A 55,344-nucleotide genomic window follows, 5' to 3' on the forward strand; every position below is an offset into this window, starting at 1 on the left:
AAGGAATCCCAAACCAGAACCCGAAGGCCCCGGCACGGGGTATTACTTGGCACTGACTTTCGGCACGCTGTTGAGTTCTCAAAGAGCGGACGCGCAACAACTCCACCCCATCCGGGGCTTCCCTGCTGGCTGGATGTCCAACACTACGCCGGTTTCCAGCAACTCCCCACCCGGGGGGCTGGACCGGCAGACCGTATCCGGTCCGCGCGGCGCATGGAGAACACTACACGACCTCTGAGGGCCGTGCACGGGGGGTCCCCACCCCCCCTGCGACGCCCGTCGTCAGAGGCCGAGGAAGGACTCGATCCCCACGGTGAGGCCCGGCCGGCGGTCGATCTCCCGGACCGCGAGCAGCACGCCCGGCATGAACGAGGCACGGTCGAAGGAGTCGTGGCGCAGGGTGAGGGTCTCCCCCGCCGCTCCCATGAGCACCTCCTGGTGCGCCACGAGACCGGTGAGCCGCACCGCGTGCACGGCCACGCCCTCGACGTCGGCGCCGCGGGCACCCGGCAGCGAGTCGGTCGTCGCGTCGGGTGACGCCGGCAGCCCTGCCGCCCGCCGGGCTGCCGCGACGAGGCGGGCCGTCCGGACGGCCGTTCCCGACGGGGCATCGACCTTGTCGGGGTGGTGCAGCTCGACGACCTCCACCGAGGGGAAGAAGCGGGCCGCCTCCTGGGCGAACTTCATCAGCAGCACCGCACCGATGCCGAAGTTAGGGGCGATGACGACGCCCACCTCCGGCTTGGGCTGCAGCCACTCGGCGATCGTGGCCAGCCGGGCCTCGTCGAAGCCTGTCGTCCCCACGACGCAGTGGATGTTGTTGTCGATGCAGAACCGGATGTTGTCCATGACCACGTCGGGCCGGGTGAAGTCCACGACCACCTGCGCACCGGCGTTCGCGACGTCGAACAGCCAGTCGCCGTCGTCGACCATGGCCACCAGCTCGAGGTCGTCGGCGGCGTTGACCGCCTTCACCACCTCGGTGCCCATGCGTCCCCGGGCTCCCAGCACCCCGACGTTGGTCAGCGGCGCCTCCGGGGCTGCCGACGGCGAGTCCTGCTGGTCCGGGGTGGAGGTGCTCGTGGTCACGCCGCCAGGCTTCCCGCAGCGGGGCCTGGACGCAAGCCGCCGGGTTCAGGGCCCGGTGGGCACTCTCCGCGCGAGCAGTCCCCAGAGCAGGAGGCCGAGGACGATGCCGACCGCGTCGGCCAGGCCGTCGGCCACCGAGGCGCTCCGTGCCAGCGGGGACAGGCCCTGCACGAGCTCGCTGACGACGGCGTAGCCGATCAGCAGTGCGGCGAGGGCGACTGCCCCGATCCCCGCCCACCGTCCGGAGCAGGCGAGCGCGGCGAACAGCCCGACATGGACGATCTTGTCGACCCCCGGTGGCGCGCTGGGCACGTCGGACGCGGGGGCGAACAGCACCGCGAGCGACACGAGGACGACCACGGCGAACGCCGCGCGGGACAGCGCACCGTGCTGAGTCACCCTCGTCCTCCCTGCAGGGGTCCGCCGTGAGCGTGCGAAGGGTGGGGGGCGGGGAGGTCCGTCATCAGAGACGGTCGAGGTCGGACTCGCGGTAGGGACCGACCACCGCCAGGCACGTGTCCTGGCTGAACAGCTCGGCGGCCACCTCGCGCACCTGCGTCTCGTCCACGGCGTCCAGGCGCGCCAGGACCTCCCGTACCGGCAGGTACTCGCCGTAGGAGAGCTCGCTCTTGCCGAGCCGGCTCATGCGGGACCCGGTGTCCTCGAGGCCGAGCACGAGACCGCCCTTGAGCTGACCGCGGCTGCGGGCCACCTCCTCGGCGGTGATGCCGTCGGCGGCGGCCCGGTCCAGCTCGGCGCGGATCAGCCGGAGCACCTCCGGGACCCGCTTCTTGGAGCACCCCGCGTAGACCGAGAAGGAACCGGCGCCCGCGTAGTGCGAGAGCGCCGACCCGACGCTGTAGACCAGGCCACGCTTCTCCCGGATCTCCTGGAAGAGCCGGGAGCTCATGCCGCCACCCACGGCGGCGTCCAGCACGGCACCGGCGTACCGGCGCTCGTCGAGGCGGCCCATGGAGGGGGTGCCCAGCAGGAGATGGGTCTGCTCGGTCCGGCGGTTGATCAGCCCGGCGGCACGGGCCGGCTTGTCGACCACCCCGTCACCGGTGCGCAGCGGCGCCGGCCGCGCGTCGCCCGACAGCCGGTCGGCGAAGGCCGCGGTGACCAGGTCCAGCACCTGCTGGTGGTCCACCCGGCCGGCCGCCGTCACGACGATCGAGGGCACGGCGTACCGGCTGCGGTACCAGCCGTCGACGTCGTCGCGGGTCAGCCCCTCGATCGACTCGACGGTGCCGAGCACCGAACGGCCCAGCGGGGTGTCGCCGAACAGGGTCTCGCTGAACAGGTCGTGCACCGCGTCGGAGGGCTCGTCGTCGCGCATGGCGATCTCCTCGAGCACCACGGTGCGCTCGGACTCCAGGTCCTCGGCCGTGTTGCGGGCCTCGGTCACCAGGTCCGACAGCAGCGTGACCGCCAACGGCAGGTCGGACGCGAGCACGTTCGCGTAGTAGCAGGTGTGCTCCTTGGCGGTGAAGGCGTTCATCTCACCGCCGACGGCGTCCATGGCCGTCGCGATCTCCAGCGCGCCGCGGGTCGCCGTCCCCTTGAACAGCAGGTGCTCGAGGAAGTGCGAGGAACCGGCCACGGCCGGGCTCTCGTCACGCGACCCCACACCGACCCAGATGCCGAGCGTCGCCGAGAGGACGCCGGGCATCGTCTCGGTCAGGACGCGCAGGCCTCCGGGCAGCTCGGTGCGCTCCACCCGGCCGCCGACCTCGTCGAGGTCGAGCAGCTCGGTCACCCCGACGGGAACCGGGGCGGGTGCAGCTGCACCCGCCCCGGTTCCCGTGATGTCAGGCGTGATCACTCACCCGCGGGTGCGGCAGCGGCCTCGACCGGAGCCTCGGCCGGAGCACCGCCGGCGTCACCCTCGGCGACCGGCACGAGGCTGATCTTGCCGCGGGCGTCGATGTCGGTGATCTCCACCTGCATCTTGTCGCCGACGTTCGCGACGTCCTCGACCTTGCCGATGCGCTTGCCGCCACCGAGCTTGCTGATGTGCACCAGGCCGTCCCGCCCGGGCAGCAGGGAGACGAAGGCACCGAACGGCGTGGTCTTGACGACCGTGCCGAGGAAGCGCTCGCCGACCTTGGGCAGCGTCGGGTTGGCGATGGCGTTGATCCGGTCCACCGCGGCCTGGGCCGAGGGGCCGTCGGAGGCGCCGACGTAGATCGTGCCGTCGTCCTCGATGGTGATGTCGGCGCCGGTCTCGTCCTGGATGGCGTTGATCATCTGGCCCTTGGGGCCGATGACCGCACCGATCTTGTCGACCGGGATGCGCACCGTGGTCACCCGCGGGGCGTAGGGGCTCATCTCGTCGGGGGCGTCGATGGCCTCGCCCATGACGTCGAGGATGTGCAGCCGGGCCGCGCGGGCCTGGGTCAGCGCACCGGCGAGCACGTCGGAGGGGATGCCGTCGAGCTTCGTGTCCAGCTGGAGGGCCGTGACGAAGTCCTTGGTGCCGGCGACCTTGAAGTCCATGTCACCGAACGCGTCCTCGGCGCCGAGGATGTCGGTCAGCGCGACGTACTCGGTCTTGCCGTCGACCTCGTCGGACACCAGGCCCATGGCGATGCCGGCGACCGGCGCCTTCAGCGGCACACCGGCGTTGAGCAGGGCCAGCGTCGAGGCGCAGACCGAGCCCATCGAGGTGGAGCCGTTGGAGCCGAGGGCCTCGGACACCTGACGGATCGCGTAGGGGAACTCCTCGCGGTTCGGCAGCACCGGCACGAGAGCGCGCTCGGCGAGCGCGCCGTGGCCGATCTCGCGGCGCTTGGGCGAGCCGACGCGGCCGGTCTCACCGGTGGAGTACGGCGGGAAGTTGTAGTTGTGCATGTAGCGCTTGCGGGTCACCGGGGAGAGGGTGTCCAGCTGCTGCTCCATGCGGAGCATGTTCAGCGTGGTGACGCCCAGGATCTGGGTCTCGCCGCGCTCGAACAGCGCCGAGCCGTGCACGCGCGGGATGACCTCGACCTCGGCCGACAGCGGGCGGATGTCGGTCAGGCCACGGCCGTCGATGCGGACCTTGTCGCGCAGGATCCGCTGACGGACGACCTTCTTGGTGAGCGCCCGGAAGGCTCCCGAGATCTCCTTCTCGCGGCCCTCGAACTGGCCGGCCAGCGCGGCCTTGACCTCGTCCTTGAGGGCGTCGGTGGCGTCCTCGCGCTCGTGCTTGCCGGCGATCTGCTGCGCCTGCGCCAGCTTGTCACCGAGCTGGGCCTCGACGGCGGCGTAGACGTCGTCCTGGTAGTCGAGGAAGCGCGGGAAGTCGGCGACCGGCTTGGCCGCCTTCTCCGCCATCGCCGACTGCGCGTCGCACAGCGCCTTGATGAAGGGCTTCGCGGCCTCGAGACCCTGCGACACGACCTCCTCGGTCGGCGCTGTGGCGCCGCCGGCGATGAGCTCGATGGTCTTCTCGGTGGCCTCGGCCTCGACCATCATGATCGCGACGTCGCCGTCCGGGAGGACGCGGCCGGCCACGACCATGTCGAAGACGGCGTCCTCGAGCTCGGTGTGCGTCGGGAAGCCGACCCACTGGCCGTTGATGAGAGCGACGCGGGTGGCGCCGACCGGGCCGGAGAAGGGCAGACCCGACAGCTGGGTGGACGCCGAGGCGGCGTTGATCGCCAGCACGTCGTAGAGGTGCTGGGGGTCCAGCGACATGACCGTGATGACGACCTGGACCTCGTTGCGCAGACCCTTGGCGAAGGTCGGGCGCAGCGGGCGGTCGATCAGGCGGCAGGTGAGGATCGCGTCCTCGGACGGGCGGCCCTCACGGCGGAAGAACGAGCCGGGGATGCGCCCGGCGGCGTACATCCGCTCCTCGACGTCGACGGTCAGCGGGAAGAAGTCGAACTGCTCCTTGGGCTGGCGGCCGGCCGTGGTGGCCGACAGCAGCATGGTGTCGCCCATGGTGAGGACGACGGAGCCGGCAGCCTGACGGGCGAGCCGGCCGGTCTCGAAGGTGACCGAACGGCTGCCGAAGCTGCCGTTGTCGATGACCGCGGTGGCGGTCGTGACGCCGTCCTCGGCGTCGAACTCTGCGGTGATGGTGGGTGCGGACACGTGTCCTTCTCTCTTCTTCGTCGCGGCGGCCTCGTGCCGACCTGCGACTCCTCTGACGACCCGCTCGTCTGGTGCGGAGCCGTCCTGCGTCCGGGGCGACCGGTGCTCGATCGAAGCCCTCGGGCCCGTGCCGTTCCCCGTCTGCGGGGGACCCACTCATGGGTACGGCGGCGTCCCGGGGGCCACTACCGAGGACCGGCCCTACGGGGACGCGTCCGGCGGCGGGCCGGTTCTCCTCGTGCGGCGGGTGCCGCACGAGGAAGGGGACCGTCCCGGGATGATCCCGGAGCGGCCCCCTCGTCGTGCTAGCGGCGCAGACCCAGCCGCTCGATGAGCGAGCGGTAGCGGTTGATGTCGGTCTTGGCCAGGTAGTTCAGCAGGCGGCGACGACGACCGACCAGCAGGAGCAGACCCCGCCGGCTGTGGTGGTCGTGCTTGTGCATCTTGAGGTGCTCGGTGAGGTCGCTGATCCGCTTGGTCAGCATCGCGACCTGGACCTCGGGCGAACCGGTGTCGTTCTCGACCGTGGCGTACTCGGTCATGATCTGCTTCTTGACTGCGCTCTCGAGCGCCATGGATCGCCTCCGGGGCGGGTCACGTGTGGCCCCCGGTTTGAATCACGGGGGCAGGCTGCACACACGCCGGGTCACCCCGGCGGATTCCCAGGCTACCAGCGTCGTTCCGGGGGCCGGTTGCCGCAGTGACCTGGCGGGATGAGCGCCGGCTCAGGACCCGCCGGGCATCTCGAGGACGGTGCGGGTGTCGGCGACGTCCTGGGCCATGGCGGCCACGAGCGCGTCGACGTCGGGGAACGCCGCCATGGGTCGCAGCCGCTGCGCGAACTCCACCCCCACGTGCTCGCCGTAGAGGTCGCCCTCGTAGTCGAGGACGTAGGCCTCCACCGTGCGCCGGCTGCCCTGGAAGGTGGGGTTGGTGCCGACCGAGATCGCGGCCGGGAACCGCTCCCTGCTCACGCCGGAGCGGGGGTCACGGGTGACGAGGTGCCCCGCGTACACCCCGTCGGCGGGGATGGCGGTGAAGGGCGGGGTCTCCACGTTGGCGGTCGGATACCCCAGGTCGCGTCCCCGGCGGTCGCCGCGGACGACGATGCCGTCCACCCGGTGCGGGCGGCCCAGCGCCCGGGCCGCCGACACCATGTCCCCCGCCGCGACGCACGCGCGGATGTAGGTCGAGGAGATGGTCACCTCGCCGTCGTCGGAGGCGTCCTCGGCGAGCGCCACTCCTTCGACGGCGAAGCCGAAGCGGCGGCCCTCGGTGCGCAGCGTCGCCACCGTGCCCGAGGCGCGGTGCCCGTAGGTGAAGTTCTCCCCCACGACCACCTCGGCGGCGTGCAGGTGCTCGACCAGCACCGTGTGGGTGAAGGACTCCGGGGAGAGCCGCATGAACTCCTGGGTGAACGGCAGCACGCACATCGCGTCGACCCCGAGCCCGGCCACCAGCTCGGCCTTCCGATCCATCGAGGTGAGGATCGCCGGGTGCGACCCGGGCCGGACGACCTCGGCCGGGTGCGGGTCGAAGGTGAGGAGCAGGCACGGGCGGCGCATCGCCCGCGCCCGGTCGACGGCGGTCCCGATCAGCTTCTGGTGCCCTCGGTGGACGCCGTCGTACATGCCCACCGTGACCACGGTGCGGCCGAGATCACCCGGGGTCGCCTCCAGCCCCCGCCAGCGCAGCACGGCTCGTCGGCCGCGCTCAGGCGATCCGGTGCAGCCAGCCGCGGGTGTCGGCCACCCGCCCGTGCTGGATGTCCAGGAGCGACTCGCGCAGCGTCATCGTGAGCGGTCCCGGGGTCCCGTCGCCGACGACGAAGTCGCCGGTGCGCGCCTTCACCTCGCCGACCGGGGTGATGACCGCCGCGGTGCCGCAGGCGAACGTCTCGGTGACGGAGCCGTCGGCCACGCCCTGCCGCCACTCGTCCACGGAGAACTTGCGCTCGGTGACCCGGTGACCGGTCGCCCGGGCGACCTCGATGAGCGAGTCGCGGGTGATGCCGGGGAGCAGGGTGCCGGTGAGCTCAGGGGTGACCAGCTCGGCGTCGTCCCCGGAGCCGAGGACGAAGAACAGGTTCATCCCGCCCATCTCCTCGACGTAGCGCTTCTCGAACGCGTCCAGCCAGACGACCTGGTCGCAGCCGGCGGCGATCGCCTGCTCCTGGGCGAGCAGGCTGGCGGCGTAGTTCCCGGCGCACTTGACGTCACCGGTCCCGCCGGGGGCGGCGCGGATGTAGTCCTCGGACAGGTAGACCGACACCGGGTGGACGCCCCGCGGGAAGTAGGCGCCGGCCGGGCTGGCGATGACCAGGAACAGGTACTCCGACGCGGGCCGCACCCCCAGGAACGGCTCGCTGGCCAGCATGTAGGGCCGGAGGTAGAGGGTCTGGTCGGGACCGGTGGGCACCCAGTCGCGGTCGGCGTCGACGAGCGCGTCGACGGCTGCGATGAAGGAGTCCTCGGGGACCGGCGGCATCGCCAGCCGCTTGGCCCCGCGGGCGAATCGTGCGGCGTTGGCCTCCGGGCGGAACGTCGCCACGCTCCCGTCGGGCTGGGCGTAGGCCTTGAGCCCCTCGAAGATCGACTGCGCGTAGTGCAGCGCCGCGGTCGACGGGTCCATCGGGAGCGGGCCGTAGGTGGTCAGCCGGGCGTCGTACCAGCCCTTCCCCGCCTGGTAGCGCGCCACGAACATGCTGTCGGTGAAGTACCGGCCGAAGCCGGGGTCGGCCAGCATCGCGGCGCGCTCGGCGGCCGGGCGACGCGTCACGTCCTCCACCACGAGCGGCACGCTCTCGGTGAACATCCGCGAGGAGGTACGGCTGTCGGCGAGCGTGTCGGTCATGGCTCCCACCTGCGAGTGCGCGTGTTCGGGCGTCCCGGCGTCCACCGGGACGCCCGCCACACTATCCCCGCCACGGGCGGGCGCCATGGGCGCTCAGGCCTGGCCGGCCTGGTTGGCCTTCGGGCCCGCGTACTCGAGCACCTCGTAGGTCCACACGTGGGCGGAGTGCGGAGCGGCCGACGCCAGGGTGTCGCCACCCCCGTCGTGGGCCCGGTCGAAGTCCTGGCTCGACTGCCACGCCTCGTAGTCCTCGACGGTGGTCCACCGCGTGTAGACGAGGTACTGGTCGGTGCCCTCCACGGGGCGCAGCAGCTCGAACCACTCGAACCCGGGGGTGGTCTCCACGGCTCCCGCACGCCCGCGGAAGCGCTCCTCGAACCGCTCCTGCTTGTCCTTGGGGACCGTGACCGCGTTGATCTTGACGATGCTCATCGCTCGACTCTTCCCGACCCGGGCCGCGCCCAATCGCGCGGGACGATCGCGCATGCTGGGGAGGTGGACACACAGCGCACCGCCGACCTGGGCTTCGCCCGGCTCGATCTGGACCGGGCCGAGCGCACCGGCACGCCCGAGGTGGTCTACGCCGCCGGCAAGACGCCCGCGCAGACCGTCGGCTGCCTCGCGGCGCTGCTCGACGGCGGGGCCGGTCTGGCGTGGGCCACCCGGGTGGACGACGACACCGCGGCGGCCGTCCGCGAGCGGTGGCCGGACGCGGTCGTCGACGCCGAGGCCCGGTGCGCCTTCGTCGGCGAGCTGCCCTCCCCGGTCGGGGACGTGCTGGTCCTCACCGCCGGCACGTCGGACGGCCGGGTGGCGGCGGAGGTCGCCGCGACGCTGGCGGCGTCCGGGGTCGGCTGCACGCGGGTCGACGACGTCGGTGTCGCGGGCGTGCACCGGGTGCTCGCCGTGGCTCCGCGGATCGCGGCCGCCGACGCGGTCGTCGTCGTGGCCGGCATGGACGGGGCGCTGCCCAGCGTCGTCGCCGGGCTGACCGACCGGCTCGTCGTCGCCGTGCCCACCTCGGTCGGGTACGGCGCGGCCTTCGAGGGGCTGGCCGCGCTGCTCACGATGCTGACGGCCTGCGCGCCGGGAGTGCTCGTGGTCAACATCGACAACGGCTTCGGCGCGGGCGTGGCCGCCGCGCGGATCTCGAGGTCCGCTCAGCGGTAGCGAACGGGATCGGGCAGGAGCTCGTTCATCGATCCCGACCGGAAGCCGCGCGGATCGACCTCCACCCGGCGGAAGCCGGTGACGACGGCGAGCAGGTCGTCGCGCGCGGTGAGTGCGGGGACCAGCGCGGCGTCGACCTCCACCCGGGCGGCGTCGTCCCCGAGGTCCCGCACGCGCAGGTCCCGCACCGCGAGGCCGGCGTCCGCGAGAACCCGTCGCAGCTGAGCCTCCGCGTGCTCGACGCGAGCCAGGCCCTCGGCGGAGACCGGCACGCCGTAGGCGATCCGGCTGGCCAGGCAGGCGGCGGCCGGCTTGTCCGCCAGGGGCAGCCGCCAGCGGCGGGCGGCGGCCCGGACGTCGTCCTTGGTCATGCCCGCACGCGCCAGCGGCGCCCAGGCGCCGCGCTCGGCGGCCGCCCGGATCCCCGGCCGGAACCCCGCGCGCAGGTCGTCCGCGTTCGTCCCGGTGACGACGTCGGCGATTCCCAGCTGCGCGGCCAGCGGGGTGAGGACGTCGACCAGTTCCGCCTTGCAGAACGCGCACCGGTCCCCCGCGTTCGCGCGGTAGCCCTCACGGGCGAGCTCGTCGGTGCGCGGCAGCTCGTGGCGCACGCCCAGGGATTCCGCGAACGCCACGGCGCCGGCGCGCTCGGCGGCCGGCAGGCTCGGGGACACCGCCGTCGCGGCGACCACCCGGTCGGGGCCGAGCGACCGCACCGCCGCCGCCAGGACGACGCCGGAGTCCACTCCCCCGGAGAACGCGACCAGCACGCCGGGGAGGTCGGCCAGCTCGGCGTCCAGGGCCGCGAGACGCTCGTCGAGGGTGCTCACGGACGGCAGGCTCTCACGCGGCGGGGAAGCCGACGGCCACGCGCGCGCTGGTGCCGGCGTCCTCCAGGAGCGCGACGAGCCGTCCCTCCGGATCGATGGCCGCGTGCAGGTCGGCCGCCCCGGTGGCCGGGATCCGCTGGCCGTAGCCGATCGCCCGTGCCTCCTCCTCCGTCACCGCCCGTGTCGGGAACACGGTCGTCGCGGCCAGGGGGAGAGGCAGGAAGCCGTCGCCACCACCGGCGGCGAGCGCGGCGCCCGCCTCCTCGACCGGAGCCGCGCGGTCCACGGAGAACGGTCCGGACGCCGTGCGCCGCAGGGCCGTGAGGTGCCCGCCGACGCCCAGCGCGGCCCCCGCGTCGCGGGCGATGGCCCGGATGTAGGTGCCGGCAGTGCAGGAGACGGTCACGTCCACGTCGACGAGATCCGGGGTCGGCCGCTCGATCCGGTGGACGTCGAGCCGGTGCACGGTCACCGATCGAGCGGCGAGCTCGACGTCCTCGCCGGCCCGCACCCGGTCGTAGGAGCGGCGGCCGTCGACCTTGACCGCGCTCACCGACGAGGGCACCTGCTGCAGCGGTCCGGTCTGGGCGGACAGGGCCGCGCCGATCGCGTCGTCGTCCAGGTGCGCGGTCGAGGCGGTGGCGAGGACCTCGCCCTCGCGGTCGTCGGTGACGGTGCTCTGCCCGAAGCGGATCGTGGCCTCGTAGGTCTTGTCGTGGCCGCCCACGTACCCGAGCAGCCGGGTCGCCGCGCCGACGCCGAGCACCAGGAGGCCGGTGGCCATCGGGTCCAGGGTGCCGGCGTGGCCCACCTTGCGGACCGACAGGACCCGGCGGGCCCGGGCGACGACGTCGTGGGACGTCATGCCACCGGCCTTGTCGACGAGGAGCAGACCGGGCGGGACGTCGGCGTCGGGCTTGCGAGGGCTCACGTACCCACAGTCGCAGGCGCGCTGAGCCATCTGTCACCCGCCACCCGGACCAGCACGCCGACGAGGCGGAGGGCGATGAACAGGCAGAGGCCGGTCCAGATGCCCGCGAGACCCCAGCCGAGCGGACCGGCCAGCAACGAGAGGGGCAGGAACCCCACGACCGCCGACCCGATGGTCACCGTGCGCAGGTAGCCGACGTCCCCGGCGCCCATGAGGACCCCGTCGAGGGCGAAGACGACCCCGGCCAGTGGCTGCATGAGGGCGAGGAACCACCACACGATCTCCGCCTGCTGCAGGACGGCGGGGTCGTCGGTGAAGAGCGGGAGCATCACGTCGCGCGACGCGAGGAGTGCCGCCCCCACCAGGACCCCGGTGCCCAGCCCCCACAGCACGACGCGGGACGCCGTCGCGCGGGCGTCGGCCGGACGGCCGCCGCCGAGTGCGTGACCGACGAGGGTCTGGGCGGCGATGGCGTAGGCGTCGAGCACCAGGGCGAGGAAGAAGAAGAGTTGCAGCGCGATCTGGTGGGCGCCCAGGGACGCGGTGCCGGCGCGGGCAGCCACCCCGGCGGCGACGAGGAAGGACACCTGCAGCACCGCCGCGCGCAGCAACAGGTCGCGCCCGATGACCAGCTGGATGCGGAGAGCCGCCGGCCGGGGGCGCCAGCCGACACCCTCCCGGGTCAGCGCCCGGACGAAGAGGCCGGCCGTGAGCGTCTGCCCGAGGACGTTGGCGACGGCGGAGCCCACCAGCCCGAGGCCCGCCGGGTGCACGAGCAGCGGGCAGAGCACGAGGCTCAGCAGGCTCCCGGCCAGCACGTACCGCACCGGCCGCCGGAGTTCCTGGACGCCCCGCATCCAGCCGTTGCCGGCCAGCGAGACCAGCAGCAGCGGGGCACCGAGGCTCGCGACCCGCAGCCACTGCTCCCCCGCCTCGGCGACCGCGCCCGGGCTCCCGGCGAGCAGCCGGGTCAACGGTCCCGCGAGCACCTGGAACAGGACGAGGACGCCGAGCCCGAGGGCCAGCGCGAGCCAGGTGGCCTGGACGCCCTCGGCAACCGCACCGTCCCGGTCGCCGGCCCCGGCGCGACGCGCGGCCCGGGCGGTGGTGCCGTAGGCCAGGAAGTTGAGCAGCGCCGCTGCCCAGGCGAGCAGGCCACCGCCGACGGCGAGCCCACCGAGGGGCACCGTCCCCAGGTTGCCGACGACAGCTGTGTCGACGAGCAGGTAGAGCGGCTCGGCCGCCAGCACCACGAGCGCGGGGACGGCGAGCGAGAGCACCGACGGGGTCGGACTAGGCAGCGCGCAACTCCATGCGGAGGGCCTCGATGGTCTTCTCCCGGTCGAGGTGGGAGCTGTAGCCGGCGGCGAGGACGTGCCCGCCCCCGCCGAGCGCCATCGCCACCCGGGCGACGTCCGTGGCGCCCCGCGACCGCAGGGACACCGACCACGAACCGTCGTCCTGGCCCTTGAGCACGCAGGCCACGTCGGCCTCCTCGGTGGACCGCACGACGTCGACGAGCGCCTCGAGCTGCTCACCGGGCAGCCCGTGCTCGCCCGCCTCGGCGGTGCTCGAATACGTCCAGACCAGGCCGGCCCCCACGTCGGGCTCGAGGACCGCGCGCCCGGTGACGACGGAGAGCAGCCCCAGCCAGCCGAAGGGCGCGGTGTCGAACAGCCGCCGGCTGATGTCGGAGTGGTCGATGCCCGTGGCCAGGAGCCGGGCGGCGAGCTCGTGGGTCTCCGGACGGGTGTTGCCGAATCGGAAGGACCCGGTGTCGGCGGCCAGCCCGGCGTACAGGCAGGTGGCCAGCCGTCGGTCCAGCGCGACGCCCAGTTCGTCGAGCAGCCCGGCTACCAGCGTCACCGTGGCGGGGGCGCCGCCGTCGACGAGCTGGACGTCCCCGAACCCGGGGTTGCTCGCATGGTGGTCGACGACGACCGACGTGCCTGCGGCGTCCAGGAGGACGGCGAGCTCACCGAGGCGAGCGGGCGATGCGGCGTCGAGGCTGACGAAGACGTCCGGCGAGGACGGGACGGCGGTCGACGGCACCAGCCCTTCGGCACCCGGCAGCCAGCCGAGGGAGGCCGGGAGGGTGAAGGGGCCGGGGAACGTGACCAGGACGCGGGCACCCTGACGCCGAAGCCCCTCGGCGAGGGCCAGCGTGCTGCCGAGAGCGTCCGCATCGGGCTGCACGTGCCCGGACAGGACGACGGTGGCGCGGGTGTCCGCCGCCTCGGCCAGCACCGAGGCGGCGGTGCGCAGCGGGGCGTCCGCCGCGCGGGCGGAGGTGAGCGACATCGCCGTTCAGGCGTCCGGTCCGGGATCGGCGACCGGAGGAGCGTTGCGCTCCTCGGTGACCGAGCCGCCGCCGACCGGGTACGTCGAACCGTCCTCGGGCTCGTCGGCGGTGATGCTGGGGGCGTCGCCCAGCTGGCCGTGCTTGCCGCCGTCGGTGGGGTCCCCGGCGCCGGGGACCTCCTGGCCGCCCAGCACCGACCTCCCCTGACCCTCGTCGGGCTCGTGCGGATCCGGGTCGTTCTCGCTCACTGGGTCGCTCGCATTCCGGCACTCCTGGTGGTGGCGGGATCGTCGACACTGTCATCGGCAGTGTCCGGCCCGACCGTGTCGTCGTCGTCCTCGTCGTCCTCGGCCGGCTTCCTGTAGGGGTCGGCCTCGCCGGCGTACTTGGCGCCCTCGCGAGCGCGGGCGAGCTCGGCGTCCGCGTGCCGGGCACGCTCCAGCGCCTCTTCGAGCTCGCGCGCGGTGTCGGGGACGATGTCGGCGATGAAGGTGAGCGTCGGCACGAACTTGATGCCGGTCTGCTTGCCGACCGTGGAGCGCAGCACGCCGGTGGCGCTGGTGAGCGCGGCCGCGGAGTCGGCGATCTGCGTCTCGTCGCCGTAGACGGTGTAGAACACCGTCGCCTCGCGGAGGTCGCCGGTGACCCGGGCGTCGGTGACGGTCACCATGCCCAGGCGGGGGTCCTTGATCTGCGTCTCGATCGCAGCGGAGACGATCTGACGGATGCGCACCGCCAGCTTGCGGGCGCGGGCCGGATCAGCCATCGGTCCTCCTGGGAACTGCCACGTGACATCGTGGGTGGGTAGGGACGGCCCCGTCGCAGGGGCCCACCGCGAGCTCGCGAGCGGTGGGGGGCGACGGGGTCCTTAGTCGGTGTCGCTGAACAGCTGGCGATGCGTCGACAGCAGCGTCACCTCCGGCCGCTCGGCCAGCAACCGCTCGCACGCATCGAGGACGTCGGTCACCTGACCGGTGTCCCCCGCGACGATGGCGACGCCGAGCTGCGCGCGGCGGTGCAGGTCCTGGTCGCCCACCTCGGCCGCCGTCACGGCGAAGCGGCGCCGCAGCTCGGCCACGATCGGCCGCACCACGGAGCGCTTCTCCTTGAGCGAGTGGACGTCGCCCAGCAGCAGGTCGGCGGTGAGAGTTCCGGTGAACAACTGCTCACCGCCGACCGGCTGGAACGGCCCCCTTGCAGGGACCCGCCACGAGCGTGCGAGTGGTGGGGGGCAAGGGGGTCCTTTCTCAGGTGCGCGGGATCTCGCGCATCTCGAAGGTCTGGATCACGTCGTCGATCTTGATGTCGTTGAACGACCCCAGACCGATACCGCACTCGTAACCCTCGCGGACCTCGGTCGCGTCGTCCTTGAACCGGCGGAGCGACTCCACCGTCAGGTTGTCGGCGACCACGGCCCCGTCACGCACGAGCCGCGCCTTCGAGTTGCGGACGATCGTGCCGCTGCGGACCAGCGAACCGGCGACGTTGCCGATCTTCGGCACCCGGAAGACCTCGCGGACCTCCGCCGTGCCGAGCTGGACCTCCTCGTACTCCGGCTTGAGCATCCCCTTGAGGGCGGCCTCGATCTCGTCGATGGCCTGGTAGATGACCGTGTAGTACCGGACGTCCACCCCTTCGCGGTTGGCCAGCTCGGTGGCCTGACCCTCGGCCCGGACGTTGAAGCCCAGGACGATGACGTCGTCGGCCAGCGCCAGGTCGATGTCGCTCTTGGTGATCCCACCGACGCCGCGGTGGATGACCCGCAGCGAGATGTCGTCGTCGACCTCGATCTTCATCAGCGCCTCTTCGAGCGCCTCGACGGTGCCCGAGTTGTCGCCCTTGATGATCAGGTTGAGCTGACGGGTCTCCTTGAGCGCGGCGTCGAGGTCCTCGAGGCTGATCCGCTTGCGCATGGAGGCGTTCTGCGCGTTGCGGATGCGGGCCTGGCGGCGGTCGGCGATCTGCCGGGCCACCCGGTCCTCCTCGACGACGAGGAAGGTGTCGCCGGCACGCGGGACGGACGTCAGACCGACGACCTGGACCGGACGTGCGGGCAGGGCTTCCTTGAGCTTGTTGCCGTGCTCGTCGAGCAGCGACCGGACGCGACCGTAGGCGTCGCCGGCCACGATCGAGTCGCCCTGGCGCAGCGTGCCGCGCTGGACGAGCACCGTGGCGACGGGGCCCCGGCCCTTGTCCAGCTTGCCCTCGATGACGACGCCCTGCGGGTCCTGCTCGGTGTTCGCGCGCAGGTCCAGCGAGGCGTCCGCCGTCAGCAGGATCGCCGTGAGCAGGTCGTCGAGACCCTGGCGGTTGATCGCGGAGACGTCGACGAACATCGTGTCGCCGCCGTACTCCTCGGCAACCAGGCCGTACTCGGTGAGCTGCTGACGGATCTTGGCGGGGTTGGCCCCCTCCTTGTCGATCTTGTTGACCGCGACCACGATCGGCACCTCGGCGGCCTGGGCGTGGTTGAGCGCCTCGACCGTCTGCGGCATGACGCCGTCGTCGGCCGCGACGACCAGCACGACGATGTCGGTGACCTTCGCGCCACGGGCACGCATCGCGGTGAACGACTCGTGGCCCGGGGTGTCGATGAAGGTGATCGGCCGCTCGTTGTGCTCCAGCTCGGTGACGATCTGGTACGCGCCGATGTGCTGGGTGATGCCGCCGGCCTCGCGCGACACGACGTTCGTGTGCCGCAGCGCGTCCAGCAGCTTCGTCTTTCCGTGGTCGACGTGACCCATGACGGTCACCACCGGCGGACGGGACGACCAGTCGTCCTCGTCGCCCTCTTCGTCACCGAAGGTGAGGTCGAAGGTCTCGAGGAGCTCGCGGTCCTCGTCCTCGGGGCTGACGACCTGGATGACCCAGCCGATCTCGGCGCCGAGCAGCTGCAGCGTCTCGTCGTTGACCGACTGCGTCGCGGTGATCATCTCGCCCAGGTGGAACAGGGCGGTGACCAGCGCGGCCGGCTCGGCGTTGATCCGCTCGGCCAGGTCGGTCAGCGAGGCGCCACGAGGCAGTCGGACGGTCTGCCCGTTGCCGCGGGGCAGCGAGACGCCACCCATGCTGGGCGCCGCCATCGAGTCGAATTCCTGACGCCGCTGCTTCTTGCTCTTGCGGCCACGGACCGGACCACGACCACCGGGACGGCCGAAGGCGCCGGCGGTACCGGCACCCGAGCCACCACGGCCGCGACCGCGGCCACCGCCGCCACCACGGAAGCCACCACCGGCGGGCGCGCCGGCGCCGGGGGCACCGCCGCCGCCACCGGGACGGAAGCCGCCGCCGCCACCGGGACCACCCGGACGGCCACCGCCGCCACCGGGACCACCGGAACGACCACCGGGACCACCGGGGCCGCCACCGGGACGGCCGCCACCGGCGGGCCGGCCGGGCATCATGCCCGGCGACGGGCGCTGCGGCATCATCCCCGGGTTGGGGCGAGGCCCGCCGGGGCCCGCAGCCGGGCGGGGACCGCCGGCGCCGGGACCGGGACGCGGACCACCAGGACCGGGGCGGGGACCGCCCGGACCGGCAGCCGGACGCGGTGCGCCGGGCGCAGGGCGCGCGCCGGGGGCAGCCGGACCCGGCCGGGGACCGGCACCGGGACCAGCAGCAGGCCCGGCACCGGGCGCGGCAGCGGGCGGCGCGGCCGGCCGCGGGGAGCTGAAGGGGTTGTTGCCCGGACGCGGTGCGGGACGCGGGCCGGGACGCGGACCTGCGCCACCCGGTGCGGACCCGCCGGCCGGGGCCGGACGGGGCGCGGCCGGACGCGGAGCGGCCGGCTGCTGGGTCGGGGCACTCGCTGCAGGAGCCTGCGGAGCGGGTGCGGCCGGACGCGGGCCCGGAGCGGGCGCGGCCGGTCGGGCCACCGGGGCGGCGGGGGCAGCAGGTGCGGCCGGAGCCGACGGTGCAGCCGCAACCGGCGCGACGGGAGCGGGGGCAGCGGGGGCAGGGGGGCCGGGACGCGCGGCAGGCCGGGGGGCCGCCGAGCCGTTACCGCCGCCGGTGCTGCTGCCCAGCGCCTCACGGAGCCGACGGGCCACGGGGGCCTCGACGGTGGAGGACGCGGACTTCACGAACTCGCCCTGCTCCTTGAGCTTGGCGAGCACGGTCTTGCTGTCGACACCGAACTCCTTGGCGAGTTCGTGTACGCGGGCTTTGCCTGGCACGGGTCTCCTCTTTGTGAGGCCGGCGGCTTGCCCGCTCGACCTCGTCGTTAGTGGCGCATGGTCATCGTGAGAACTTCACGGCTGAGTCATCCGACGATGTCCTGTCGACATGCGGACCGGCCTGGTGCCGATCCGATCTGGAACTGCTGGAGAGGGTGGGCGCGGCAGCTGCCGCACTCACTCGCCCGCCCGGGTCCGTGCTCCGGCGGCCTCCGAGGAGGAGCCGAGGACGTGGTCCCGGAGCGGACCGGCCTCCAGCGGGCTGCCTCCGGGGAGGCGCAGTGCCCGGGTGAAGGCCCGGCGTCGCTCCGCTGCGTGCAGGCACCCCGGGGTGGGGTGCACCGAGGCCCCCCGTCCGGGGAGCCGCCGCCGCGGATCCGGGACCAGGGCCCCGGAACGGACGACGACACGCAACAGATCGCTGACCGGAGCGCGTTGCCGGCAGCCCACACATGTGCGCACCGGTTCCGACGTTTCGGCCACCCCGCACTCTAGCGCGTGGCGGAGCCGGGATGTTCCGCGCGTCGTGGCGGGGGGCGGTGGGAGGACGGTCGGCCACCCGTCTGCCCCGCGGGAGCGCCGGAGCGCAGCGGCGGGCGCCCCACCCCGGGCGAGGGAGTCGCGTCGTCGTCGTCGGGCTGGGCGTCGCTCCGGATGTCGATGCGGCACCCGGTCAGCCGGGCCGCGAGCCGGGCGTTCTGGCCCTCCTTGCCGATCGCCAGCGACAGCTGGAAGTCCGGCACGATCACCCGGACGGCCTTGGCCTGGGGGTCGACGACCCGCGCACTGTTCACCCGCGCCGGGCTCAGCGCCGAGGCGACGAACGTGGCCGGGTCGTCCGACCAGTCGACGATGTCGATCTTCTCGCCGTGCAGCTCGCTCATGACGTTGCGCACGCGCTGGCCCATCGGCCCGATGCAGGAACCCTTCGCGTTCAGTCCCGGGACCTTGGTCCGGACGGCGATCTTCGACCGGTGGCCCGCCTCGCGGGCGACGGCGACGATCTCGACGCTGCCGTCGGCGATCTCGGGGACCTCGAGGGCGAACAGCTTGCGGACGAGGTTCGGGTGCGTGCGCGAGACGGTGACCTGCGGCCCGCGGAAGGTGCGGGCGACCGACACCACGTACGCCTTGATCCGGCTGCCGTGCGTGTACTCCTCGTGGGGTACCTGCTCGGCCTGCGGGAGGACCGCCTCCACCTTGCCGATGTCGATGAGCACGGTGCCCTGGACGTTGCGACGGTCGTGCGCCTGCACGATGCCGCTGACGATGTCGCCCTCCTTGCCGGCGTACTCGCCGAAGGTCTGCTCGTGCTCGGCGTCGCGCAGCCGCTGGACGATGACCTGCTTGGCGGTGCTGGCCGCGATCCGGCCGAAGTCGGTCGGGGTGTCGTCCCACTCGCGGACGACGTCGCCGTCCGGGCCCAGCTCCTGGGCGAGCACGGCGACCTCGCCGCTCTTGCGGTCGACGTGCACCCGCACGTGCTTGGCCGCGCCGTCGGCGTGCCGGTAGGCGGTCACCAGCGCCGTCTCGATGGCCTCGATCACCGTGTCGGCGGGGATGCCCTTCTCCCGCTCGACCGCCTTGAGCGCGGTGACGTCGATGTTCACTGTGCTCCTCCTCGCGCCCGGGGCGCGCTGCCCGGCCCGACGGTGTCGTCGGTGTCCGGGTCGTCGATCAGTTCCTCGTCGTCGGTCAGGTCGTCGTCGGTCAGGTCGTCGTCGGTCAGGTCGTCGTCGATCAGGTCGTCCTCAGCACTTCCGGGCCGGCCGAACTCCACCTGCACCCGTCCGTTGCCCAGCTCGGACCAGGGCACGGTGCGCGGGGTGGGCGGTCGCTTCTTGGCTCCCGGCTTGCCCTGCGCCTCGACGGCGAGCGTCACGCCGGAGCCGTCCACCGCGGTCACCCGGCCGGTGACCTCCTGGGCGCTGCCCGACGGCCCGACCCTGACGGTCACCAGCCGGCCGGTGTTGCGCCGCCAGTGCCGCTGCTCGGTGAGCGGCCGGTCCACACCCGGGCTCGTCACCTCCAGCACGTAGGGCGTCCGCCCCATTCCGTCGTCGTTGCGATCGAGCACGTCGGAGACGGCGCGGCTCACCTCGGCGATGTCGTCGAGCGTCACTCCCTGGTCGCGGTCGACGACGACCCGGACGACGCTGCGCCGTCCGGCGGGGGTGACCACCAGCTCCTCCAGGTCGTATCCGGCTCCGGCGACGGCGGGCTCGATCCAGCCCGCCAGCCGAGCGGTCGCCGGATCGGTGCGCGGGGTGCCGTGAGAGGTGGGCACGGGCTCCTCCTCCGGGCTCGAGCGGCCGCCTCGTGCGGAACGCCGGACCCCTCCGCTGGGGCGCCGAGCCGCGTGCAGCGGTGGGCGGACCCGGATGGGGGGGAAGTGCTCAGGCTACCGCCCCGGGCGCGGCGCCCCGACCGCACGCCGGAGCCGGCCCCGGACGACGACGTGGGGCCGGTGGGGCGGAGGGTCCGCCCGGGACGGGCGCGGACGCGCCTGGCGGCACTACCGGCACCGAGGTGTCCCGCCTGCGAGAATGGCGGAGATGTCTTCTCCGCTCCCCTCCGGCCCGCGGGGGTTCTCCCGGCGCACCCTGCTCGCGGCCTCGGCGGCGGGACTGGCCGTGCTGGCGACGGGCTGCACGTCGTCCTCCGCCGACGAGCGGGAGAAGGCGACCACCCAGCAGGCCGACGAGCTGGGCGCCCAGGTCGCGGTGCAGGAGACGGTGGTGTCGGCCTTCGTGGCCGCGGGCGCCGCCGACCCCGCCCTCGCCGCGGAGGTGGCCGACCTCGCCGCCCAGGCGGACGAGCAGCTGGCCCGCCTCCGGGCGGCGGCTCCCGGGGCGTCCGCATCCGCGTCGGCACCGGTAGCCGGTGCTCCCCCGGCGCCGGGGACCCGCGGGTGGCTGCGCGGCCAGGTCGCGGCGGCGGCCGCCTCGCACGCCACGGCCTGCCTCGACCAGTCCGGGGCACGGGCCGCACTGCTGGGTTCCATCGCCGCCGGGCTGGCCGGGCAGGACGGACGACTGGCATGACGAGGAACACCGATGGCTGACGACGACGGACCGGGCACTCTCGACCAGGGCACGGAGAACGCGGCCCTGCGCGAGGCACTCGCGTCCGAGCACGCCGCGGTGTGGGGCTACGGCGTCGTGGGTGCCGCCCTCGACGCGGATTCGCAGGATCTGGCCCAGGCCTCCGAGACGGCCCACCGGGACGTCCGCGACCAGGTCGTCGCCGTCCTCGCCGCGCGCCGCGCCGACCCGGTGCCCGCCGAGGGCGCCTACGGCCTCCCCTTCCCCGTCCTCTCCCCCGCCGACGCGTCGGCGCTGGCCGTGGTGCTGGAGGACGGCGTCTCCGCGGCCTGGGTGCGCGTCCTGGACCAGGCGGTGGAGCGCTCGACCCGGGAGCTGGCGATGAGGGCGCTCACCGGCGCCGAGGTCCGGGCCGTCGGGTGGCGCGGCGCGGCCGGCCAGTCACCGGTGACCCGCGCCCTCCCAGGGCTGCCCACCGCCTGAGGGAAGACCCCGCCGCCCTGCCGCGGGCGCGCTCGCAGAAGCACCCTGCAGCGGGGCTCAGCCGAGGTTGCCGAGGAAGGCGTCCGTGACACCCACCGCGGCGCTGCTGGACTGACCCGCCTCGACGAGAACGGCGAACGCGATGTCGCCCTGCGGACCGGCCACCTGGTAGCCCACGAACCAGCCGTGCGAGTCCGGCGGGGTGTTGCTGCCGTACTCCGCGGTCCCGGTCTTGCCGTACACCTCGCCCCGGTCGGCCAGCGCCGTCGCCGTCCCGGACAGCACGACCTGCCGCATCATCGGCCGCAGGGCGTCGAGCACCGCCTGGCCGGGGCCCGCAGGAGCGGGACCGGCCGGTTCCCCGCCCACGACCTCGACGGGCGCAGCGGGCGTACCGCTGGCGATCGCCGCGGCGACCAGCGCCATCTGCGCCGGGCTCGCGAGCACCTCGCCCTGGCCGATGGCGTTCGCCGCCTTCGTCGTCCCGGTGCTGTCGGCGGGCACGCTCCCCCCGAACACCCCCACCGGCAGCTGCCAGTCGGTGCCGACGCCGTAGGACGTCGCGGCCTCGGCGAGCGCGGGGTCCGGCAACTGGAGCGCCTGCTGGATGAAGGTCGTGTTGCACGACTGCGCGAAGGCCTCGGTGAACGGAACCGTCCCGAGGTCGAACTGGTCCTGGTTCTCGAACTCGCGGCCCTCGACGGTCGTCGTCCCGGGGCACGGCACCGCGGTGCCGGGCGTGAGCGTGCCGGTGGAGAGGAGCGCCGTCGCACTGACCGTCTTGAAGCTCGAACCCGGCGGGAACTGGCCGTTCAGGGCGTTGCCCGCGTCGGCCACCTCGTTGGAGGACACGGCGAGGATCTCGCCGGTCCCGGGCCGCACGACCACCAGGTGCGTGGCCAGCTCCTGCGTGGCGACAGCGGCGTCGGCCGCGCTCTGCACGGCCGGCAGCAGCGGCGTCTGCACCGCCGTGCCGGCCTGGGGTGCCACGGCGGCGATCTCCATCCCCGCGTCGGCGGTGCCCTCGTCGGTGCTGACCACCGTGACGGTGAAGCCCGGCGTGCCGCCGAGCTGCTCCTGGAAGGCGCGCTGCAGTCCGGACAGCCCGAGCTGGTCACCGGCGGCGTAGCGGGCCACCCCGTCATCGGCGGACTCCTCGATCACCTCGGCCGTGGCGGCCCCGACGCGTCCGAGCAGGGCGGCGGCGAAGCGGGCGGTCGGGGCGAGCAGCCGGGTGTCGGTCGGGAAGACGGCACCGGGCAGGTCGAACACCTGCGCGCGGATCGCCTCGAAGTCCGGCCGCCGGAGGGTGATCACGGGGACGAACTGCCCCTCGGGCGCCGCCTCGACGTCGGCGACGATCTCCTCGGCCGCCACGCCGGTGGCCGCCGCGAGTCCGGCGGCGAGCGTGGGCAGGTCGGTGACCTGAGCCGGATCGACGCCGACGTTGACGACCTCCGTCGGAGCGAACAGCGGTGCCCCCGTCCCGTCGGTGATCGGCGCCCGGTCCGGCAGGGTGCGGGTGAGCTGCAGGTGCTGGCCCTCGCCCAGTTCGGGGTGGATCAGGGCCGGCTCGGCGACGACCTGCCAGGCATCGTCGCCCTCCTCCAGCCGCAGCGTGGACTCGTAGGTCCAGTCCGGCGCGGCCGCGAGGTCCCAGGTCGCCGTCCACCCAACGGTGGCGGTGCCGTCGTCGACGCTGACCTCACCCAGCTCGGTGCTGAGGGCCGCCTCGGGCAGGTCCGTGGTCGTCTGCTCGAGCAGGGCGGTGGCAGCGTCCGGGTCGGTGGTCCCGGCCGCTGCCGCGGCGGTGTCCCCGCCGGCCCATGCCTCGAGGAAGCTGCTCGCCGCGTCCCGGACGTCGTCCTCGGAATTGCCCGAGCAGGCCGCGAGGACCGGTACGGACAGCACCAGGACGGCGGTCGCGAGAGCGGGGGCAGGTCGGGGGCGCGTCCACGTCGGCACGCGCGTCAGCCTTCCAGAAGAAGAGCCCCGTCCCTCTGACGCCTCGCTGCGCCGGCCGCGAACCTCCGGGCAGGACCGTCAGAACAGCACGCTTGCGTACTGCCCGACCTCCCGGAACCCCACGCGGTGGTAGGCGGCCCGCGCGGAGGTGTTGAAGTCGTTGACGTAGAGACTGACGACGGGCGCGAGGACCGTGCGCGCGTACTCGACGACGGCCGCCGTCCCCGCCGTCCCGATGCCACGACCTCGATACGCGGGGGCCACCCAGACGCCCTGCACCTGGCAGGCCGCGCGCGACACGGCACCGATCTCGGCCTTGAAGACCACCTCGTCGCGCTCGATCCAGGCCAGGGACTGCCCGGCGCGGACCAGTTCCGCCACCCGGGCCCGGTAGCCGGCCCCGCCGTCGACCCGCAAGGGACTGACGCCGACCTCCTCGGTGAACATCGCGACCGCCGCGGGCAGCAGCGTCTCCAACTCCGCCGGACGGACCGGCCGGACGCGGGGCTCCGCCGGGACGGCCGGGGGCCCGTCGATGGCCATCAGCGGCTGCCGGGGGCGGTGGTCGCGAGCCGGGCCCCAGTGCGACGAGAGGAGGTCCCAGAGCGGTGCGACGGCCCCGGCCGGGCCCACGATGGTGGAGCATCGCCGGCCGGCCCGCCGGGCCCGCTCGGCGAACGCGGCGGCCGCAGCGGCCTCGGCCCCCGGGACGGCGAAGGGGATGAGGTTCGCCCCGGCGAGGCAGATCGCCTTGAGGTCTCCGCCCCCGCCGAAGCCCCAGAGGGGTGCGCCCAGGGACGCGGGCCCGGTGCCGGAGGTCTCGACGCGACCGGCGATGACGCAGGAGGCCACCGGGTCGGTGGAGAGCAGTCGGTGGACGGCGGACTCGTCACCCTCGTCGAGGACGCGGGCAGCGGACGTGCGGAGCACGGGACGGATCAGCTCACGCTGACGACGGGCGCCCCGGAGGGCGTCCCTGCCGCGGTCTGCTCCGCCGCGATGCGCATGGCCTCCTCGATCAAGGTCTCCACGATCTGCGACTCGGGCACGGTCTTGACGACCTCGCCCTTCACGAAGATCTGCCCCTTGCCGTTGCCGGACGCCACGCCGAGGTCCGCTTCCCGGGCCTCCCCGGGACCGTTGACGACGCAGCCCATGACGGCGACGCGGAGCGGGACCTCCATGCCCTCGAGCCCGGCGGTCACCTCGTCGGCCAGCTTGTAGACGTCGACCTGCGCGCGACCGCACGACGGGCAGCTGACGATCTCCAGCCCGCGCTGACGGAGGTTCAGCGACTCCAGGATCTGGTTGCCGACCTTGACCTCCTCCGCCGGCGGGGCGGAGAGGGAGACGCGGATGGTGTCGCCGATGCCCTGGGACAGCAGCGCGCCGAAGGCGACCGCGGACTTGATGGTGCCCTGGAAGGCGGGGCCGGCCTCGGTGACGCCCAGGTGCAGCGGATAGTCGCACTGGGCGGCGAGCAGCTCGTAGGCGCGCACCATGACCACCGGGTCGTTGTGCTTCACCGAGATCTTGATGTCGCGGAAGTCGTGCTCCTCGAACAGCGAGCACTCCCAGAGCGCGGACTCGACCAGCGCCTCCGGCGTCGCCTTGCCGTACTTCGCCAGCAGCCGCTTGTCCAGGGAGCCGGCGTTGACGCCGATGCGGATCGGGGTGCCCGCGTACTTGGCGGCGCGGGCGATCTCCCCCACCTTGTCGTCGAACTTCTTGATGTTCCCCGGGTTGACCCGGACGGCGGCGCAGCCCGCCTCGATGGCGGCGAAGACGTACCGCGGCTGGAAGTGGATGTCGGCGATGACCGGGATCTGCGACTTCTTCGCGATGATCGGCAGGGCCTCGGCGTCGTCGGTGTCGGGCACGGCCACGCGCACGATCTGGCAGCCCGAGGCGGTGAGCTCGGCGATCTGCTGGAGCGTCGCGTTGATGTCGGCGGTCTTCGTCGTGCACATCGACTGGACGCTGACCGGGAAGTCGCTGCCGACACCGACGCCGCCCACGTCCAGCTGCCGGGTCTTGCGCCGGGGGGCGAGGACGGGAGGAGGCGCAGCGGGCATGCCGAGGCCGACGGGGATCGCCATGACAGCCAGTATCCCCCGCGATGCGATTCGCGCTGGTGGCGCGGCTGTGACGTGCGCCGGACGCGCTAGCCCAGCGTGATCGGGTTGACGATGTCGGCGATGAACAGCAGGGCCGACAGCGCGAGGAAGAGCCCCGCCACGACGTAGGCCACCGGCATCAACCGGGCGATGTCGAACGGCCCCGGATCGGGCCGCCCGCGCAACCGCGCAACGGTGGAGCGCGCCTTCTCGTACAGGGCGCCGGCGACGTGGCCGCCGTCCAGCGGGTAGATCGGCAGGAGGTTGAACAGGAACAGCACCAGGTTCACCCCGGCGAGCAGCTGGAAGAACGTGCTGACCTTCTCGGCGGTGGTGATCTCGTCGAGCGCGAAGATCTCGCCGGAGATCCGCCCGACGCCGACGACCCCGATGGGTCCCTGCGGGTCGCGCTCCTCGCCGAGGAACGCGGCACGGAACAGGGCCGGGATCTTCTGCGGGATCTGGGTCAGCCGGTCGATGGCACCGACCACGTACTCGCCCAGGAACGCCGGCACCTCGGTGACCGACTGCTGCACGTAGGGCTGGTCGGGCCCGATGCCCACGTAGCCGACGACCTTCGTGTCGGTCCCCTCGGCCGAGGCGTAGACGGTGTTCTCGATCGGCGTGACGGTGAGGTCGCGCTCCTCGCCGTCACGCTCGACGGTGAAGACGACCGCCTGGTCCGGGCTCCGCTGGATCGTCGACTGGATGCGCTCCCAGCCGACCTCGGTCTCCTGGGAGATCGGCTCGCCGTCGATCGCGACGATCGTGTCGCCCGGGAGGAGGCCGGCCTTCGCGGCAGGGCTCCGTTCGGGCAGCGCGCAGCCCGGCGCCCCGGCCTCGCACGTCCTGCCCTCGGCCGTGATCGGGACCTCGCAGGGGTCGTCGGCACCGGCGGTGTCCGCCCCCGCCGGCAGCACGCAGCCGGGGACCCGGGAGATCGTCGTGGACGCCTCGGGGACGCCGAACGCGGTGAGCACGATGGTGAAGAACAGGACCGCGAGCACCAGGTTGTTGAACGGCCCGGCGAACATCACGATGACCCGCTGCCACCACGGCTTCTTGTAGAAGACGCGGTCCCCGTCGCTGGGGAGGACGTCGTTGAGCGCCTGGCCGCGGACCTCGGCGATGAAGCTGCGCATGCGGGTGGCGCGCTTGCTCTCGCCCTCCTCGGCCGGCGGGATCATGCCGACGATCCGGATGTAGCCGCCGAGCGGGACGGCCTTGATGCCGTACTCGGTCTCCCCCCGCTTCCGGGAGAACAGGGTCGGGCCGAAGCCGACCATGAACTGGGGCACGCGCATGCCGAACTTCCGCGCCCAGAAGAAGTGACCGGCCTCGTGGAAGCCGATGGAGAAGAGCAGTCCGATCGCGAAGGCGACGATTCCCAGGACGCTCAGCAGCAGCCCGCTCAGTGCAGCCCCTCCATCACATGCCCCGGCCGATGACGGCCCGGGCGTGCTCCCGGGCCCACTTCTCCGCCGCCAGAACGTCCTCGACGGAGGTGGGGACGCCGAGGTCCGGCGCGTCGTCGAGGGTACGCGCGACCAGGTCGACGATGCCCCGGAAGGACAGGCGACCCGCCACGAAGGCGGCGACCGCCTCCTCGTTCGCGGCGTTGTACAGCGCCGGGACGACGCCACCCGCCTCGCCGGCCACCCGGGCGAGGCGCACCGCGGGGAACGCGGCGTCGTCCAGCGGGAAGAACTCCCAGCTGCTCGCCGACGACCAGTCCAGGGCCGGCTGCACGACCGGCAGCCGCTCGGGCCAGGCCAGCGCCAGCGCGATGGGCAACCGCATGTCCGGCGGACTGGCCTGCGCGATCGTCGCGCCGTCGGCGAACGTCACCATCGAGTGGACGATCGACTGCGGGTGCACCACGACGTCGATGTCGGCGTAGGGGACGCCGAAGAGCAGGTGCGCCTCGATGAGCTCCAGGCCCTTGTTCACCAGCGTCGCGGAGTTGATGGTGACGACGGGGCCCATGGCCCAGGTCGGGTGCGCCAGCGCCTGCTCGACGGTGACGTCGGCCAGCTGCTCCGGGGTGCGGCCGCGGAAGGGCCCGCCGCTCGCCGTGAGCACCAGCCGGGCGACCTCGTCCCGGGACCCGCCGCGCAGGCACTGGGCCAGGGCGGAGTGCTCGGAGTCCACCGGCACCAGCTGGCCGGGGGCCGCCGCCTCGGTCACCAGTGCTCCCCCGGCGATCAGCGATTCCTTGTTCGCCAGCGCCACGGTCCGCCCGGCCTGCAGCGCCGCCAGCGTGGGTCGCAGCCCGATCGAGCCGGTGATGCCGTTGAGGACGACGTCCGCGGGTCGCGCCGCCAGCTCCTCGGCCGCCCGGGGACCGGCCAGGATCTCGGGCAGCGAGTACTCCCCCTTGGCCCAGCCGCGCTTCGACGCCTCGGCGTAGAAGGCCAGCTGCAGGTCCTGTGCGGAGGTCGCCCGGGCCACGGCGACGGTCCGGACGCCGAGGGCCAGCGCCTGTTCGGCCAAGCGGGCGACGTCGCCACCGCCCGCCGCCAGACCGGTGATCTGCAGGCGGTCAGGGTTCTGGTGGGCGACCGCGATCGCCTGCCGGCCGATCGAGCCGGTGGAGCCGAGCAGCGTGACCTGACGGGGTTCGCTCACGGTTCCTCCGGTTCGCTGCCGCGGGCCGCTCCGCTCCTCGCTCGAAGGTCCAGGCGATGCTCACGTCCCTGTTCGCTCACGGGTCGCATCCTCCCCGACGGGACGGCGCGCCGTCGCCGGGCCACCTCGCCCGGTGTCCGGCCCCGCGGCCTGCCAGAATGTGGGGGTCCGCGAGCGTGCGGGCGAGGCAGAACACGCATCAGCGCCGGGAAGGCGCTCCACCCAGGCCAGCGAGGAGCAACGCGTGAGCGAGACCCAGCGGGTCAACCAGCCCGGTCGTGAAGAGGGCGTCGTCCGCGCTGGTGCCCACCCCGTCGAGCACGAGCGGCCCGAGGACTGGGGCTGGCACGGCGAGACCGGCAAGAAGGGCCGCATCGGCGCCTGGTTCGCCGTGTTCGCGATGCTGACCTACCTGCTCGGCAACCACGAGGGCCGGATGGAGGACCTCTGGATCGTCGGCATCGCCCTCGGCATGGTCCTGATCCTCGTCTGGGACATCCGACGTCGGAAGAACGCCTGGCGCAGCCGCTGAGAGCTCCGCCCCGCACCGCAGAAGAGGTCCGCTCCCTCGGGGGCACCTTCACCGCCGACGCCAACGGCGTCGTCAACGCCACGTCGTGCCGGCCGGCGCTCCGGCCGGGGCCCACACGCTCAAGGTGACCCGCGCCGACGGCAGCGTCGTGTCCTACCCCGTCACGGTGGCCGCCGGCGGCAAGCAGCTGGCCAGCACCGGCGCCGACGTCACCGCGCCGCTGGTCGGCGGCCTGGCGCTCGTCCTGGTCGGGGCCGGCGCCATGGTGGTCGCCCGCCGCCGCTCCGGTGCGGCTGCTCAGGTCTGACCATGACGCACGTCCGCGGACGCCGGTCGGGATCTTCCCGGCCGGCGTCCGCGGCGTCTGCGCGTCCGGCTGCGGACCGCCTGCACGGTCGCCGCGGTCGTCCTGGGCCTGCTGGCCGCCGACGTCGCGGTGCTGCAGGGACGGGTCGAGCAGGTGGACGTCGTCCTGCCGACAGCCGACGGCACGACGTGGATCCTGCTGGGCGCGACCTGGCCGGTTTCGCCGACGTGGTCGATGCGGTCGGTGGCGTCGAGGTCGACGTCCCCGAACCGGTCCGGGACCGCGCGGCCGGCCTGGAGATCCTCCGGCCCGGCCGGCAGACGGTCGACGGCCTCACCGCCCTGGCGCTCGTCCGGTCGCGCCACCCCGAACATCTCGTCGACGGCGTGTGGACCCCGGCGCCACCGGACCCCGAGGGGCGCGCCCTCGGCCGCCGGCTCGGTGCTCGCCGCGTTCGCGAGAGCCGCTCGCTCATCCGCTGTCCGACCCTGGCGAGCGCAGGGCCTGGCGTGGGCGGCCTCCGGCGCCCTCACCCTGGACGCCGGCACGTCGCCCACCGATCTCCTCGGGCTCGCGGCGACCGGACCTGTCACGGGTCGACGTGCTGCCGGCGCAGGTCGTCGACGAGGAGGGCTACCGTCGCCGGGCCACCACAGAGACCTCCGCCGCACTGGCGGCCGCCGGGCTGTACTGCAGCCCGTGAGCCACCGGGTCAGGCGAAGCTGACGCCGATCAGCGAGCCGATCGAGTAGGTGACCCCGGCCGCCAGGGCACCGAACACCAGCTGACGCAGCCCGGCGAACCACCACGGCCGGGGCGTGAAGCGGGAGGACACCGCCCCGGCGACGACCAGGCCGACCCCGCCGCAGAGCAGCGCGACCCACAGCAGCGAGAGGCCGAACAGGTAGGGCAGCAGCGGCAGCAGTGCGCCGGTGCCGAAGGTGAGGAACGAGGAGACCGCCGCCGTTGCGGGCGACGGCTTGTCCTCGGGGTTCAGGCCGATCTCGGCGACGACGTGCAGACGGAGTGCGGTCTCCGGATCGCGGGACAGCTGCACCGCGACCTGGTGGGCGAGGCCGTCGTCGACCCCGCGTGCCCGCAGCATCCCCACCAGCTCCGCCAGCTCACCCTCGGGGTTGCGCGCGAGCTCGCGACGTTCCTTCTCGACCTCGAGGTCGAGCTGCTCGTTCTGCGTCTTCACCGACGTATACTCACCCAGCGCCATCGAGATCGCGCCGGCCACCAGGCTCGCCGTCCCGGCCAGGACGATGGCCCGCGGGGCTGCCCCGCCCCCGCCCACGCCCGCGACCAGCGCCGTGTTGGTGACCAGCCCGTCCATGGCCCCGAAGACGGCGGCCCGCAGCCAGCCGCCGGAGACGTCGGCGTGGCTGTGCTCGTGCGCCTCGGCCGCGTGAGCAGCCGACGTCACTCGTCTCCCTCGGCGCCCAGCTCGGTCGGTGGCTCGACGGACGGCATCGGGAGCGAGACGCTGGGTGGGCTCACGCTGTCGGACGCGGCGAGCTGGCCGCAGGCGCCGTCGATGTCCTGGCCCCGGGTGTCGCGGACCGTCGTCGCCACGCCCGCCGCGCGCAGCCGCGCGACGAACTCGCGCTGGGCCGGCAGCGGGCTGGCGTCCCACTTGCTGCCCGGGGTCGGGTTGAGCGGGATGAGGTTGACGTGCGCCAGCTTCCCGGCCAGCAGCTTCCCGAGCAGGTCGGCCCGGAAGGGCTGGTCGTTGACGTCGCGGATGAGCGCGTACTCGATGGAGTACCGGCGGCCGGTCTTCCGCGCGTACGCGTCGGCGGCGTCGATCACTTCGCCGACCTTCCATCGCGTGTTGATCGGCACGAGCGTGTCCCGCAGCTCGTCGTCCGGGGCGTGCAGGCTGACCGCGAGGGTGACGTTGCGCCCCTCGTCGGTGAGGCGGCGGATCGCCGGCACCAGGCCGACGGTGGAGACCGTCACCGATCGCTGGGAGAGGCCGAGCCCGTGCGGGGCCGGGGTGAGCAGCGCGTCGAGGGTCTTGCGGACGCGGGCGTAGTTGGCCAGCGGCTCCCCCATGCCCATGAAGACCACGTTGGACAGCCGTCCGGGGCCGCCGTCGATCTCGCCGTTCGCCATGGCGGCCGCCGCGGCCACCGCCTGGCCGATGATCTCGGCGGCCGAGAGGTTGCGGGTCAGGCCCTGCTGGCCGGTGGCGCAGAACGGGCAGGCCATGCCGCAGCCGGCCTGGCTGGAGATGCAGACCGTCGCGCGGTCGGGATAGCGCATGAGCACGCTCTCGACCAGCGCTCCGTCGTGCAGCCGCCACAGCGTCTTGCGGGTGCGCCCGTCGTCGGCGGTCTGGTGCCGTACGACGGTGAGCAGGCCCGGCAGCAGCGCCTCGGAGAGCGCGTGGCGGGCGTCCGCGGGGACGTCGGTCATCTGCGCCGGATCGGTGACCCCGCGGTAGAAGTGCCGGGCCAGCTGGTCGGCGCGGAACGCGGGCTGTCCGAGCTCGGTGACCGCGGCGCGCGCCTCCTCGCGGGTGAGATCGGCGAGGTGGCGCGGGGGCATGCCCCGGCGTGGGGCGTCGAAGACGAGCGGGAGGGCAGTCATGGCGTCCCCCATGGTCCCACTAGCGTGGGCCGGATGGCCGACCCGGAGACCGACCTCACCCCGCCGGAGGCCGTCCTCGACACCGTCGGCGTGGGCCCGTGGCCCGGGACGTGGCCGCAGGACGACCGGTACGACCCCGAGCTGCTCGAGCACGGGGACCGGCGCAACGTCGTCGACCGCTACCGCTACTGGACCGTCGAGGCGATCGTGGCCGACCTCGACACCCGTCGGCATCCCTTCCACGTGGCCATTGAGAACTGGCGGCACGACCTGAACATCGGGACCGTCGTCCGGACGGCCAACGCATTCCTCGCCGAGGCCGTGCACGTGGTCGGGAAGAAGCGCTGGAACCGGCGCGGGGCCATGGTCACCGACCGCTACCAGCACGTCCGCCACCACCCCGACGTCGCCTCCCTCGTGGAGTGGGCCCGGGAGGCGGGCCTGCCGCTCCTGGCCGTGGACAACCTCCCCGGGGCCCGGCCGCTGGAGACGGCGGAGCTCCCGCGCGCCTGCGTCCTCCTGTTCGGCCAGGAGGGCAGCGGCCTGTCCGCCGAGGCCCGCGACGCCGCCGACGGGGTGCTCTCCATCGCCCAGTACGGCTCCACGCGGTCGATCAACGCCGGTGTCGCCGCAGGGATCGCCATGCACGCCTGGATCCGACTCCATGCTTCGTCATCCTCCGGATGACACCGCGACCAGGAGCCCTCCCGACCCACGCTGAGCCGTCAGGCCCCGCTGCAGGGTCCCTCCGCGAGCCTGTGAGGGGTGGGGGCAGGGGGGTCCTTCGACTGCGCGGACCCTTCGGGCCTGCTCGGCGCGACAGGACGGACCTGCTGCGTCAGGCTCTCTGCCCATGAGCCGCCTCGCCGACGTCGACCTCTCCGTCAGCCTGTCGAAGAAGGACGCCAAGGAGCAGCTGAAGGCGGCGCAGGAGCGGTTGGTGCACCTGCGCCTGCTCCTGGGCGGCCAGATCGGCCCCGGTGAGCTCGGTCCCCCGCTGCTGGTTCTCTTCGAGGGCTGGGACGCCTCCGGCAAGGGCGGGGCGATCCAGCGCCTGGTCGAGGAGCTCGACTCGCGGCACGTGCGGGTCGCGCAGTTCGCCGCCCCCACCCACGACGAGAAGCGGCACCACTTCCTGTGGCGGTTCTGGCCGGTGCTGCCGGGCTGGGGCGGCATGGCCGTGCTGGATCGCACCTGGTACGGCCGGGTGCTGGTGGAGCGGGTCGAGGGGTTTGCCACTGACGAGGCCTGGCAGCGCGCCTACGCCGAGATCGTCGACCTCGAGTCGACGCTGGCCGCCGAGGGCACGATCGTCGTGAAGTTCTGGATGCACCTCTCACCCGAGGAGCAACTGCGCCGGTTCGAGTCGCGCCGCGACGACCCGTACAAGGCGTGGAAGCTGACCGAGGAGGACTGGCGGAACCGCGAGAAGCGACCCGCCTACGAAGCCGCCGTCGAGGACATGCTCGAGCGCACCGACCACCCCGCGGGGCCCTGGCACGTGATCGCCGGGGACGACAAGCGGTGGGCCCGCGTCGCGGTCGTCCGCGCCGTCTGCGACGCCATCGAGTCCGCCCTGCACGCCCGTGGCATCGACCCTGACCCACCGCTGGGTCCCACCGGTCCCTGACGACGCCGGGTCACTCGGGGGTCAGCCAGTCGATCCGCCCGCCGTGCGGCCCGGTGTGCGCGAGCGGTCGCCCGTCGAGGGAGAGCACGAAGTACGGGCCCCATCCGCCGGGGTGGGGCTTCCCCGTGCCGGGCACCATGCCCGCCCCCTCCTGGGCGACCCAGCGCACGGGCAGGCTGCGCACCTGCTCGACGAACGCCGCCCGGCCGGCCGCGCCCACGTACGGCAGCACGGCCGTGTGCAGGACGACGGGGGTGGCGCCGTCCGGCACGAGGGCGAGCGCATCGGGCAGCCGTGCGACGAGGTCGCCGGTCAGCAGCACGGGCGGGTCCTGCGCGACGACGGCGGCGGCCGCGTCGAGCCGTTGCAGGCGCTCGGCCTGCGCGGGGCCCGGCCAGACCAGTGCGCGCAGCCAGGCCAGGTCGCCGGCGTCGGTGACGTCGAGCGGGTTCAGGTCGATGCCGATGCGAGCGCCGACGTGCGGGAGCGCGTCCGGGACCGGCACGGGACCCGACGTGGCGCAGCGCAGGTGGACCGGCTGCCGGGCGCCGACCAGCCGACCGTCGTAGTCGTAGCTGTAGCGGTCGGGATACAGGCACAGGCCCGCGGAGGTACCCACCTCGATCAGCGCCAGCGGACCGCCGATCGCCGCGAGGACCGGGAGCAGGGCGGCGCAGCGTGCGGCCTCGTTCGTCTGGGTGGTGCGCTGCAGCATCGTCGTCCGGAGACGGTCGTGATCCCCCAGGATCCGCTCGCGCAGGGCGGCTCCGTCCGCCGGGACCCCACCCAGGTACGCGAGCGCGCCGAACAGCAGCGGGGGCCCGCGCCTGCCCTCCGGCAACCCGGACAGGAAGTCCAGCACCTCGCCGTCCTCGGCGACCGCAGCCGCCAGCGCGGAGTAGACCGGTGACTCCGCGGCCGCCTCCCCGACGAAGGCCCGATAGCCCTCCGCCAGCCGCCGGCGGTCGTCGCGGTCGGGCATCCCGACATCGTGCCGCACGGATGCACCAGGATCGCCTCCGTGGCCGAGGATCTGCTCCTGCACCTGATCGAGCCCGCGCGGTGGCGGGCCGCGCTCGACGAGGGCGCCGTCCGCCCGCCGTCCCTGGCATCCGTCGGGTTCGTGCACCTGTCCACGCCGGACCAGGTCCACCTCCCGGCCCGGGCGCTCTACCCGGGCCGCCGCGATCTGCTGCTGCTCGTGATCGACCCGGCCCGGCTGACCGACCCCGTGCGGTTCGAGGAGGGGGTGCCCGCCGACCCCGACGGCCGGCGCTTCCCCCACCTCTACGGCTCGCTGCCGACGCACGCCGTCGTGGCCGTCCTCCCCTACCGTCCGCCGGTGCCGCCCGTGCTGCCCGCACCCGACGACGTCCTCGGCCGGACCCTGGCCTTCTACGCGTCCCTGCCGGTACGCCGCGCGGTCGGCACAGGCGACGTCCCCGGCGGTGTCGCCGTGCTCGACCCCGACTTCCCGCACTCCCGGGACAACAACCGGTTGGTCCTCACCGAGCCGGTGGACGCCGGCACGGTGGAGGCGACTGCAGCCGATGTGGGCGGCAACGCGGGCTGGCCGAACCTGACCGCGGCGCTCCTGTGGCCCGGCGCCGGCGACGTCGCCGCGGAACTGGGTGCCCGCGGCTGGGAGGTCGAGGAGCTGCTGCTGATGGCCCGCGGAGCGGGTTCGCTGCCCGGCGGCGAGCGGGCCGAGGTCGCCCCCCAGCACCAGGTGCACGACCTGTGGGACCGGTCCTGGCGGTCGGACCTGCCCGGTACCGCGACGGACCTGGACCGGGTGGTCACCCAGTTGATCGGCCGCGAGCAGCTCAACGACCGGGTCGTCGCGGTGCGCGACGTGGTGGTGCGCGAGGCCGGGCGGGTGGTGGCCGCCGGCCAGGTGCGCATCGACGGCGCCACCGCCGCCGTCGAGTCGGTGATGACCGACCCGACCGCCCGGGGCCGTGGCCACGGGGATGCCGTGCTCGCCCGCTGCCTCGACCTCGCGACGGCGGCCGACTGCGACCTCGTCGTGCTGGAGGCGGCCGCCGACGACTGGCCGCGGGAGTGGTACGCCCGTCGCGGCTTCGGGACGGTGGGGAGGACGTGGTCCGTCAGCCGACCCGGCTGATTCAGACGGGGGCGAGCACCGAGAGCAGCAGGTAGGCGACAGCGGCGGACGGCAGGAGGGAGTCCAGCCGGTCCATGATGCCGCCGTGGCCGGGCAGCAGGTTGCCCATGTCCTTGATGCCCAGGTCGCGCTTGATCAGCGACTCGCCCAGGTCACCGATGGTGGCCGTGGCCGCGATGGCCGCACCGAAGAGGACGCCGCCCCACCACGGTCCGTCGAGGGCCAGCGCGATGACCGGGGTGGCGACGAGCATGCAGGTGGCCACCGAGCCGGCGAAGCCCTCCCAGGACTTCTTCGGGCTGATGGTGGGGGCCATCGCGTGCCTGCCGATGAGCACACCGGCCGCGTAGCCGCCCACGTCGCTGGCGATGACGGTGGCGATGAAGGCGAGCACGCGGACCGCGCCGTCGTCGGGCACCAGGAGCAGGACGGCGAAGCCGGCCAGGAACGGCACGTAGAGAGCGACGAGGACCCCGGAGGCGGCGTCCTTGAGGTAGCCGGCCGGCCCGTGACCGAGTCGCCACAGCACCACCGCGAGGGCGGTGAGCAGGTATCCGACGACCAGCCCGGTGGGCCCGCGGCTCCAGGCCAGGCCCTCGATGACCAGCGTCCCGACCAGGAGGGGCACGAGCGGCGGGTGGAACCGACCGGCGCCCAGGGCACGGGTGAGCTCGACGACGGCGACCAGGATGGCCGCCAGGAGCACGGCCAGGAACGCCGGGCGCCAGACGAACAGCGACGCCAGGATGACCGCCACGAGCCCGACGCCGACCCCGATCGCGGCCCGGAGGTCGCGGCCGGCGCGACCGCCCGCGGGCCTCTCCGTGGTCGGCAGCTCCTCCACCTCGGTCGGGAGGGGTGCCGCCGTCGCGCTCGGTCCGGGGCTGATCCCCCGCAGGGGCGGCGTCGGCCGGTCGCCGACGATGGGGACGGGCCCGGTGTCGCCGTCCGCGGGATCGCTCCAGGACGGCCGCTGCGGCAGGTCGGGCACGGAGCGGTCGGGCACTGGGCGGTCGGGCACTGGGCGGTCGGGCACGGGACCGTCGAGGGGCTCCGAGTGCTGCACGGCCGGCGAACCCTGGCGGGGCAACGGTTCGGTGCCCGGCCCGGACGTGCCGGGCCGGTTCGCGGCAGAGGGTTCGGTCATCGGGGCGGGGTCATGAGCTCGCGGGCCGTCGGGGTCAGACCTCGAGCAGCTCGGTCTCCTTGTTCTTCATGGCCTCGTCGATGCCCTGCACGTGCTGCTCGGTGAGGTGGTCGAGCTCCTTCTCCGCGCGGCGGACGTCGTCCTCGCCGGCCTCGCCGTCCTTCACGATGCGGTCGAGCTCGTCCTTGGCACGGCGCCGGATGTTGCGGATGGCGACCTTGGCGTCCTCGCCCTTGGCGCGGGCCTGCTTGACCAGGTCGCGGCGGCGCTCCTCGGTGAGCTGGGGGAAGGTCACGCGGAGGATCTGGCCGTCGTTGGTGGGGTTGACGCCGAGGTCGCTGTCGCGGATGGCCTTCTCGATGGCTGCCAGCTGCCCCATGTCGTAGGGCTTGATGACGGCCATCCGCGCCTCGGGCACGGTGATCGAGGCCATCTGCGGCACCGGGGTGTAGGCGCCGTAGTAGTCGACCATGATCTTGTTGAACATCGAGGGTGCGGCCCGGCCGGTCCGCACCGATCCGAGATCCTCGCGGGCGACCGACAGGGCCTTGTCCATCCGCTCCTCGGCATCGAGCAGGGTGTCGTCGATCACGGGTCTTCCCTCCATCGGCGGTGGGCGTCGGCGCCCACCGTCATCGTCTTCGCTGTCGTTCCGTCGTGACCGGGGTCAGGCCGGTTGGCTGATCAGCGTGCCGATCCTCTCACCTGCGGTCGCCCGCGCGATGTTGCCGTCGCGCAGGAGGTTGAACACGACGATCGGCATGGCGTTGTCCATGCACAGGCTGATCGCCGTCGCGTCGGCGACCTTGAGCTGCTTGGCCAGGACGGTGGCGTAGTCGAGGTCGTCGTACATGACGGCGTCGGGGTTGGTGCGCGGGTCGTCGTCGTAGACGCCGTCCACACCGTTCTTGCCCATCAGCAGGACCTGGCACTCGATCTCCAGGGCGCGCTGGGCGGCGACGGTGTCGGTGGAGAAGTAGGGCATGCCGGCACCGGCGCCGAAGATGACCAACCGGCCCTTCTCGAGGTGGCGGATCGCCTTGCGCGGGATGTAGGGCTCGGCGACCTGGCCCATGGTGATGGCCGACTGCACGCGCGTCTCGAGCCCGGCCTTCTCGCAGAAGTCCTGCAGGGCCAGGCAGTTCATGACCGTCCCCAGCATGCCCATGTAGTCGGCCTTGGTGCGGTCCATGCCGGCCTGGCTGAGCTCCGCGCCGCGGAAGAAGTTGCCACCGCCCATGACGACCGCGACCTGGGTGCCCTTGGCGATCACCTCCGCCAGCTGCTCGGCGATGCCGCGCACGATGTCGGCGTCGACGCCGACCTTGCCGCCGCCGAAGGTCTCACCGGAGAGCTTGAGCAGCACCCGCTGGTAGCCGTTGCCGTCCGCCGGCTGGAACGCGGTGGGGGCGGACAACGGAGGTGTGGTGTCGGTCAAGGCGCGTCATCCCTCGCTCGAAGTCAGTGGGTCGATCCTGCCGCATGGCGCCGCAGGGCCCCACGCGGACGAACGGCCCCGCTCCCGGGGTGGGAGCGGGGCCGAACGCCACGTGCTGGAACGGCCCCCTTGCAGGGCCCCGCCGCGAGCCTGCGAGCGGTGGGGGGGCAAGGGGGTCCTTTATCAGGCCTGGCCGACCTCGAAGCGGGCGAACCGCTCGACGGTCAGACCGGCCTCGTCGACGATCTGCTTCACCGTGCGCTTGGGCTCGGTGATCGACGGCTGCTCGAGCAGGACGAAGTCCTTGTAGAAGGCGTTGACCCGGCCCTCGACGATCTTGACGATCGCCTGCTCCGGCTTGCCCTCCTCCTTCGCGGTCTGCTCGGCGACGCGACGCTCGGTCTCGACCGTCTCGGCCGGGACCTCGTCACGGTTGAGGAAGCGCGGACGCGCGGCGGCGATGTGCATCGCCAGGCTGCGCGCGGCCTCCTCTGTGCCGCCGCTGTACTGCACCGCGACACCGATCGCCGGGGGCAGGTCGGTGGCCCGCTTGTGCAGGTAGGTCGCGACGTCGCCCTCGAAGACGGCGAACCGGCTGAGCACGAGCTTCTCGCCGATGCGCGCGGACTCCGACTCGACCAGCGCGGCCACGGTCTGGCCGTCGGCCTCGGCGGCCAGCAGCGCCTGGGCGTCGGCCGGCCGCGTCTGGAGCGCGATGTCGAGCAGGCGCTCGGCGAGCTTCACGAAGTCGGCATTCTTGGCGACGAAGTCGGTCTCGCAGTCGAGCTCGAGCAGCGCGCCGTCCCTGCTGACGACGATGCCGTTGGTCGTCGAGCGCTCGAGGCGCTTGCCGACGTCCTTGGCGCCCTTAACGCGGAGCAGCTCGACGGCCTTGTCGAAGTCGCCGTCGGCCTCGGTCAGGGCCTTCTTGCAGTCCATCATGCCGGCGCCGGTGGCGTCGCGGAGACGCTTGACGGCGGCTGCGGTGAACTCAGCCATGTTCCTTCTCCTCAGAAGTCTGGGTGCGTGAGTGGGCCTGGAAGGCCCCTCGCAGCGACCCGCCGCCGGCGTGCGAGCGGCGGGTCGCTGCGAGGGGGTCCTTACTCAGCCGTTCTGAGCGCCCTGGGTGCCGGTGCTCGTGTCGCCGGTGGCGGGGACGCCCGCGGTCGGGGCGATCTCCTCAGCGGTGACCGTGGGCGGCTCGGCCGGGGTCTCGGGCAGCGGGGTGGCCGTGGCGTCGTCGGCCGGGGCAGCAGCGGCGTCCCCACCGGTCAGGAGCTCGCGCTCCCAGTCGGCCAGGGGCTCGCCGGCACCGACGGCGGGCTCGGCGGCCTCGCCGCGACCGGCATCGGCCTGGGCGGCCGAGCGGGCCATGAGGCCCTCGGCGACCGCGTCGGCGACCACGCGGGTCAGCACGGCGATGCTGCGGATCGCGTCGTCGTTGCCCGGGATCTTGTAGTCGACCTCGTCGGGGTCGCAGTTGGTGTCGAGGATCGCCACCACCGGGATGTTCAGCTTGCGCGCCTCGCCGACGGCGATGTGCTCCTTCTTGGTGTCCACGATCCAGATGGCGCTGGGCACCTTCTTCATGTCGCGGATACCGCCGAGGGAGCGCTCGAGCTTGGCCTTCTCGCGGGAGAGGACCAGCTGCTCCTTCTTGGAGAGGCTGACCAGCGCACCGGTCTGCTCGAGGTCCTCGAGCTCCTTGAGGCGCTCCAGCCGCTTGAAGACGGTCTGGAAGTTGGTGAGCATGCCGCCCAGCCAGCGCTGGTTGACGTAGGGCATGCCGACGCGGGTGGCCTGCTCGGCGACGACTTCCTGCGCCTGACGCTTGGTGCCGACGAACAGGATCGAGCCACCGTGGGCGACCGTCTGCTTGACGAACTCGTAGGCGTTGTCGATGTACCCGAGCGTCTGCTGCAGGTCGATGATGTAGATGCCGTTGCGCTCGGTGAAGATGAATCGCTTCATCTTCGGGTTCCAGCGGCGGGTCTGGTGCCCGAAGTGCACGCCGCTGTCGAGCAGCTGCTTCATGCTGACGACTGCCATTGCAGCCTCTCTGTTGTCCGCGCGCGGCCGCGGCCGCGCGCACTCTCGGTTCGTCGCGGGCACCGGGTGGTGCACCGCCCTGGCGTCCGGCTGCGCCACACCCCCGGCGGTTGCCCGTCGGGACCGAGGTGGCGACTGCCCCGCCTGATCCGGCGGGAGGAGGACGCGCGAAGTCGACCCGTCGGAACGGGCCGCACCGGACAGCATACGCGACACCGACGGCACCCTTCCCCAGCGGGAGAGCCGGTCCACAGACCGCCCACCACCGCGCTCCTCGGGGCATCGGGTACGCCAGGTTCGGCCCATGTGGTCCCGCGTCCCGGCGCTGCTCGCGCTCATCGCCCTCGTCGTCGGGCCGGTGTCCGCGGCAGCGGTCCCGCCGCCCCCGACACCGCCGGCGTCCGGTGCCGACTGGACCGGCCCCCTGGACGGCGACCTGATCGTGACCCGGCCCTTCGAGGAGCTCCCCCACCCCTACGCGGCCGGGCACCGCGGGGCCGACCTCGCGGGGACGCCGTCGGCGCTGGTGCTGGCGGCCGGGGACGGGGTGGTCGTCTTCGCCGGCCCGGTGGCCGGACGACCGGTGATCAGCATCGACCACGTCGACGGCCTGCGGACGACGTACGAGCCGGTCGACGCCTCCGTCGCCGCGGGGCAGGTGGTCGCGCGAGGCTCCCCCGTCGGCACCCTCGCGACCGGGCACGAGGGGTGCCCGGTGCAGGCCTGCCTGCACTGGGGGCTGCGCCGGGGCGAGCGCTACCTGGACCCGTTGCTGCTCCTGCGCCCGCCCAGGGTGCGCCTGCTCCCGTGGGAGGGGGTCAGCGGTGCCCGGCCTGGATCGCGGTGAGGGCGGCGTCGACGGCCGCGGGCGAACCGTTGGTCAGCGGCAGCCGCACGTCCGGCGTCGGAATCCGGCCCTGGGCGTGCAGGACCCCCTTGATGACGGCGGGGTTCGGCTCGGCGAACGCCGCCAGCACGACCGGCAGCAGGGCTTCCGCGCGGGCGCGGGCCGCGACCACGCGGCCGGCCCGACCGTCGTCGACCATCTGCACGAAGTCCGACGTGCGGAGATGGGCGGCCGCGGCGATCGCGCCCACGGCGCCCATGAGCACGGTGGGCAACAGGTACGCGTCGTCGCCGCCGAGGACCGCGAAGGACGCCGGCGCCTCGGCCAGCAACCGCAGCGTGTCGGCGTCCAGGCCGCCCACGGCCTGCTTCACGCCGACGACGTTCGGGTGTGCCGCGAGCTCCAGCAGCGACGAGGGCCCCAGCCCCCGGCCCGTCCGGTACGGGACGTTGTAGAGGACGACCGGGACGGGCGACCGGTCGGCGACGGCGGCGAAGTGGGCGACGATCCCCGGCTCGGACGGCCGCACGTAGTAGGGCACCACCGCGAGCGATGCGGCGACGCCGGGGAACTCGGCGAGCTGCTCGTGGCGCGCGATCGTCGTCCGGGTGTCGTTGGTGCCCGCGCCGACGATCAGCTGCGCATCCCGGTCACCGCAGACCCGTGCGCACGCGGCGACGACCTGGGCCCGCTCCTCCTCGTCGAGCGCCGAGGCCTCGCCCGTCGTCCCCAGTGCGACGATTCCGGCCGCACCGGCGTCGAGCGACTCGGCGGCGAGGCGTTCCAGGCACGCGACGTCCACTCGCCCCGAGTCGTCGAACGGCGTGATCAGCGGGACGAGGACACCCTGGAGCATTCGCCGGGCCGCCACGTTCAGGCGATGTCGGCGAGCTTCGTGCGCAGGTGCAGCACGGCCTTGGTGTGCAGCTGGCAGATGCGGCTCTCGGTCACGCCCAGGACTCGGCCGATGTCGGCCAGGGTGAGCCCCTCGAAGTAGTAGAGGCTGACGACGACCTTCTCGCGCTCCGGCAGCTGCTCGACGGCACGGGCCAGCAGTTGCCGGGCCTCGCCGTGCTCGGCCATGGCCTGCGGGTCGAGGGCGCTGGAGTCCTGCAGGGTGTCGCCGAGGCTCGGGGAGCCGCCGTCGTCGTCGGTGAGGAGCTCGTCGAGGGCGACGACGTTGACCAGGGACAGCTGGCCGAGGAACTTCCGGATGTCCTCGACGTCCATCTCCATCTCGGCCGCGACCTCTTCGTCGGTCGGGGTGCGGTGGAGGCGTGCTTCCAGGTCCGCGACGGTGCGCTCGAACTGGCGCGCCTTCATGCGCACCGACCGCGGGATCCAGTCGGTGTTGCGCAGCTCGTCGATGATCGCGCCGCGGATCCGGGCCATCGCGTAGCTCTCGAACTTGACCTCGCGCATGGGCTCGAACCGGGTGATCGCGTCGATGAGCCCGAAGGTGCCGTACGAGACGAGGTCGGCCTGCTCCACGTGGGCGGGCAGACCACTGCCGACGCGGCCGGCGACGTACTTGACCAGCGGCGCGTAGTGGAGGATCAGCCGGTCGCGCAGCCCGGGGTCGCGGTCGGCGACGTAGTCGGCCCACAGCCGCGCGAGCATCGCGTCCGTGTCCTCGCGGGACTCGTCGTACTCGTCCAGCCGGTGGATGGTCGCCTCAGGCACGGTCGCGCTCCTCGGTACTGGTCGTCGGTCCTGCGCTGTGGTCCTGCCCCGTCGTGGCCACTGCACTTCCGTATCGGCAGCGCGGCCCGCCTCTCAAGCCCGCGGGTGTGCTTGAGCGTGCACCGCCCGCAGCCGTTCGACCGTCACGTGCGTGTAGATCTGGGTGGTGGCGAGGCTAGCGTGGCCCAGCAGTTCCTGGACCGACCGCAGGTCGGCGCCGCCCTCGAGCACGTGCGTGGCGGCCGAGTGCCGCAGTCCGTGCGGGCCGATGTCGGGCGCACCGTCGGTGCCGGCGACCGCGGAGTGCACGGTCCGCCGCACCTCGCGGGGGTCCAGACGTCGCCCGCGGGCCCCGAGCAACAGGGCCGGACCGGACCCCGGAACGGCCAGCGCGGGGCGGCCGCGGGTCAGCCAGGCGTCGAGGGCCTGCTCGGCGGGGACGCCGTACGGGACGCTGCGCTCCTTGCCACCCTTGCCGAGCACCCGCAGCAGCCGACGGCTGCGGTCGACGTCGTCGATGTCCAGTCCGACGAGCTCGCTGACGCGGATGCCGCTGGCGTAGAGCAGCTCCAGGACCACCGCGTCGCGGAGCCCGATCGGCTCCTCGGCGCCGGCGGCCGATTCGACGACCGCCCGCGCCTGGTCGGGGGCGAGGACGTCCGGAAGGGTGCGGTGCGCCTTGGGGCTGACCAGCCGCAGCCCGACGTCCTCGGGGATGAGGCCGGCCCGGCGCAACCAGGCGGCGAACGAGCGGGCGGACGCGGCGTGCCGGGCGGTGGTGGCCCGGCCGTGCCCCCGGGTCCGCCCCTGGGCCAGCCAGCTGCGGAGCGTCGCGAGGTCGAGGTCGTGGACCTGTCCGCCGCCCCGGCGGGCCAGGTGGTCGAGCAGGCTGACCGCGTCGGTCACGTACCCGCGGACGGTGTGGTCGGACAGGTCCCGCTGAGTGCGCAGGTGGTCCTCGTAGCCCTCGAGCGCGGCGGCCAGCGCTGTCGGCAGCGCCGCCCGCGTCTCCGCCGTTCCCGCGCTCATCGGGGAACAGTCCGACGGCGCCTCCCGCCCGTCAAGCCGCCGCGCCGCGACCCCCCTTCCCCGCGGGCGGCCGCAGCCGCCAGCCGGTGCCGGTCCACTCGACCAGGTCGGCCAGTTCCAGCGCCGGGAGCACCCGCAGGACGTCCAGGACGTCGCATCCCGCGACGGCGGCCAGCCGGTCCGGCGATACACCGGTGCGGACGGGACAGGCGTCCAGCACGCGGAGGGCCACGTCGGACAGCCCGTCCCTGGGCGAGGAGGGCCCCACCAGCGGCGGCGCGAGGTCGTCGCCGATCCGGCCCACGGCCTGGATGATGTGCGCCGCGGAGCTCACCAGGACCGCACGCAGCTCCTCGTCGCGCAGCAGCTCGTGACAACCCACGCTCATCGCGCTGGTCACCGGGCCCGGCACGACGAGCACCTGGCGGCCGAGGTCCTGCGCGCGGCGAGCCGTGGCCTGAGCGCCGGACCGGGCGGCTGCCTCCACCACCACGGTTCCCCGCGTGAGCGCGGCGATCAGGCGGTTGCGGACCAGGAACCGGTGACGCAGGGGCGCACAGCCCGGTGGCCACTCGCTGACCAGCAGCCCGGTCTCCGCGATGCGGTGGAACAACGCCCCGTGCGCGGCCGGGTAGGGCCGGTCCACGCCGCACGCCAGGACCGCCAGGGTCGGCGCCTCGGCCGCGAGCGCTCCGCGGTGCGCGGCAGCATCGATGCCGTAGGCGCCGCCGGAGACGACCGTCCAGCCCCGCTCGCCCAGCTGGTGCCCGAGCTCGGCCGCCACGTGCTCCCCGTACGCGGTCGAGGCCCGCGATCCCACGATCGCCACCGACCGGTCGACCAGTTCGTCGAGCCGGGCCGGACCCCGGACCCACAGCGCCAGCGGCGGTACCAGGGCCTTCGTCCGGTCCGACTGCTCCCTCCGCTCGATCGGCTCGTCGCACACGGCGAGCGCGAGCGCCTGGAGCGGCAGCGCCGGCCACTCGTCGTCCTCGGGCACCAGGAGCCGGGCACCGCAGCGCTCGGCACGCGCGAGATCGGCCAGCGTGGCGTCCTCGCCCGCGCGAGCGCCCACGAGCGAGCGGATGGATGCAGGCGCCTGCCCCGAGCGGAGTCGGCGGACCGCGTCGACCGGGCCGGCGTCCTCCACGTAGCGCCAGAAGTCGATCGTCCCCGGCTCCACCGCCCGGCTCAGCCACGCGCGGGCGCGGCGCAGTCCCGGGCCGGCGCCCGACACGGCACGCGCCTCGTCGAGGTCCTCGTCCAGGCTCACGCCGCCGCCCGCTGGAGGCGCATGCCGAGCGCTTCGGCGACCTCGTCGGCACCTGGCACCGTGCGGCCGGCCAGATCGCTCAACGTCCATGCGACCCGCTGGACAACGGAGTAGCCGAAGTCGGCTACCTCTTGGGCTGTTTGACGGGCAGCAACGTTGCTGCCAAGAACGTCGCTCCCCCCACGACGAGCGCCGCGGTCGGGTCCCAGACGAGCAGGCACACCAGTCCCACGACCACGCCGACGAGCAACGCAGGGATCACCCGACGAACAGCGCCGGACCAGTACGACATGGTCAGACCGTAGCGATGCGACAGCCATGCCACACAGCGCCCGATGAGCCGTCAACCCCGAGTGGGTCAGGCGGGCATCGTGGCGGCTCATGCCGCTGCCCGCTGCAACCGCATCCCCAGTGCCTCGGCGACCTCATCGGGACCGGGAACCGCGCGCCCTGCCAAGTCGCTCAGAGTCCATGCGACCCGCAGGACAACGATCTCGCAGAAGTGACGCGGCCTCGTCGAGCGGAGGGGCCTCCCCCGCTGCGACGACGAGCGAGGTGCCTTCCCGAAGGCGGCAGCTGTGTGCCTCAGGATGTGGGCGTGCGTACGGGTCTGAGCGACGAACAGTGGCGCGAAGTCGAACAGGGCTGGCTCGTTGGCCCGGACACTCGTCGGTACTCCCGACGCACCAGTCGGGCCAAGAGGAAGGACGCCGAGCGTCTGGTGACGGAAGGCGCGCCGCTGGTCCTCTTCTACTGGGGTGGCAGTCAACTCGACTGGTTCGACGGCGTCGATGCCCAGGAGCAGTGGCAGACCGTCCGGCCGCACGTCATCACCGAACAGCCGCGCCGCAAGGGCCAGATCGAGTGGACGGCGGGGCGTTGGGAGGACGAGGAGGGGCGGCCTCTTCTTCTGCTCACCGGCCATTGCTGAGCGACACGAGCCCTTAGTAGGACCTGACTCTTCCAGCGCCGCAATCGAGCACGTGTGGGCTGGAAGATCCTCGTTGCCCGTCACGCCGCCGCCCGCTGTAGCCGCATGCCGAGCGCTTCGGCGACGTCGTCCGGACCGGGAACCGTCTGGCCCGCCAAGTCACTGATCGTCCAAGCGACGCGCAGCACCCGGTCGAAGCCGCGGACCGACAACGCACCTCGCTCCAGCGCCCGTTCGGCCAGCCGCAGCGCCGGGCGGGGTACGGCGAACCGCTCCCGCAACAGCCGCCCGGGGACCTGGCTGTTGACGGCGAGGCCGGTCCCCGCCAGCCGCTCCCCCGCCGCCGCCCGCGCCACGGCCACCCGCCGGGCCACCGCGGCCGTCGACTCCGGCTGCCCCACCCCGTCGAGCCAGGCGGCGCGCGTGACCGGCGGCAGATCCACCCGGAGGTCGATGCGGTCGAGCAGGGGCCCGGAGAGGCGGGACCGGTAGCGCCGTCGCTCCAGGGGGCTGCAGGTGCAGGCGGTGTCGCCGGCCGCGCTCGCGCACGGACACGGGTTGGCGGCGAGCACCAGCTGCGCCCGGCAGGGGAACGTCGCGGAGCCCGCGGCCCGCTGGATGGTCACCTGCCCGCGCTCCAGCGGCTGGCGCAAGGTGTCCAGCACCGCGCGCGGGAACTCGGGCGCCTCGTCCAGGAAGAGGACCCCGCGGTGGGCTCGGCAGACCGCGCCCGGGCGGATCTGGCCGGAGCCACCGCCGATCAGCGCCGCCATGGTCGCCGAGTGGTGCGGCGCCTCGAAGGTGGGCCGGGTGACCAGCGGTGCCCCGGTCGGGAGCGTTCCGGCGACCGAGTGGATCGCGGTCACCTCGAGCGCGGCCTGCTCGTCCAGGGGCGGGAGGAGGCCGGGCAGGCGCTCGGCCAGCATCGTCTTGCCGGCCCCGGGCGGCCCGGCGAGGAAGAGGTGGTGCCCGCCCGCGGCGGCGACCTCGACCGCCCGTCGTCCTGCCGCCTGACCGACGACGTCGCCCAGATCCAGCGGTGGCGGCGGCTCCGGCACCGGGCCGCGGACGTGCGCGGCGAGGCGCTCCCGTCCTGCCAGGTGGGCCAGGACCTGGGCGAGCGTCGCGGCCGCCAGCACCTCCACGCCGTCGACCAGCGCGGCCTCGTCGGCGTTCGCAGCGGGGACGACGACCTGGGCGTGCCCGGCACGGGCCGCCGCCAGCACGGCCGGCAGGACGCCGCGGATGGCGCGCACCGATCCGTCCAGTCCGAGCTCGCCCAGCAGCACCAGCCGGTCGACCGACTCCCGGGGCACCACTCCCGACGCAGCGAGGACCGCCGCGGCGAGTGCCAGGTCGAACCCGCTGCCCTGTTTCGGCATCGAGGCCGGCGACAGCCCGATCGTGATCCGCCGCTGGGGGAAGCTCGCCCCGGCGTTGACGACGGCCGCACGCACGCGGTCGACCGACTGCCGGACCACCGCGTCGGGAAGGCCGACCAGGGCGACGTGCGGCACCCCTTGGGCCATGTCGACCTCGACCTCCACCATGGCGCCGTGCACCCCGGCCAGACCCACCGACCAGGTGCGGGCGAGCGTCACAGGAAGGCCGCCCGGAGGTGGGTGACGACCGCCGGCCGCGCGGAGCGCACGAGCACGCCCACCACGTCGAACCGGAGCTCCGGCGCGTGCTCGTCGTGCGCGGCCAGCCAGCGGTGCGCCAGGGTGCGCAGCCGCCGCTGCTTGGCGGGGGTGACGGCCTCGACGGGATGCCCGTAGCCGACGCCGCGCCGGGTCTTCACCTCGCAGAAGACGAGGGCGTCGCCGTCACGCGCGACGATGTCGAGCTCGCCCTCCCGGCAGCGCCAGTTGCGGTCGAGCAGCCGGAGACCGGCCGAGGTGAGGTAGGCGGCGGCGATGCGCTCGCCGTGGACGCCGAGTTCGGAGGTGGTGGTGGACACCGGTCGACCGTCGCCCGACCGGGGAGTCGGGTCCAGAGCGCGTGGGAACCTGTGGACGGCACACCCGGCTGTGGACGTGCGACCGGCCGGACGACGCGAGGAGGGCACCGTGATCCTCGTGGTGGGCGCGACGGGACAGGTGGGCAGCCTCGTCGTGCGGCGGCTGCGGGCGGCCGACCAGCCGGTGCGCGCGATGGTCCGCGACCCGGCGACGGCGACGGATCTCACTGCGACCGGGGCGGCCCTGGCCGTCGCCGACCTCGGCTCCCCGGACACGCTCGACGCGGCCCTCGAGGGGGTGACGGCGGTGGCGTCCACGGCCAACGCGATGGCCCCCGTGCGGCGCGGCGACAGCGCCGCCCTCGTGGACACCGGTCACGCGGAACTGGTGCGGCGAGCGGAACGCGCCGGCGTGCAGCGGTTCGTGGTCGCCAGCGTGCCGCGGACACCGCTGGACGAGCGGGTCCCCGTGGCCCGGACCAAGCGACGTACGGAGCGGCTGCTCGAGCACTCCGGCATGTCCTGGCTGTCGCTGCGGATGCCACCTTTCACCGAGGTGTGGCTGGCCCTCGTCGGCAGCGAGCTGCCGTTGCGGGGTGAGAACCGGACGACCCTCGGTCGTGCCTATCCCACGCTCCGGCGCTTCCGGCGGCTCACCGGGGCCACGATCGACCGGCGCGGCCTGATGCTGGTGCCGGGGCCGGCCTCGACTCGGCAGGCGTTCCTGTCGGTCCACGACGCGGCCGCCGGGCTCGCCGCAGCGGTCCGGCCGGAGACCGGCGAGGGACCGCTCGACCTCGGTGGCCCGGAGGCGCTGTCCTGGACCGAGGTCGCCGGCATCTACGAGCGGGTGCTCGGCCGCCGGGTCCGGGTCGTCAGCCAGCCCGCCGGCGGCTACGCCGTCCTGTCGACGGTCCTCGCGCCGGTCGCGCCGTCCCTGGCCGGCGTCCTGGCGCTCAACCGGCTGCTGGCCACGTCCGGTACCGACTGGGACACCACCGAGGCCGCACGGCAGCTCGGGCTGGGCCAGCTGCGGACGGTCGAGGAGATCCTCCGGGCGAAGGCGGCACTGCCGCCGACCCGGTGATCCGCACGAGGACGGCTAGGCCGACCAGCCCGTGAGGACCACGAACAACGCGAACAACCCCACCACCAGGACGGCCCCGGACATGCTGGTGAGCAGCATCCAGCCCCGACCGGCGGTGATGGGCCAGTCGGGAGCGGCTCCGCGATGAGCCTGCTGCAGTCGCCGGGAATTGGCGAACCGCTCCTCGCGCACGGGGAGGCCGCTCGCGTCCAGGACGTCGAAGGGCCACATCTGCTCGAAGATGCGCTGGGACGCCCGCATGCTGCGCGCCAGCACGCGGCCGCCGGAGTCGACGAGGAGCAGCCGGCCGGCGAGCTCGTCGGACAGGAAGAACCACGGGTAGACGACCCGGACCAGCTCGGCCAGCTGACCGGGACCCTCCCCCAGGGTCAGGTCCACCCGCCGTTCCCGGAGTCCGTCACCCACCCAGGTCGCGGTTCCCGCCGAGCGGTCGACCACCAGCCGGCAGCGCCGCAGTGCCGGCTCGCGGTCGGGCGTGCCCTTGAAGTAGCTCATGTCCGGCATGCCGGGCCGGATCTCGACGGCGTTCACGGAACCTCCTGCCACTGGACCCCAGCGGCCAGCTCGTCGAAATGGGGCAGCCAGCGTTCGGCCTCGCGCGGGTCGGGCAGCGACGTGGACAGCACCCATCCCCCGCTCTCGAAGGGGAACACGTAGGCGATGAAGTCCGACAGCGCGCGCGACTCCTCCGTCCACGCCCGCTGGCGCACCCGGAAGCGTCGGAGACCGGGGCCGGACAGGTGCTCCACCTGGGGCTCGACGAGCTGCTGGCCCCCCGGCAGCAGGATGTCGTCGACGATCCGGTCGTCCGGGGTGCCCCGCGGGAAGCGGAGGCCGCTGAGCCGGAACACCGCACGAGGACCGCGGGCGAGCTCGGGACAGAAGACGAAGGCCCCGAAGCAGGGAACGACGAAGGCGCTGCGCGCCATGATCTCCAGCTGGGCGCCCAGGACCTGCACGTCCAGCGCGCTGTAGGGCTGCCCGGACGAGGCCCACAGCTGATCAGCGGCCGCGGGCGCCCAGCCGGCGATGTCGTCGTCCGCGGACACCTGGGCCCATCCGGCCGGGTAGTCGACGACGATGTCGGGGGGGCCGTCGCCCACCTGATCGCCCACCTGATCGCTCACCCCATCGCTCACCTGGTCACCCACCGGAGGCTGCCGCCCATCACGTCGAAGAGCTGCACGAGGGGCGGTGCGAGCTGCTCGATCGGCGTGGTGAAGGTGAGCACCAGCAGGTCCCTCGTCCCGGGCAACGGCACGAAGTAGTCGACCTGGGTGACCGTGAGGACGCCGCCGGGCAGGTCGCCCTGGCCGTCGACCCTCTCCCGGCGCGTGGTGAGCCGGCGCACCGCCGGCCCGGCGGCCACCTCCACGACGCCGATCTCGCGCACGCTCGAGGTGCCCGAGCCGGCGGCCAGGGTGCCGACGAGGGAGTCGAGCGCGTCGCCGTTCCCCTGGCCCGCCAGATGGGTGACCAGGCCGGACGCGGGCACGGGCTGACCCGCGACCGGGGCGACGCTGAGCAGTACGTCCAGGCCGCCCTGGCGGGCCGCCGACTCGAGGACGGCGGTGAGCTCCCGGGTCAGCGCGGCGCGCAGGGTCTCGCGCTGCTCGACGGGGACGTCGGCCACCCGCTCGGTGACGAGGTTCTTCACCCGCAGCGGTACCCGGCCGTCGAGCGGGATGCGCGCCCACCCGGGTGGGAGCAGCAGCGTGAAGTCCCGGGCGATCCGTTCGGCAGCCGTCATCGGTGCGGCGACAGGGGCATGGACCACTGGTCGACGATGTCGGCGCGCGCCGCCTGGTCGCGCGCCTCCTGGGCGGGCTCGGCGAAGAAGTTCGTGTGGATGTCGAGGGCCGACTTGCCGTTGGTCACGACGCCGGGCACGGTCGTGCCGCCGACGACCATCGCCCCGGCCAGGCCGGTGAGGACCGACAGCTGTGCGCTGTTCCCGACGGTCTGCCGGACGTGGTTGATCGCCGACAGCGCCTGGGCCGTGGGGAGGTCGGCCATCGCCAGGCCGCGGGTGAGGCCGCTGCTGGCGGCCGTCGCCGCCGCCGTCGCCACCCCCGCCGACGCCGTGGCCGCCGCCGAGTCCGCGGCGCCGAAGGAGGCACGCAGACCGGGCGACAGGCTCATCACCGGGCGGGCGAAGGGCACGAACCGGCCCACGTCGTACAGCAGCGAGGACCGGCCGGCCGCGCTGAACGCCGCACGGCCGGCCCGCGCTCCGGCGACGCGGCCACCGGTGCGCGAGGCGACGCTCAGCAGGCCGCGGGCACCGGCCGTGACGCCCTTGCCCAGGCCCAGGGTCAGCACGCCGGCGAGGTCCCACAGGACGTCGCTCAAGGAGCCGTTGTCGGTCGCCCACAGCGCGGTATGGCCGAGCAGCGAGACCCCCGTGAGGAGCGTGCTGCCGGCCAGCAGGAGGGGCACCAGAGCGGCGAGCAGGGTGCCACCGGTGGCGACCACGGCGATGATCACGGCGGCGATGGTGAGCACGAGGGCGATCGCGGACAGGACGTCGAGGACCTTGGAGATCCAGCCGGCGTTGCGGTCCCACCACCCGTCGGCGACGTCGTCGTCCCGGCCGTTCCGGAGGATGCCGGCCGCATCGCGGGCGATGCGGTGGTACTCCTCGACCGCCTCGCGGTAGTCCGACGTCGCCGTCGAGAGCCGGTCACCGGCTGCCTGCACCGCGTTGTCGTGGAGGCGTCGGGCCTCCCCCGCCGCAGCGACCTGCTCGGGGGTGGCGCCGGCGCCCGCGGGGGTCGGGTCGGAGTTGCGCAGGGCGCGCTGCTCGTCCTCGGCCGCCTGGGCGCGGCGCACGGCGTCGTAGGCGTCGGTCTGCACGTCGGCGAGCCCGTCGGCGTACTGGTTCAGCGCCCGCGCGGCCGCCTCGTAGCGGCCCTGGGCCTTCACGATGCGCTCGGAGAGATCGCCGGCGACGGAGACGAAGTTGTCCCCCGCCTCGCTCTTCCAGCTGCTCCGCGCCTGCGAGGTGAGGGTCCGCAGGTGGGCCGCCTGGCTCTCGATCTCGGCGGCTGTGTTGGCGTAGCGGCGGGCGAGGTCGCCGACGGCCCCCGCATCACCCGGGACGCCGTTGCGGTCGTCGACCGGATCGAAGGAGGCCGGCGGCACGGGGCTGACGCTCATCGGGGTGCCTCGGTCGCGGTCTGGATGGACTGAGCCAGCTCGTTGTCCGCCTGGATGTAGGCCTCACGGCTCTTGCTGGCCGCCTCGTACACCGCCTGGAGCGACTTCAGCAGCTTCTCCCTGTTGTGCTTCCAGTCGTCCACGAACTCGCGCATCTCGTCGAGCAGCGCGTTGCGGCCGATCGCGGTCTCTGCGTCCTCGACGATGTCGGACGCCCGCTCGAACTCGTGCATGAGCATGCCGAGACTTCCGGCGGTCTCGCCGAGCAGGTCGAGATCGACCTCCAGATCAGCCACGCGCGCTCCTCCTCCGTAGGACCGTTACTGAACCTAATGGTTCTCGGCGAGCGGTCACCACAGGGCGGGAAATCTGTGGACGACGCCAGGCGGCTGCCGTGGGGCCGTCAGGGGATCTGCGGGCTCTCCGGCAGCTCGAGGTCGGGCTTGTCCAGCTCCTCGACGTTGACGTCCTTGAACGTCAGCACCCGCACGTTGCGCACGAACCGCGCCGGCCGGTACATGTCCCAGACCCAGGCGTCGGACAGCTTCAGCTCGAAGTAGACCTCGCCACCGGCCTCGCGGACCTGGAGGTCGACGGAGTTCGCCAGGTAGAACCGCCGCTCGGTCTCCACCACGTAGGTGAACTGGCGGACGATGTCCCGGTACTCGCGATAGAGCTGCAGCTCCATCTCGGTCTCGTACTTCTCGAGATCCTCGGTGCTCATCGAACCTCTCCGGGCACTGGGGTCATGGCTCCATCATCGACCATGCCGACCGCCGCCGTGACCGGGAGGTTGCGCGCCGCGTGCGCGTCCCGGGCGCTGCGCACGTTGACGAAGCGCATCCGGTGCTCCGGGCACGGCCCGTGCCGGTCCAGCGCGGCACTGTGCACGTCGGTGATGTAGCCCTTGTGGCCGGCGAAGTCGTACTCCGGCCAGCGCTCGTGCAGCTCCAGCATGATGCGGTCCCGGGTGACCTTCGCCAGGACGGACGCTGCCGCGACGCAGGCCGCCACGCGGTCCCCCTTCCACACCGCCAGACCCGGCCGGGTCAGCCCCGGCACCGGGAAGCCGTCGGTCAGCACGTAGTCCGGGCAGGGGTCGAGCGCGGTGACCGCGCGACGCAGCGCCTCGATGTTGGTGACGTGCATGCCCCGCTCGTCGAGTTCCTCGACGGGGATGACGACCACCGACCACGACAGGGCACGGTCGACCACTTCCGCGTACACCCGCTCGCGGGCTGCCGCGGTCAACAGCTTGGAGTCGGCGAGCCCGGGCACCCGCCCGCGACGGCCCGAGGGGAGCACGCAGGCAGCGGCGACGAGCGGACCGGCGCAGGCGCCCCGACCGGCCTCGTCGGCACCGGCGACCACCTCGAACCCGCGCCGGCGCAGCGACCGCTCCATGTCCCAGAGGGAGTCGGGGCGGTCGTCGTCGCCGATCGCGCGACGGGCGCGCACGGCAGGGCTCGACGTCGGGTGGGTGGTTCGGGAGGCCATCGCGGTCCGACAGTACGACGGGCGGTTCACCGGACGACGACCGACACCGTCCGGACGGCAGAACGGGCCGACCCCGGATGGGGCCGGCCCGTTCTGCCGGAGGAAGGTGCCGTGGGTCAGAGCTCGGCGAGCCCCAGGTCAGGGCTGGCCAGGTCGGCCTCGGGCCCGTCGGTCTGGTGCGCGGTGGCCTGCGGTGCGCCGTGGGCGCCACAGGTGCAGCCCGGCTGGCGGTTGGAGAGCACCAGCGAGACGGCGTGCGCCCGGTCGCGGGCACCCAGCTTGCGCAGGATGGCCTTGACGTGGGACTTGACGGTGTCCTCGCTGATGAAGAGGTTCCGCCCGATCTGCCGGTTGGACTGGCCCAGCAGCAGCTCGTCCAGCACGTCAGACTCGCGCCGGGTGAGCGGCACCTCCGGCGTGAAGGGCTTCGCCGCGGGGACGCCGGTCGGCTCGACCCGGCGGATCTGCGGGTCGACGACGGTCCGGCCGGCGCGGGCGGCGAGGATCGCCCAGCCCAGCAGGGTCGGCGACGTGTTGATCATGAGGTAGCCGCGGATGCCCGCCGCGATCGCCTCGTTCACGATGGCCGGGTCCTCGGACGTGGCCAGGGCGACGATCGCGACACGGGGGAAGCGGCGCCGCAGGTCGCGGCAGGCGTTGAGGGTCGCGGCGCGGCCGGAGCCGAGCTCGACGACGACCGCGTCGGGGCGGGCCGACTCGACCAGCGTGAGGGCGCGACGCAGTTCGCCGGGCGTACCCACCGACTGCATGCCGGCCGTCTCGTTGATCATGCTGACCAGGCCGCGACGCAGGACGGGCGCATCAGCGAGGAGGAGCACGCGGGTGACCCCGCGGGCATTGCTCGCCATAGGTGCAGACACAACTGACTCCGTTTCGACTCCGGGAACTTGCAATGTCTCCATCGGAAGGGTGAAACGGTTACTTGAATACTTTTCTCGCATTTTCTTCATTGGTATCTGCGGCAGCAGATTGATGCGAGGCCGGTCACAACTGACCCACAGAACGGTCGTGAGCCGCGCAGCGGAATGCGACGCCGCAGTACAGGGCACTGCGGAATGGTCGAACCGGGAGCGACGGGTCAGTCGTCGGACGACCGGCGCCGTCGCAGCCAGGCCGTGATCGGCAGCGCGCCGGCCAGTCCGATCGCCCACGGAGTCACCGTCGAGGCCGTCACGGTCGAGGCGGTCAGGTCCGACGGATCGACAGCTGCGGCCGCCGCGTCCTGGATGTCGGGGTCGTCGAGGAGACCGAACCGGCTGACCGGCCAGACGATCACGGCCGCCTTGCCGATCACGTCGTCCACCGCGATGGTGCCGCCGTACCGGTCGCTGACGTGCGACCGGGAGTCCGCCGACGCCGAGCGGTGGTCACCCATCACCCAGAGCCGGCCCTCGGGGACGGTCACGGGTCCGAAGGCCCGCGACTCCTGGGGGGTGTTCTCGAAGATGTAGGGCTCGTCGACCGGTTCGCCGTCGACGGTCACCCGGCCCTCGGGGTCGCAGCACTGGACCGTCTGGCCCTCGACGGCGATCACCCGCTTGACGAAGTCGTCCTCGCTGGGCGGCGCGACGCCGACGGCGCGCCCCAGCCACAGCAGCGCCCCGGTGAACCAGTTGCTGGGCTCGGCGACGGACACCTCGGGCGTCCAGGTGTCGGGGCCCTTGAAGACGACGATGTCGCCGGGTTCCGGATCGCCGAACCAGTACGGGACCTTGTTCACCAGGACGCGGTCGCCGGTGCAGCCGGTGCAGCCGTGCAGCGTCTGCTCCATCGAACCGGACGGGATGAAGAACGCCTGGACGAAGAACGTCTTGACGACGAGGGCGAGCACGAACGCGATCAGCAGGAGCACCGGCAGCTCGCGGAGCAGCGAGCCCTTCTTCGCCGGCTTCTCGCGACGTGCGCGGCGCGAGCCCCGTCCGGTCGTCCCGTGGGTGACGGACCCGTCGTCGTCGCGGTCATGCGGGTCGTCGCCCGGAAACACGTCGGCGGGCCCCCCGGGCCGATCGCTGCTCATCGGGGAGCAGCCTACGGCCCGGGAGACCCGCCGCGAGCTCAGCCGGTCGCGACCGGCTGTCAGCGTGTCAGTGCGACGTCACTCAGCGAGTGACGACGTCGCGCTTCTCCTTGATCTTCGCGGCCTTGCCGCGGAGCTCACGGAGGTAGTACAGCTTGGCGCGCCGGACGTCACCGCGGGTGACGACCTCGATCTTCTCGACGACCGGGGTGTGCACCGGGAAGGTGCGCTCCACGCCCACGCCGAAGCTGACCTTGCGCACGGTGAAGGTCTCGCGGATGCCGCCGCCCTGACGACGGATCACGACGCCCTGGAACACC

62 protein-coding genes and 3 pseudogenes (1 of these 65 only partly in view) are annotated in these 55,344 nt (G+C 73.4%); 12 read left to right on the plus strand and 53 right to left on the minus strand.

Annotated elements, in window-relative coordinates:
* Positions 1 to 282: 282 nt before the first annotated feature.
* The 8 genes from dapB to CRP30_RS00040 form a co-directional block, all read right to left on the minus strand.
* Positions 283 to 1,089 carry a 4-hydroxy-tetrahydrodipicolinate reductase gene (gene dapB / locus CRP30_RS00005; protein ID WP_200814477.1) on the minus strand — a complete coding sequence of 269 codons (807 nt, stop codon included), beginning with the start codon at positions 1,087 to 1,089 and terminating at the stop codon, positions 283 to 285.
* Positions 1,090 to 1,134: 45 nt separating this feature from the next.
* Entirely contained in the window at positions 1,135 to 1,488 is a 354-nt protein-coding gene (locus CRP30_RS00010; RefSeq protein ID WP_097181950.1) for a VanZ family protein, read from the minus strand.
* 64 nt (positions 1,489 to 1,552) lie between these two features.
* A complete protein-coding gene (locus CRP30_RS00015) occupies positions 1,553 to 2,848 on the minus strand; it encodes a M16 family metallopeptidase (protein ID WP_235003072.1) in 1,296 nt (431 codons plus the stop codon).
* A gap of 62 nt (positions 2,849 to 2,910) precedes the next feature.
* The gene (locus tag CRP30_RS00020) at positions 2,911 to 5,172 is read right to left on the minus strand and encodes a polyribonucleotide nucleotidyltransferase (RefSeq protein WP_200814478.1); all 2,262 of its coding nucleotides are present in this window, start codon (positions 5,170 to 5,172) and stop codon (positions 2,911 to 2,913) included.
* A gap of 305 nt (positions 5,173 to 5,477) precedes the next feature.
* Positions 5,478 to 5,747, minus strand: coding sequence for a 30S ribosomal protein S15 (rpsO, locus tag CRP30_RS00025; RefSeq protein WP_097181952.1), 270 nt, complete (start codon positions 5,745 to 5,747; stop codon positions 5,478 to 5,480).
* A 150-nt stretch (positions 5,748 to 5,897) separates the two neighbouring features.
* On the minus strand, positions 5,898 to 6,869 hold the full coding sequence (locus tag CRP30_RS00030; protein WP_097181953.1) for a bifunctional riboflavin kinase/FAD synthetase: 972 nt from the start codon (positions 6,867 to 6,869) through the stop codon (positions 5,898 to 5,900).
* 16 nt (positions 6,870 to 6,885) lie between these two features.
* The gene (locus CRP30_RS00035) at positions 6,886 to 8,025 is read right to left on the minus strand and encodes a branched-chain amino acid aminotransferase (protein ID WP_200814479.1); all 1,140 of its coding nucleotides are present in this window, start codon (positions 8,023 to 8,025) and stop codon (positions 6,886 to 6,888) included.
* 93 nt (positions 8,026 to 8,118) lie between these two features.
* On the minus strand, positions 8,119 to 8,457 hold the full coding sequence (locus tag CRP30_RS00040) for an antibiotic biosynthesis monooxygenase family protein (RefSeq protein WP_097181954.1): 339 nt from the start codon (positions 8,455 to 8,457) through the stop codon (positions 8,119 to 8,121).
* A 63-nt stretch (positions 8,458 to 8,520) separates the two neighbouring features.
* On the opposite strand from CRP30_RS00040, the gene larB reads away from it, so the two are divergent.
* Positions 8,521 to 9,195: a nickel pincer cofactor biosynthesis protein LarB gene (gene larB, locus CRP30_RS00045; protein ID WP_097181955.1), complete on the plus strand. Its 675-nt coding sequence runs from the start codon at positions 8,521 to 8,523 to the stop codon at positions 9,193 to 9,195.
* Here the strand turns inward: larB and larE are convergent.
* The 13 genes and pseudogenes from larE to rimP form a co-directional block, all read right to left on the minus strand.
* Complete coding sequence (gene larE, locus CRP30_RS00050; RefSeq protein WP_097181956.1) at positions 9,186 to 10,025, minus strand: ATP-dependent sacrificial sulfur transferase LarE; 840 nt, start codon at positions 10,023 to 10,025, stop codon at positions 9,186 to 9,188. The two genes, larB and larE, sit on opposite strands and share 10 nt — an antisense overlap.
* Positions 10,026 to 10,038: 13 nt before the next feature.
* Positions 10,039 to 10,956 (minus strand): tRNA pseudouridine(55) synthase TruB, encoded by a 918-nt coding sequence (gene truB, locus CRP30_RS00055; protein WP_235003073.1) that lies wholly within the window; start codon positions 10,954 to 10,956, stop codon positions 10,039 to 10,041.
* A complete protein-coding gene (locus tag CRP30_RS00060) occupies positions 10,953 to 12,236 on the minus strand; it encodes an MATE family efflux transporter (protein ID WP_097181958.1) in 1,284 nt (427 codons plus the stop codon). The genes truB and CRP30_RS00060 overlap by 4 nt, the downstream gene beginning before the upstream one ends.
* A 13-nt stretch (positions 12,237 to 12,249) precedes the next feature.
* Entirely contained in the window at positions 12,250 to 13,257 is a 1,008-nt protein-coding gene (locus CRP30_RS00065; RefSeq protein WP_097181959.1) for a DHH family phosphoesterase, read from the minus strand.
* A gap of 6 nt (positions 13,258 to 13,263) precedes the next feature.
* Positions 13,264 to 13,506 (minus strand): hypothetical protein, encoded by a 243-nt coding sequence (locus CRP30_RS00070; RefSeq protein WP_097181960.1) that lies wholly within the window; start codon positions 13,504 to 13,506, stop codon positions 13,264 to 13,266.
* A complete protein-coding gene (rbfA, locus tag CRP30_RS00075) occupies positions 13,503 to 14,024 on the minus strand; it encodes a 30S ribosome-binding factor RbfA (protein ID WP_097181961.1) in 522 nt (173 codons plus the stop codon). Before rbfA ends, CRP30_RS00070 begins: the two co-directional genes overlap by 4 nt.
* A gap of 102 nt (positions 14,025 to 14,126) precedes the next feature.
* Entirely contained in the window at positions 14,127 to 14,420 is a 294-nt protein-coding gene (locus tag CRP30_RS00080) for a DUF503 domain-containing protein (RefSeq protein WP_097181962.1), read from the minus strand.
* 85 nt (positions 14,421 to 14,505) lie between these two features.
* Positions 14,506 to 16,341 (minus strand): translation initiation factor IF-2, encoded by a 1,836-nt coding sequence (infB, locus tag CRP30_RS22880; protein ID WP_235003211.1) that lies wholly within the window; start codon positions 16,339 to 16,341, stop codon positions 14,506 to 14,508.
* 344 nt (positions 16,342 to 16,685) lie between these two features.
* Positions 16,686 to 16,988, minus strand: coding sequence for a hypothetical protein (locus CRP30_RS22885; RefSeq protein ID WP_235003224.1), 303 nt, complete (start codon positions 16,986 to 16,988; stop codon positions 16,686 to 16,688).
* 301 nt (positions 16,989 to 17,289) lie between these two features.
* Positions 17,290 to 17,433: pseudogene (locus CRP30_RS23170) on the minus strand (translation initiation factor IF-2 N-terminal domain-containing protein); the annotation flags it as partial.
* Positions 17,434 to 17,610: 177 nt separating this feature from the next.
* The gene (locus CRP30_RS00090) at positions 17,611 to 17,916 is read right to left on the minus strand and encodes a YlxR family protein (RefSeq protein ID WP_097181964.1); all 306 of its coding nucleotides are present in this window, start codon (positions 17,914 to 17,916) and stop codon (positions 17,611 to 17,613) included.
* An 8-nt stretch (positions 17,917 to 17,924) separates the two neighbouring features.
* Positions 17,925 to 19,043 carry a transcription termination factor NusA gene (nusA, locus tag CRP30_RS00095; RefSeq protein ID WP_097181965.1) on the minus strand — a complete coding sequence of 373 codons (1,119 nt, stop codon included), beginning with the start codon at positions 19,041 to 19,043 and terminating at the stop codon, positions 17,925 to 17,927.
* On the minus strand, positions 19,040 to 19,720 hold the full coding sequence (gene rimP / locus CRP30_RS00100; RefSeq protein ID WP_097181966.1) for a ribosome maturation factor RimP: 681 nt from the start codon (positions 19,718 to 19,720) through the stop codon (positions 19,040 to 19,042). Before rimP ends, nusA begins: the two co-directional genes overlap by 4 nt.
* Positions 19,721 to 19,988: 268 nt before the next feature.
* Between rimP and CRP30_RS00105 the strand changes: the two genes are divergently transcribed.
* Together CRP30_RS00105 and CRP30_RS00110 are read left to right on the plus strand one after the other, a co-directional pair.
* The gene (locus CRP30_RS00105) at positions 19,989 to 20,477 is read left to right on the plus strand and encodes a hypothetical protein (RefSeq protein ID WP_097183030.1); all 489 of its coding nucleotides are present in this window, start codon (positions 19,989 to 19,991) and stop codon (positions 20,475 to 20,477) included.
* Positions 20,478 to 20,489: 12 nt separating this feature from the next.
* A complete protein-coding gene (locus CRP30_RS00110) occupies positions 20,490 to 20,960 on the plus strand; it encodes a ferritin-like domain-containing protein (RefSeq protein WP_097181967.1) in 471 nt (156 codons plus the stop codon).
* A 57-nt stretch (positions 20,961 to 21,017) separates the two neighbouring features.
* On the opposite strand, the gene CRP30_RS00115 is transcribed toward CRP30_RS00110, so the two are convergent.
* The 5 genes from CRP30_RS00115 to dxr all read right to left on the minus strand — a co-directional run bounded on the left by CRP30_RS00115 (position 21,018) and on the right by dxr (position 27,670).
* Positions 21,018 to 22,925: a penicillin-binding transpeptidase domain-containing protein gene (locus CRP30_RS00115; protein WP_235003074.1), complete on the minus strand. Its 1,908-nt coding sequence runs from the start codon at positions 22,923 to 22,925 to the stop codon at positions 21,018 to 21,020.
* 78 nt (positions 22,926 to 23,003) lie between these two features.
* The gene (locus CRP30_RS00120; RefSeq protein WP_097181968.1) at positions 23,004 to 23,855 is read right to left on the minus strand and encodes a GNAT family N-acetyltransferase; all 852 of its coding nucleotides are present in this window, start codon (positions 23,853 to 23,855) and stop codon (positions 23,004 to 23,006) included.
* Positions 23,856 to 23,863: 8 nt separating this feature from the next.
* Positions 23,864 to 25,024 carry a flavodoxin-dependent (E)-4-hydroxy-3-methylbut-2-enyl-diphosphate synthase gene (gene ispG, locus CRP30_RS00125; RefSeq protein ID WP_097181969.1) on the minus strand — a complete coding sequence of 387 codons (1,161 nt, stop codon included), beginning with the start codon at positions 25,022 to 25,024 and terminating at the stop codon, positions 23,864 to 23,866.
* 65 nt (positions 25,025 to 25,089) lie between these two features.
* Positions 25,090 to 26,457, minus strand: coding sequence for a M50 family metallopeptidase (locus tag CRP30_RS00130; protein ID WP_369406751.1), 1,368 nt, complete (start codon positions 26,455 to 26,457; stop codon positions 25,090 to 25,092).
* A 13-nt stretch (positions 26,458 to 26,470) separates the two neighbouring features.
* Positions 26,471 to 27,670 (minus strand): 1-deoxy-D-xylulose-5-phosphate reductoisomerase, encoded by a 1,200-nt coding sequence (gene dxr / locus CRP30_RS00135; protein ID WP_097181970.1) that lies wholly within the window; start codon positions 27,668 to 27,670, stop codon positions 26,471 to 26,473.
* 244 nt (positions 27,671 to 27,914) lie between these two features.
* Between dxr and CRP30_RS00140 the strand changes: the two genes are divergently transcribed.
* From CRP30_RS00140 to CRP30_RS22895, 3 genes and pseudogenes are all read left to right on the plus strand, one after another.
* Positions 27,915 to 28,202, plus strand: a complete 288-nt coding sequence (locus CRP30_RS00140) for a DUF2631 domain-containing protein (protein WP_097181971.1) — start codon at positions 27,915 to 27,917, stop codon at positions 28,200 to 28,202.
* 124 nt (positions 28,203 to 28,326) lie between these two features.
* On the plus strand, positions 28,327 to 28,509 hold the full coding sequence (locus CRP30_RS00145; RefSeq protein ID WP_235003075.1) for an LAVTG motif-containing sortase-dependent surface protein: 183 nt from the start codon (positions 28,327 to 28,329) through the stop codon (positions 28,507 to 28,509).
* A 2-nt stretch (positions 28,510 to 28,511) separates the two neighbouring features.
* Positions 28,512 to 28,820: pseudogene (locus CRP30_RS22895) on the plus strand (hypothetical protein); the annotation flags it as partial.
* A gap of 401 nt (positions 28,821 to 29,221) precedes the next feature.
* Here CRP30_RS22895 and CRP30_RS00155 read toward each other — a convergent pair.
* Both CRP30_RS00155 and rlmN read right to left on the minus strand, forming a co-directional pair.
* Complete coding sequence (locus CRP30_RS00155; protein ID WP_097181973.1) at positions 29,222 to 29,938, minus strand: VIT1/CCC1 transporter family protein; 717 nt, start codon at positions 29,936 to 29,938, stop codon at positions 29,222 to 29,224.
* Positions 29,935 to 31,107, minus strand: a complete 1,173-nt coding sequence (gene rlmN, locus CRP30_RS00160) for a dual-specificity RNA methyltransferase RlmN (RefSeq protein WP_097181974.1) — start codon at positions 31,105 to 31,107, stop codon at positions 29,935 to 29,937. The genes CRP30_RS00155 and rlmN overlap by 4 nt, the downstream gene beginning before the upstream one ends.
* A 33-nt stretch (positions 31,108 to 31,140) precedes the next feature.
* Between rlmN and CRP30_RS00165 the strand changes: the two genes are divergently transcribed.
* Positions 31,141 to 31,794, plus strand: coding sequence for a TrmH family RNA methyltransferase (locus CRP30_RS00165; protein WP_097183033.1), 654 nt, complete (start codon positions 31,141 to 31,143; stop codon positions 31,792 to 31,794).
* Positions 31,795 to 31,960: 166 nt separating this feature from the next.
* A complete protein-coding gene (locus tag CRP30_RS00170) occupies positions 31,961 to 32,737 on the plus strand; it encodes a polyphosphate kinase 2 family protein (RefSeq protein ID WP_097181975.1) in 777 nt (258 codons plus the stop codon).
* Positions 32,738 to 32,747: 10 nt separating this feature from the next.
* Here the strand turns inward: CRP30_RS00170 and CRP30_RS00175 are convergent, their stop codons facing one another.
* Positions 32,748 to 33,719 carry a DUF2332 domain-containing protein gene (locus CRP30_RS00175; protein ID WP_097183034.1) on the minus strand — a complete coding sequence of 324 codons (972 nt, stop codon included), beginning with the start codon at positions 33,717 to 33,719 and terminating at the stop codon, positions 32,748 to 32,750.
* Positions 33,720 to 33,758: 39 nt separating this feature from the next.
* Between CRP30_RS00175 and CRP30_RS00180 the strand changes: the two genes are divergently transcribed.
* Positions 33,759 to 34,865: a GNAT family N-acetyltransferase gene (locus tag CRP30_RS00180; RefSeq protein ID WP_200814480.1), complete on the plus strand. Its 1,107-nt coding sequence runs from the start codon at positions 33,759 to 33,761 to the stop codon at positions 34,863 to 34,865.
* A gap of 1 nt (position 34,866) precedes the next feature.
* Here CRP30_RS00180 and CRP30_RS00185 read toward each other — a convergent pair whose 3' ends face one another.
* The 5 genes from CRP30_RS00185 to rpsB form a co-directional block, all read right to left on the minus strand.
* Positions 34,867 to 36,012, minus strand: a complete 1,146-nt coding sequence (locus tag CRP30_RS00185) for a phosphatidate cytidylyltransferase (RefSeq protein WP_097181976.1) — start codon at positions 36,010 to 36,012, stop codon at positions 34,867 to 34,869.
* Between the two features lie 34 nt (positions 36,013 to 36,046).
* Positions 36,047 to 36,604 (minus strand): ribosome recycling factor, encoded by a 558-nt coding sequence (gene frr, locus CRP30_RS00190; protein ID WP_097181977.1) that lies wholly within the window; start codon positions 36,602 to 36,604, stop codon positions 36,047 to 36,049.
* A 75-nt stretch (positions 36,605 to 36,679) separates the two neighbouring features.
* Positions 36,680 to 37,429 (minus strand): UMP kinase, encoded by a 750-nt coding sequence (gene pyrH / locus CRP30_RS00195; RefSeq protein ID WP_143278375.1) that lies wholly within the window; start codon positions 37,427 to 37,429, stop codon positions 36,680 to 36,682.
* 204 nt (positions 37,430 to 37,633) lie between these two features.
* Complete coding sequence (gene tsf, locus CRP30_RS00200) at positions 37,634 to 38,449, minus strand: translation elongation factor Ts (RefSeq protein WP_097181979.1); 816 nt, start codon at positions 38,447 to 38,449, stop codon at positions 37,634 to 37,636.
* 105 nt (positions 38,450 to 38,554) lie between these two features.
* Entirely contained in the window at positions 38,555 to 39,499 is a 945-nt protein-coding gene (rpsB, locus tag CRP30_RS00205) for a 30S ribosomal protein S2 (protein WP_097181980.1), read from the minus strand.
* Between the two features lie 304 nt (positions 39,500 to 39,803).
* On the opposite strand from rpsB, the gene CRP30_RS00210 reads away from it, so the two are divergent.
* Positions 39,804 to 40,346: a M23 family metallopeptidase gene (locus tag CRP30_RS00210; RefSeq protein WP_097181981.1), complete on the plus strand. Its 543-nt coding sequence runs from the start codon at positions 39,804 to 39,806 to the stop codon at positions 40,344 to 40,346.
* Here the strand turns inward: CRP30_RS00210 and dapA are convergent.
* The 7 genes and pseudogenes from dapA to CRP30_RS23465 form a co-directional block, all read right to left on the minus strand.
* On the minus strand, positions 40,318 to 41,217 hold the full coding sequence (dapA, locus tag CRP30_RS00215; protein ID WP_200814481.1) for a 4-hydroxy-tetrahydrodipicolinate synthase: 900 nt from the start codon (positions 41,215 to 41,217) through the stop codon (positions 40,318 to 40,320). The genes CRP30_RS00210 and dapA overlap by 29 nt on opposite strands.
* A 2-nt stretch (positions 41,218 to 41,219) precedes the next feature.
* Positions 41,220 to 42,029 carry an RNA polymerase sigma factor WhiG gene (whiG, locus tag CRP30_RS00220; RefSeq protein ID WP_097181983.1) on the minus strand — a complete coding sequence of 270 codons (810 nt, stop codon included), beginning with the start codon at positions 42,027 to 42,029 and terminating at the stop codon, positions 41,220 to 41,222.
* Between the two features lie 93 nt (positions 42,030 to 42,122).
* Positions 42,123 to 43,058 carry a tyrosine recombinase XerC gene (locus CRP30_RS00225; RefSeq protein WP_097181984.1) on the minus strand — a complete coding sequence of 312 codons (936 nt, stop codon included), beginning with the start codon at positions 43,056 to 43,058 and terminating at the stop codon, positions 42,123 to 42,125.
* A 31-nt stretch (positions 43,059 to 43,089) separates the two neighbouring features.
* Complete coding sequence (gene dprA, locus CRP30_RS00230; protein WP_235003076.1) at positions 43,090 to 44,331, minus strand: DNA-processing protein DprA; 1,242 nt, start codon at positions 44,329 to 44,331, stop codon at positions 43,090 to 43,092.
* Positions 44,328 to 44,435 (minus strand): annotated as a pseudogene (locus tag CRP30_RS23175) (magnesium chelatase subunit ChlI family protein); the annotation flags it as partial. The pseudogene CRP30_RS23175 and the gene dprA, both read right to left, overlap by 4 nt.
* Before the next feature lie 20 nt (positions 44,436 to 44,455).
* Positions 44,456 to 44,623 carry a hypothetical protein gene (locus CRP30_RS22385; protein WP_159961473.1) on the minus strand — a complete coding sequence of 56 codons (168 nt, stop codon included), beginning with the start codon at positions 44,621 to 44,623 and terminating at the stop codon, positions 44,456 to 44,458.
* A gap of 87 nt (positions 44,624 to 44,710) precedes the next feature.
* On the minus strand, positions 44,711 to 44,974 hold the full coding sequence (locus CRP30_RS23465) for a magnesium chelatase subunit ChlI family protein (protein WP_500784481.1): 264 nt from the start codon (positions 44,972 to 44,974) through the stop codon (positions 44,711 to 44,713).
* On the opposite strand from CRP30_RS23465, the gene CRP30_RS22390 reads away from it, so the two are divergent.
* Entirely contained in the window at positions 44,930 to 45,262 is a 333-nt protein-coding gene (locus tag CRP30_RS22390) for a hypothetical protein (protein ID WP_097181986.1), read from the plus strand. The genes CRP30_RS23465 and CRP30_RS22390 overlap by 45 nt on opposite strands.
* Positions 45,263 to 45,342: 80 nt before the next feature.
* On the opposite strand, the gene CRP30_RS00240 is transcribed toward CRP30_RS22390, so the two are convergent.
* The gene (locus tag CRP30_RS00240) at positions 45,343 to 46,863 is read right to left on the minus strand and encodes a YifB family Mg chelatase-like AAA ATPase (RefSeq protein ID WP_097181987.1); all 1,521 of its coding nucleotides are present in this window, start codon (positions 46,861 to 46,863) and stop codon (positions 45,343 to 45,345) included.
* Complete coding sequence (locus tag CRP30_RS00245) at positions 46,860 to 47,222, minus strand: YraN family protein (RefSeq protein ID WP_097181988.1); 363 nt, start codon at positions 47,220 to 47,222, stop codon at positions 46,860 to 46,862. The genes CRP30_RS00240 and CRP30_RS00245 overlap by 4 nt, the downstream gene beginning before the upstream one ends.
* Positions 47,223 to 47,331: 109 nt before the next feature.
* Between CRP30_RS00245 and CRP30_RS00250 the strand changes: the two genes are divergently transcribed.
* Complete coding sequence (locus CRP30_RS00250; RefSeq protein ID WP_159961476.1) at positions 47,332 to 48,309, plus strand: SDR family oxidoreductase; 978 nt, start codon at positions 47,332 to 47,334, stop codon at positions 48,307 to 48,309.
* Between the two features lie 15 nt (positions 48,310 to 48,324).
* Here the strand turns inward: CRP30_RS00250 and CRP30_RS00255 are convergent, their stop codons facing one another.
* From CRP30_RS00255 to rplS, 10 genes are all read right to left on the minus strand, one after another.
* Positions 48,325 to 48,861 (minus strand): hypothetical protein, encoded by a 537-nt coding sequence (locus CRP30_RS00255; protein ID WP_097181990.1) that lies wholly within the window; start codon positions 48,859 to 48,861, stop codon positions 48,325 to 48,327.
* Positions 48,858 to 49,457, minus strand: a complete 600-nt coding sequence (locus CRP30_RS00260) for a hypothetical protein (protein WP_097181991.1) — start codon at positions 49,455 to 49,457, stop codon at positions 48,858 to 48,860. The genes CRP30_RS00255 and CRP30_RS00260 overlap by 4 nt, the downstream gene beginning before the upstream one ends.
* 8 nt (positions 49,458 to 49,465) lie before the next feature.
* Positions 49,466 to 50,107: a hypothetical protein gene (locus tag CRP30_RS00265; RefSeq protein WP_143278378.1), complete on the minus strand. Its 642-nt coding sequence runs from the start codon at positions 50,105 to 50,107 to the stop codon at positions 49,466 to 49,468.
* The gene (locus tag CRP30_RS00270) at positions 50,077 to 51,489 is read right to left on the minus strand and encodes a WXG100 family type VII secretion target (protein ID WP_097181993.1); all 1,413 of its coding nucleotides are present in this window, start codon (positions 51,487 to 51,489) and stop codon (positions 50,077 to 50,079) included. Before CRP30_RS00270 ends, CRP30_RS00265 begins: the two co-directional genes overlap by 31 nt.
* Positions 51,486 to 51,785 (minus strand): DUF6507 family protein, encoded by a 300-nt coding sequence (locus CRP30_RS00275; protein ID WP_097181994.1) that lies wholly within the window; start codon positions 51,783 to 51,785, stop codon positions 51,486 to 51,488. The genes CRP30_RS00270 and CRP30_RS00275 overlap by 4 nt, the downstream gene beginning before the upstream one ends.
* Before the next feature lie 107 nt (positions 51,786 to 51,892).
* Positions 51,893 to 52,213 carry a DUF2469 domain-containing protein gene (locus tag CRP30_RS00280; RefSeq protein ID WP_097181995.1) on the minus strand — a complete coding sequence of 107 codons (321 nt, stop codon included), beginning with the start codon at positions 52,211 to 52,213 and terminating at the stop codon, positions 51,893 to 51,895.
* Positions 52,210 to 52,986 (minus strand): ribonuclease HII, encoded by a 777-nt coding sequence (locus tag CRP30_RS00285; protein ID WP_097181996.1) that lies wholly within the window; start codon positions 52,984 to 52,986, stop codon positions 52,210 to 52,212. The genes CRP30_RS00280 and CRP30_RS00285 overlap by 4 nt, the downstream gene beginning before the upstream one ends.
* Before the next feature lie 116 nt (positions 52,987 to 53,102).
* On the minus strand, positions 53,103 to 53,867 hold the full coding sequence (locus CRP30_RS00290) for a LuxR C-terminal-related transcriptional regulator (RefSeq protein WP_235003077.1): 765 nt from the start codon (positions 53,865 to 53,867) through the stop codon (positions 53,103 to 53,105).
* Positions 53,868 to 54,085: 218 nt separating this feature from the next.
* Complete coding sequence (gene lepB, locus CRP30_RS00295; RefSeq protein WP_097181997.1) at positions 54,086 to 55,024, minus strand: signal peptidase I; 939 nt, start codon at positions 55,022 to 55,024, stop codon at positions 54,086 to 54,088.
* 82 nt (positions 55,025 to 55,106) lie between these two features.
* Positions 55,107 to 55,344: the 3' portion of a 50S ribosomal protein L19 gene (gene rplS, locus CRP30_RS00300; protein ID WP_097181998.1), read on the minus strand. It continues 119 nt past the right edge of the window; the window shows 238 of its 357 coding nt (coding positions 120-357); its start codon lies off the right edge, out of view — the gene reads right to left on this strand; the stop codon is at positions 55,107 to 55,109.

Origin of the sequence: Blastococcus haudaquaticus (assembly GCF_900230285.1) — a bacterium.
Taxonomy (GTDB): domain Bacteria; phylum Actinomycetota; class Actinomycetes; order Mycobacteriales; family Geodermatophilaceae; genus Blastococcus_B; species Blastococcus_B haudaquaticus.

Bases quoted from the DNA above. Each gene is read 5' to 3' on its own strand.
- rpsO (WP_097181952.1), bottom strand. From the start codon at position 5,747: ATGGCGCTCGAGAGCGCAGTCAAGAAGCAGATCATGACCGAGTACGCC.
- CRP30_RS00035 (WP_200814479.1), bottom strand. From the start codon at position 8,025: ATGACCGACACGCTCGCCGACAGCCGTACCTCCTCGCGGATGTTCACC.
- CRP30_RS00040 (WP_097181954.1), bottom strand. From the start codon at position 8,457: ATGAGCATCGTCAAGATCAACGCGGTCACGGTCCCCAAGGACAAGCAG.
- CRP30_RS00065 (WP_097181959.1), bottom strand. From the start codon at position 13,257: ATGTCGCTCACCTCCGCCCGCGCGGCGGACGCCCCGCTGCGCACCGCC.
- rbfA (WP_097181961.1), bottom strand. From the start codon at position 14,024: ATGGCTGATCCGGCCCGCGCCCGCAAGCTGGCGGTGCGCATCCGTCAG.
- infB (WP_235003211.1), bottom strand. From the start codon at position 16,341: ATGGCGGCGCCCAGCATGGGTGGCGTCTCGCTGCCCCGCGGCAACGGG.
- CRP30_RS00105 (WP_097183030.1), top strand. From the start codon at position 19,989: ATGTCTTCTCCGCTCCCCTCCGGCCCGCGGGGGTTCTCCCGGCGCACC.
- CRP30_RS00110 (WP_097181967.1), top strand. From the start codon at position 20,490: ATGGCTGACGACGACGGACCGGGCACTCTCGACCAGGGCACGGAGAAC.
- ispG (WP_097181969.1), bottom strand. From the start codon at position 25,024: ATGGCGATCCCCGTCGGCCTCGGCATGCCCGCTGCGCCTCCTCCCGTC.
- rlmN (WP_097181974.1), bottom strand. From the start codon at position 31,107: ATGACTGCCCTCCCGCTCGTCTTCGACGCCCCACGCCGGGGCATGCCC.
- CRP30_RS00165 (WP_097183033.1), top strand. From the start codon at position 31,141: ATGGCCGACCCGGAGACCGACCTCACCCCGCCGGAGGCCGTCCTCGAC.
- CRP30_RS00170 (WP_097181975.1), top strand. From the start codon at position 31,961: ATGAGCCGCCTCGCCGACGTCGACCTCTCCGTCAGCCTGTCGAAGAAG.
- CRP30_RS00175 (WP_097183034.1), bottom strand. From the start codon at position 33,719: ATGCCCGACCGCGACGACCGCCGGCGGCTGGCGGAGGGCTATCGGGCC.
- CRP30_RS00185 (WP_097181976.1), bottom strand. From the start codon at position 36,012: ATGACCGAACCCTCTGCCGCGAACCGGCCCGGCACGTCCGGGCCGGGC.
- tsf (WP_097181979.1), bottom strand. From the start codon at position 38,449: ATGGCTGAGTTCACCGCAGCCGCCGTCAAGCGTCTCCGCGACGCCACC.
- rpsB (WP_097181980.1), bottom strand. From the start codon at position 39,499: ATGGCAGTCGTCAGCATGAAGCAGCTGCTCGACAGCGGCGTGCACTTC.
- CRP30_RS00210 (WP_097181981.1), top strand. From the start codon at position 39,804: ATGTGGTCCCGCGTCCCGGCGCTGCTCGCGCTCATCGCCCTCGTCGTC.
- CRP30_RS00225 (WP_097181984.1), bottom strand. From the start codon at position 43,058: ATGAGCGCGGGAACGGCGGAGACGCGGGCGGCGCTGCCGACAGCGCTG.
- CRP30_RS22385 (WP_159961473.1), bottom strand. From the start codon at position 44,623: ATGTCGTACTGGTCCGGCGCTGTTCGTCGGGTGATCCCTGCGTTGCTC.
- CRP30_RS00270 (WP_097181993.1), bottom strand. From the start codon at position 51,489: ATGAGCGTCAGCCCCGTGCCGCCGGCCTCCTTCGATCCGGTCGACGAC.
- CRP30_RS00280 (WP_097181995.1), bottom strand. From the start codon at position 52,213: ATGAGCACCGAGGATCTCGAGAAGTACGAGACCGAGATGGAGCTGCAG.
- CRP30_RS00285 (WP_097181996.1), bottom strand. From the start codon at position 52,986: ATGGCCTCCCGAACCACCCACCCGACGTCGAGCCCTGCCGTGCGCGCC.
- lepB (WP_097181997.1), bottom strand. From the start codon at position 55,024: ATGAGCAGCGATCGGCCCGGGGGGCCCGCCGACGTGTTTCCGGGCGAC.